The sequence below is a fragment of the Vibrio sp. 3-2(1) genome (assembly GCF_963887575.1).
GTDB lineage: Bacteria > Pseudomonadota > Gammaproteobacteria > Enterobacterales > Vibrionaceae > Vibrio > Vibrio anguillarum.
On sequence record NZ_CAWPGB010000044.1, the window covers coordinates 115,343 to 173,013 of the forward strand.

Consider the following 57,671-nt stretch of genomic DNA (forward strand, 5'->3'; position numbering starts at 1 on the left):
CGATTTATGTCGTTCTCACTACTGCTTTCCGGTGCCACTGCCATATTCATGGGGTTGAACACCACGGCATTCTTCTTTGTGTTACTTTGGGCCGTCAATGGTTGGTTCCAATCGGTGGGTTCTGCGCCTTCTTGCGTCTCGCTTTTCCAATGGTTCTCACCTAAACAACGCGGAAGCCGTTATTCAATTTGGGGAGGATCTCGAAATATCGGCGAAGGCATCACTTGGATCCTAACAGCAACGCTCGTGAGTTATTTAGGCTGGCAAGCAGGTTTCATCGGTGCGGGCATTGCTGCCATCATCGCTGCATTGATTATGTTCTTTGTACTGAAAGATCGTCCGCAGACCTATGGTTTACCTGATGTTGCAACAGCATTTGGTGAAGAGCCCGAGTTCAAAAAAGCCAACGATCCAAAGGAAACACGTCGCGCTCAACTGTTCATTTTGAAGCAGCCGACTGTCTGGCTGATTGCCGCTGCTTGTGCCGCGATGTATATCTCTCGCTATGCGATGTCTTCTTGGGCGGTGTTATACCTACAAGAAACCAAAGGCTATTCACTGATTGATGCTGGTTTTGCAATGTCCACTTACCCTATTGCAGGCCTCGCGGGCGCTATTTTGTCTGGTATCATTTCAGATAAAGTATTCAACGCTAACCGTCATATCCCAACGCTACTTTACGGATTTGCCAACATTGCAGGTATGTGCTTGATGTTCTTCGGCCCCGATAACCGTATGGTAGATGCTGTTGCTCTAGGCTTAATTGGCTTTGCGATTGGTGGGCTTGTCGTATTTCTTGCTGGCCTAACGGCTTGTGACTTAATGCCTAAAAATGCCGTCGGTGCCGTAAAGGGCTTTATTGGTTTGTTCTCTTACTTAGCTGCTTCGGCTCAAGAACTGGTGTCTTCATCACTGATTAAAATGACGGAAGTGGATGGCGTAACCAAATATGACTTTACTCAAGCACAATATTTCTGGTTGGCCGCTGGCGTGATTTCTTTACTGCTTGCGACTACGGTATGGAATGCCAAGAAAGTAACGGATATTGATGCTCCTACGGGCCAGATACTGGAAACGAAACCAAGTCTCTAATCTATAACACCCTTGATACAGGGAGGATAATCCTCCCTGTTATTTTCTTATTTTCATTCTTATTTTCTATATCCAAATCACTTGAAAAATCGACCAAATGTCGGCCGAGAGCAATGGACAAGTGCAATTAGCACCACCATAACTTCAAGTAAAATGGCTATAGCGAGTGTCGTTATAGGATACCACTATGTGTAAAACAAAAATCGTTGCAACGCTTGGCCCTGCAAGCCAAAGCCGTGAGATGATCACCAAGCTCATTAATGCTGGTGTTAACGTTGTACGTTTAAACTTTTCTCACGGCACCGCTGACGAGCATATTGAACGCGCGATGTTAGTACGTGACATTTCACAAAAGCTTGGTGTCAGTGTCGGCATATTAGTCGATTTACAAGGACCTAAGATCCGTATTTCCTGTTTTGAAGACGGTGCGATCACTCTAAAAGCGGGTGACTCATTTATTCTCGATGGGCTTCACCCCACAATGGCTGGTAACCAAGAACGTGTAGGCTTAGATTACCCGCAGCTGATTCAAGACTTGAAGTTGGGTGATACTTTACTGCTTGATGATGGCCGAGTACAACTCCGGGTCGAAGAACTCAACAAACCACAGCAGTGGGTAAAAACTCGCGTCATAAACAACGGTAAGCTGTCTAATCGCAAAGGCATTAATTTGCTCGGTGGTGGCCTCTCCGCGCCGGCACTGACGGACAAAGACAAACGAGACATCATCACTGCCGCGAAACTCCAAGCCGATTTTCTAGCCGTCTCATTTCCACGTAATGCCCAGGATTTACATGAAGCGCGCCGGTTAGCGGTACAAGCCGGCTGTCATGCACACATTGTCGCCAAAGTAGAGCGAGCCGAAGTGGTGAGCGATCAAAAAAATATGGACGCGGTCATCAATGCATCCGACGTTGTGATGGTTGCTCGTGGTGATTTAGGCGTTGAAATCGGTGATGCTCGCCTACCTGGCGTACAAAAAGCGTTGATTGCGCGCTCAAACTATTTAGGCAAACCCGTTATCACCGCAACACAGATGCTGGAGTCGATGATTGACAACCCGCTGCCAACACGCGCAGAAGTGCTTGATGTAGCAAACGCGATTATTGATGGCACTGACGCTATTATGCTATCAGCAGAATCAGCGGCGGGAAGCTATCCCATTGAAGCAGTAGAAGCGATGGTGCGTATCGCTCACGGTGCAGAACAAGAGTTAGGCTGTGCGCAAAATTCATGGGATAAACTGCATCATTTGTGCAGCGATGCGGGCAAAAGCTTCGCGCTTTCCTCCATGATATCGGCGACTAAGGTTCATAAAGATCTTGGGGTCGCCATTTTAACTCAACAGGGAGAAACACCCCTGTTGATGTCTCGCTGTCAAAGCCAAGCTACCATTTGGGCACTCTCCGACAGGCCTGAACTGCTGCGTAAATTAACCATTTTGCGCGGCGTTACACCAACCTATATTCCATCATTAGCGACACAAGCGGATTTGCTGTCTCAGCAAGTGCTTAACGCTCTGGCACAAGACGCAGCTAATCGCCATATTTCATCCATTTTGATGACACAATTAGAATCGATCGAAGGCGTGGGTAATATTAACGTCTGTCGTTTATTGACGTTGCCAGTAGTAAAAGAATTAGCCGCGTAGAATGTAGGGTTCTGCGCCGCTAATCATGAGATCATTAAAATTATTCAGTGATCTCAACACCTCCCCCTAAAAAACCTTGCTCCACAGGGAACTTGGCCTGCGCTTGTCGCAGGCCCTTTTTAATGATGCCAACAGCCAATTATTTATATAAACAGTAACCTGAGTGAATGAATGGATTGAGCAGCTAAGGCTTCTAATTCCGCTTGTAGCTCTTGATAAGTTTGCGCAGAGTCAGCACTTTTCTCAATGACTAAACACAGATCAAACAAGGCATGCAAACCTAAGCTGCCAGCTGAACCTTTCAATTTGTGTGCTAACGACTTAACGACCTGAGCCTGTTCCCTCGATTGACGAAACTCGTGTAGGTATTCATGCGTGCAATCGGCGAACAGCTCAATGATTTCATTCATCTTGCCACGCCCTAGCACTTCAATATCCGCGAGTAGGATCCGCTCGTCCATAATCGGACGAGCGGATTTTTGGCTATCAGAGATTACGTGCGTAGGCACAATCAACTCAACGGGTAAGGTATTGTGTTCAATACGTTGCTGGACAAGTTGTGCAAGATCTTCTTTGACTAAAGGTTTGGGCAAATAGCCATCAAAACCAGCCGCTAAATAGCTTTCCACCTCTTCATTAAACACATGCGCCGAAATAGAAATCATCGGTGTGGGGCGTAGATGCGAATACTGTTCATTTTCGATAAGTTTGAGCTGCGCCAACAGCTCAACACCATTAACGTCAGGTAGATTAATATCGAGCAGTGCGATATCAAACCGGTGTTCACTAAACAGAACCCGAGCTTCAGCGCCTGTTTTCGCGGTGAGCACATTATGACCGAGACTGGTCAAAAACCCTTCAGCAACCATGCAGTTAACAGGGTTATCCTCTACCAGCAAGATGTTGGCCTCTCGCGTCGCGGCTATCGGCCTTTTAACCACTTCATTCACTGCCTCTCCTCGCTGTAAAGGAACAGTAAACTCAAAACGGCTTCCTTTGCCTAAATCTGATTCAAGCTTAAGCTCGCCGCCCATGGCTTCAACAAGCCGTTTGCTGATAGCCAAACCAAGCCCAGTACCGCCTTTGTAACTTTGCTCACTGGAAGCTTGAGTAAACGCATCAAACAGCCTGATTTGATCCTGTTCACTGACTCCAACACCGGAATCCGACACTTCAAATGTCACTTGATTAGGCATTTCAGCATCAAGACTGACATAAATATCCACATAACCTTGATCGGTAAATTTGATGGCATTACCCACAAGGTTAGTCAGCACTTGACCTAAGCGAGTCATATCACCCACCCAAAAAGGAGCAACATCCAGTTCAATCTGCTTGGTAAATTCAAGCGACTTTTCTTCAGCACGTCCTTTCATCAGTTGGTAAACATCGTCTACCATTTGATGCAAATTAAAGTTGGCATTGCGAATTTCTAAGTGTCCGGCCTCAATTTTTGAATAATCCAGCACATCATTCAAAATGGACAACAAGGTGTGGCCGCTGCGGTTAATCACGTCCACATACTGGCGCTGTTGAACGGTTAATGGCATCTCTTGTAATAAACGAGCCGTGCCTAATACGCCATTCATTGGTGTGCGGATTTCATGGCTCATGGTAGCCAAAAATGCCGATTTAGCGCGGTTGGCTTGCTCGGCTAAGTTGCGAGCTTTGGCATGATTCAACACTTCCATATTGAGTTTCTCATTGGTGTGTTGTAATTGTTCTGTTCGCTCGGTAACCACTTCCTCTAAGTGCTCTTTGTGTTCTTGTAACGCCTCTCTCGCCTGCGCTTCACTTTCCGCCACCACTTTAAGAGACTGCGCGGTATTGCGAGCCGTGATGATCGCCTGCCCCATTTGCGCCAGTTCATCCTCTCCTTGAACTGCTACTTCCACCTGCAGTTGCCCTTTTGCGATGGATAACAGTGCCGATGAATATTCAGCTAAACGTTTTACCACCGACAGATAGACGACCTTCCACATAATGAAAGCTGCAATGAGAAGGCCAACCAAGGTTAATAAGGTCAATGTATACTGTGCCATGTTCAAGGTTGTAGAGAGCTGCGCAACAGCGTGAGTCGTTGTACGATTGGAGTCATCCACTAAGCGGCTGACGGTAGTATTGAGATCTGAAAACTGTACTAAGGTGTTTTGTGTGAGCGATTTCGCGACCTGTTCGTTATCATAACGTTGCTGCAAAACACTAAAAACCACTTTGCGCTTTTCTAACTCATTAAGCAGCTCTGTCATTTGCTTCGAACGCGTCGGGTCTTCTACCGCGCGTACTCTGCGCTGCATGATGGTGAGGTTATGCAAAAACTCTGTTTGGATTTGTTGGATTCGCTCAACATCGGTAACCGTGCGTGTCTCTTCGATGTGGCTGAGCATTTTGAACGCCAGCAAATGAAGCTCATGCAAGCGCTCTGAAAGATCGAGGTCCACTTCCACTAAAGCGTCTAACGCTTTGTACGCTTGTGACGTTTTATCGGCTTGCAGCAAGTCATAAATGTGCGTCACATTCGCCACTGCGATGGTACTGGTATTGAGCACTTGAGTGCGCGTCAGCTCTTCCAATTGCAGCGCCAGTTGTCGCATCTCTTCCACTCGAACACTTAAATCATGTGCCAGATACAACTTACGCTCAACCGTAATACCAAGCTGAGCCAGTGTATCGATAACGCTTTGAACATCATTTTCTAGGCGCGTCAGCAGTTCTGAATCAAAGGAATCGGCACCCAACTGCTTGATGTGATTAAGCAAAGATTGAAGCTGATCGAAAAGCGCTTTGCCATACTGCTGGCGCTCTTGCTCTGTTTTTGAGTTGGTTAACATTTGCACAGACGTAATGATTCGTGTGCTTAACTCCGACACTTGACGCGCTTCCAGCATCGAAGGAATGGCAGAATTCACCACATTACGTTCGGTTTTAGCCACCAGCGAAAAACCAAACACACCGATCAACGCCGATAACAACACGAGCAGGGCCATTGCCGAAAAGGACAACATTAATTTTCGGCCAATACTGGCTTTGGCTAACAACATGGCACCCAACCTCAAACATTACTTCTTAAGCAACACGGAATGGGCTATATTTTGCAGTGTTTACTCACGTTATGCCAACGAATAGCGAATGCAATTGATCTTAAACCTTATTTCCCCAACGCTTTTACTGCTGATTTTAAGCTTGGTTAGCAGCACAACATTCGCCGAACCCCATAAGAAAGTCTGCGCTTTATACCCTCACCTCAAAGATTCCTATTGGTTATCAGTCAACTATGGAATGGTTGACGAGGCGAGAAAACAGAAATTGAATTTACGCGTGTTAGAATCAGGTGGTTATCCTAATCATGAACGACAAAAAGAACAGCTTTCATTGTGCGTTCGTTGGGGCGCTGATGCGATCATTCTCGGTACTGTTGCGCCTGATCTTTACACAACGGACTTAAGCACATACGTCGCTTCTACGCCTGTGTTTGCAACGGTTAATCAGCTCATTCTCAATCAGCAGCAGGCTGCGCGGCTACAAGGTCAAGTGGGTGTCGATTGGTATTGGATGGGATACTACGCGGGAAAATATCTTGCTGATAAGCACCCACAAGGCAGTGGAAAAACCAATATAGCTTTGCTACTTGGCCCGAAAACCAGTGGTGGTACTCAACCCGTTAGCCAAGGTTTTTATCGCGCAATACAAGACAGCGATATCAACGTAGTGGAAAGCCTATGGGCAGATAATGATAAAGAACTGCAGCGTAATTTAGTACAACAAGCGCTGGAGCGAGCTGACCTTCGCTATATTGTGGGCAGCGCCGTCGCGATTGAAGCGGCGATCAGCGAATTGAGAACCTCAGGGATGACAAACCACATCGGTTTGGTGGCAACCTATTTAAGTCATGGCGTCTACCGCGGGCTGCTGCGTGGCCGAGTCGAATTTGCGCCAACGGATAAAATGGTCGAGCAAGGCAGGCTTTCCATTCAACAAGCTGCGGCTTTTTTCAATCAGCAACCTTATGAAAAAAAAGCCGCACCGATTATCGAATCCTTAACGCCTATGTCACTCAATCCGCAGATAATTGCAGATTCGTTATCTCCATCTGAATATAGGCCGACTTTTAGCGTAAAAGAGATTGAATAAAAGTGGCGATTTCGCTATTTAACATACTGATTTGAATCATAGGAACTCTTCAATGCAAACAACGACTCGGACTATGCCTGCGCATAAGCATGTCGCTCTCGTCGCTCACGACAACTGCAAACCAGAACTACTTCGCTGGGTAAAAGAAAATAAAGAAAAACTACAGCGCCATTTTTTATACGCGACAGGAACCACTGGCAACATGCTCAGCAAAGAGACTGGCCTTGCTATAAAAAGCATGATCAGCGGTCCGATGGGTGGCGACCAACAAATTGGTGCGTTGATTTCTGAAGGCAAAATTGATGTGTTGATCTTCTTCTGGGACCCACTCAATGCCGTACCGCATGATCCCGATGTAAAAGCTCTGCTACGAATTGCCAGCGTTTGGAACATTCCAGTTGCCACAAACCGCGCCAGTGCTAAATTTTTGTTCTCTTCACAGTTGATAGAGCAAGAGGTCGATATCGAGATCCCTGATTACCAAGCTTATCTAGCTGAACGCATGTAACCTATAACCTTTACATACGCACAGAGACACACAGTCAACATCCAAATCACCACATAAAACAACTTGATCGCCTGCGTGAACGCATCCCCTTTCAAAGGATGCGTTATTTCTGCTTCACCACTGGGTAATCCCCTGATAGCAATTCGCGAACAAAAACCGAGCCACTGCCCGAGTGCGTGATCCACACTTTCTCTTTAGCGCGGGTCATTGCAACGTAGAATAAACGGCGCTCTTCGGCATAGGGGAAATCATCATTCGATTGGCTCAATGCACTATCGATATGCAGTGCTTTCACTCGAGCCGGAAACTGTCCCTCATCAACACCGAGCACAATCACAAAATCGGCTTCTTTACCTTTACTGGCGTGACAAGTCATAAATTCTATATTGAGTGAGCGGTAATGCTTTTTCCAGTCGTTAAGCAGCTCTGGTTTATGATAATGGTTTCGTCCAAGCAATAGCACAGATTGTGTACCATTCGCTTGGCGATTGAGCTGATCCAAGATCTTTTCAATGTTGTTACTTGGTGCAATAAAAACTGATTTTTGTTTTTGCTGCTTGAAGCTGTTAAGTGTTTTTGGTAACTGATTCGGATTGGCTTGAATAAACTGGTTAGCCACCGCACCCAACTGATCATTAAAACGATAAGTCGTATCCAGATAATGAACCGTCGAGTGTGGGAAGCGTTCACTAAACCCAGTCGTAAGATCAACGTCAGAACCAGCAAATTGATAGATTGACTGCCAATCATCACCCACTGCAAACAAGTTACACGCTCCTGGCTGCTGCTCACACAAAGATTGGATCAACGCCAATCGCTGTGGTGAAATATCTTGGTATTCATCGATCATGATGAATTTCCAATTCGATTTAAATTTGCCCTTTTCAACATATTCCGTTGCGCGGCTGATCATCATATTAAAATCGATTTGATTTTGCTCTTTGAGCATTTGTAACCAAGCTTGGTAACATGGCCAGCACAAAGAGAGCTCACTGTTCAGCCGTGAATAGTCTGGATGGTCAATCAAACGTTGTTGCAGCTCCTTTTTCCCAAGACCAAGCATAGCCAGTTGCTCAAGCTGCTTTTCCAACCATGCAATCAGCTTTGGGTTTTCAACATGGCTGCCCAGTTCATCATCACCAGCTAAATAAGCAATTGGCCATTTAGATAAATGCTTCTGCCAACGCTTAAAATTGGTCGGCGTCATCCAATGTTTCTTCAACCAATCAATACACCATGCCAACTTTAAGTTACTGTCTAGAGCTACAGGCGAAATGATCGCTTCTCGCCCTTCGACCTCGTTTAAAATTTTCAGCCCTAACTGATGGAAGGTATTAACGCGAACGTGCTCCGCCGCCATGCCGATTTTGCTATCTAATCGCTGTTCCATCTCTTTCGACGCATCGCGACCAAAAGCCACCAGTAGAATTTCGTGGGCCTGTGCAAGGTGACTTTGGAGTAGATACGCAACACGCGCCGTCAAAACGCTGGTTTTGCCCGAACCTGCACCCGCGAGGATGAGGTTGTGATCATCATTGAGTAGCACTGCGTGTTGCTGCGACAAATTAAGTGGAGAACTTTCAACTTGAGAGAATAAGACTTCCCAGTTTTGACGTTCCAATTCAAGCCAGTGTTGATTTCGCTGGGCAAGGGACGCCGAGCGATCCGTAAGCCAAGGCGAGAGCTGAGCAATAGCATCAGGTAGCCGTTGACGTGCTTCGGCTAATTTCATGTCCATCGTCGAAAAATCAGCTTCCACTTGCAAAGCCCAAACATCCAATAAGGAGTGCGGCAAAAAAGAGGGTAAACGCTTCAAGCGATTGAGCTCTTGCTCCCAGCGAGGCAGATACTGACTCAACTGCACACATTGACGATTGTGCCATTGTTGATAAGCCGCTACCGCCGTATGGGCAAACTGTCGGCACTCGGGCCAAGGCAAACCTTGCACCAACCATGATTGTTGAACACCTTCATCTTCATGCGCAAAAAACTGCAATGCTCCCCAAAACAAACCACGCTTAACACGGACTTTACCGTTCCAAACCGTGAACGGGATCCGCTCTTCGCTGACAGCCGAGGAGATAATCAAACGCTGTTGGTCAAGTTCAACTTGGTTATATTCGTCTTGAATGAGAAATTGTGCAGGCTTATTTGCGCTCAGCTGCATGGTTTTATGCTCTTTTATAAGAATGTGAATATGATATACCAATCACAGTGGGCATTGAAAAATTAATGTCAAGATTACTGTTGTTGATTTTGTAATCAAGTAGACGTTTTTCTTTATCTTGATCAGAGTGTTAATCAACGCTTCTGCTACACTATGGTTTTCTTTTTGGATGTTGAAGTATCGTGCCGCTCTCTAGCAAAATTCGCCTTTATTGGGCGAATAAAACTGTCAATTACAGCATTCTCATTTTGATCACTCTATTAGGTGTGGTCATTCCTGCGTGGCACTACAACCTCAATACTTGGATTACGCCACTGATCCTTGGCGTGATTGCCGCAGCACTGGCTGAAAGTGATGACAGTTTCAGTGGACGGTTAAAATCCCTCACTCTGACATTTATCTGCTTTGCTATCGCTGCATTTTCCATCGAACTACTTTTCCATACCCCGCCACTGTTTGCGATTGGGTTATTTATCTCCTCGTTTGGTTTTATCATTCTTGGCGCAATTGGCCCACGTTATGCCAGCATCGCCTTTGGCTCCTTACTTATCGCCATCTACACCATGTTGGGTGCACACCAAAGCGTGAATTTGTGGTTTCAACCCGTTTTGCTCCTGACGGGTGCCGCTTGGTATTACTTCATGTCGATGATTTGGCATATGTTTTGGCCAATGCAACCAGTACAGCAAAGCTTAGCGAATGTTTTTTTGCAATTGGCCAATTATCTTGAGTCCAAAAGCCATCTCTTCCATCCCGTATCGAACTTAGTCCCTCAGCCATATCGAATTGCTGAAGCCAATTTAAACGCGGCAACGGTTACCGCACTCAATCAATGTAAAGCTACTTTGTTGAGTCGTTCAAAAAGAGGCCATATTGATGGTGCCAGTGACCGATTTCTCAACATCTATTTTATGGCACAAGATATCCATGAACGTGTCAATTCAAGTCATTATCGCTATCAAGAGCTTGCTGAACACTTTGGCCGCTCAGATGTGCTGTTTCGCTTTAAACATTTATTAGAAACACAGGCTAAAGCCTGCCGTGAAATAGCCCAGTCGATTCAGTTAGGGCGAAGCTATCAGCACCATTCAGAGTCAATCATGGCTCTGGATGAATTGCAAAGCTCATTAAACTACCTACAACAACAACAACGCCCTGACTGGCGGGTGTCATTAGCACAATTAGGCTATCTTTTCAATAACTTAGCAACAGTAGAAAAGCAACTTAATAACGTTAACAACCCTGATGCTAACAAGCTCGAAGAGGGCATGTTGTATGATACAGAAGCCCACACTCTTAAAGCCATGTGGTTACGGGTGAAGGCAAATCTGCATAAAGATTCCATGCTATTTCGTCATGCGCTGCGTATGTCTATCGCACTCACTATCGGTTACGGAATCATCCAAGGTTTTGGTATTGAACGAGGCTATTGGATTTTACTCACGACACTGTTTGTTTGTCAGCCAAACTACTCAGCCACTCGGCAAAAACTGACGGCCCGAATCATTGGCACGTTATCGGGGCTGTTTTTAGGCGTGCTGCTCTTAACCTTGTTCCCATCGCCAGAAAGCCAATTGGTCTTTATCGTACTATCAGGTGTGATGTTTTTCGCCTTTAGACTAAACAACTACGGCTATGCGACTGGCTTTATTACTCTTTTAGTGCTGTTTTGCTTTAATCAATTGGGTGAAGGTTACGCCGTGGTACTGCCTCGGCTTGCCGATACTCTGATTGGCTGCGCATTGGCCGTCGCAGCGGTAGTGCTGATCCTCCCTGACTGGCAATCAAAACGATTACATAAAGTCATGGCGGATGCGATCGATGCCAACAAAGCCTATTTGGGACAGATTATTGGTCAGTACCGCATCGGTAAAAAAGACAACTTGAGCTATCGCATCTCACGGCGCAATGCCCACAACCAAGACGCAAATTTAACCGCAGCGATCAGTAATATGCTGGCAGAACCGGGTAAATATCGCGCGGCAATCGATGAAAGTTTCCGTTTTCTGACACTGAACCATGCACTGCTCAGCTATATCTCTGCTCTTGGAGCCCATCGGACACGCATCGAAGATGAAGCAACGCACCAACTGGTGCTTGAAACTCACCGAGTGATCCACCAACACCTAGAGGTGTTGCACAAACAACTTTATGAACATTGTGATGAATGCGATACCAGCGACATTGACGACGCAGGCTTAGAGAAACGCTTAGCCGAATGGCGTGAAGAAGATGAAAGCTCGGTAAGAATGGTCTTACAACAGCTGCACCTTATTTATCGCATGCTACCTGAGCTTCACTCTCTCGCCAGTAAGTTTGCCGTCCGTGTAAACTAGCAATTGTCGTAATAATGAGAGCGGCTCAATTTCGGGCGGCTCTCACCTTTCTCTTGTTATAACTTGACATTTTTCGGACAAAAAATCGCCACATCGAGAATAATCTCAGATTAAGTATTTTCTTACAGGTGTAAGGCCATGAAAGGACATCAAACTTACCGCGGTGAGAAGGCAGCGCATTTTTTACTGAGGCATGAGTCGATGACGCATAATCAATTTGAGTCTTTAAAATCACAATTACAGCATTTAACACCTCAACAACTGCGTTTATTACAAGGCGAGATAAAGCACTCTTTGGAAAATGAATCGAATAACTTACTCACTGATGATGAGCTGAATGTACTTTCGAGCCTCTTTTCCTAGTCACGAATTTCTTCTTGTGCAAAAAGTAAACGGAGCCTAAACTTTAGACATCGACGAGGGTAAGCTTATGTCTATATCTGGTGTTCATTCTGGCTATCAACTGATCAATCAGTCAAATAAAATGGCTGAGGATGCGGCTCGTGAGCTCAATATGGAAAAAGACATCTCTCCTGTTGATAAAACGGACAAAGCGCTTGCTTTTAATAAAGTTGAGTTTGATAAAGTTGTTGCTAAAGCTGAAGAAAAACCTGAAGAAATTGATAGCCTACTAAAATTGAACCAAGCTACACAATACAACCGCATTGGCACCAATATTATCCAACGAGATCAAGACATGCTGGGTTCAATATTGGATATCCAAGCCTAACTCTTCACACAACTTGCAACACAAGCAAATATTGTGTTTATGTGCATGGTTAGTACAATGCCCGCAAATTCTTTACCATGATTCGCTATGCCTAAGCTAAACCTGCATCGAAGAGATTATGTTTCTATTTTGGGTGGTGATATATCAGCCCAGCAGCTAGAGCAAATACTCCAACCCAAGCTCACTTCTCCAACGCTCAAATTAACACCAAGTCCGTATTTAACCGCAAAAAATGTAGAACGCCGTTGGCAAGTACTTAACACGCGAACGAACAAAAGTGCGCTTTTAGATGACTCAACAGAGCAAGATATGCTCAGCTACCACAAAAATATTGAGCATTTTATTGGCACAGTCAAAGTTCCAGTTGGGATCGCAGGGCCATTACGAGTCAACGGACTGTTTGCCAAAGGTGATTATCTCGTCCCGCTAGCTACAACCGAAGCCGCTTTGGTTGCCTCTTATCATCGTGGTGCAAAACTGCTCACTGCGGCAGGAGGTGCAAGCGCCATGTTGTTAAATGAAGGCGTTACTCGCACGCCAGGCTTTGCATTTTATAACTTAATCGAAGCTGGGCAGTTTGTTGCGTGGATAGTGACTCAATATGACCACTTTAAACAAGTTGCAGAAAACACGACAGCACACGGAAAACTGTCAGACATTAATGTCAATATTGAAGGGAACCATGTCTACCTCGTGTTTGAGTTTTTAACTGGCGATGCATCAGGGCAAAACATGGTCACTATTGCCACCAATGCCGTGTTCCAAACCATTCTGGCGAATACTCCTGTGCAGCCTGAATACGCATTCCTTGATGGCAACCTATCGGGTGATAAAAAAGCCACTAGCCAAACACTGCGTAGTGTGAGAGGAAAAAAAGTGACTGCCGAGGTGCATTTATCTGCCGAACTCATCCATAAACATCTGCATACGACGCCACAGTCTATGATGCAATTTGGCCAAATGACGACTGTTGGTGGGGCATTAAGCGGCTCGATAGGCATTAACGCGCATTACGCTAATGCACTCGCTGCTTTGTATATTGCCTGTGGGCAAGACGCCGCTTGCGTTGCTGAATCGGCAATTGGTATGACACGCATGGAAGTGGACAAAAATGGTGGTTTGTACGCCAGTGTAACCTTACCCAATTTAATGTTAGGGACCGTTGGTGGCGGTACAGGGTTACCGAGTCAAAAAGCATGTTTGGATATTCTCGGTCTGCACGGTACTGGTCATTCGCAAGCGTTAGCCGAAGTGGCAGCATCACTCTGTCTGGCTGGTGAACTTTCTATTGTCGGTGCGTTCTGCGCTGGCCATTTTTCACGCGCCCATCGCAAACTCGCTCGTTAAGGTATTGCCTCTCACAATAAAAAAGGCGCTACGTATTCACGTAACGCCTTTTTTATTGGTTAAGTGAGCATATGCATTAGAAAATAATGATCGAGATCAAAATAAAAAAACAAAAAACTAACTATTTCGACTAAAAAATGGTTTCATACGAACATTACAGAACAAAAACGAAATAGGTACGCTCAATGAACAACCATTCTGTTTGCAACTCGATTGAAGCCGAAAACAATGTGCTCGACATTATTGTTGTCGGTGGCGGTATCAATGGGGCAGGCATCGCCGTAGATGCTGCTGGCCGAGGGCTGAAAGTTGGCCTGTATGAAGCAAAAGACTTTGCTAGCGCTACCTCTTCTGCGAGCTCAAAATTAATTCATGGTGGGTTGAGATACCTAGAACATTATGAATTTCGTTTAGTCGGTGAGTCATTGGCTGAACGCGAAGTACTGTTGCGCAAAGCGCCTCACATTGCAAAACCAATGCGATTTCGTCTACCACACCGCCCTTTTCTAAGACCTGCTTGGATGATTCGTGCCGGACTTTTTCTTTATGACCATTTAGGCAAACGCACCTCACTACCTGCCAGCAAAAAAATAGCCCTTAACGCGGGTGTGGTGACTAAAAATGAGATGAAAATGGGTTTCGAATACTCAGACTGCTGGGTCGATGATGCTCGTTTAGTGATACTGAATGCGATGCAAGCACGTGAACTCGGTTCCGAAGTAAAAAACTATTGCCGCGTTGAATCAGCTCGTCGTGTTGACGAGTTATGGCATGTGACTTTGTTTGATGAAAAAACACAAACTCGTTTTACTCGCCGCAGTCACGCGCTTGTCAACGCAACAGGTCCCTGGGTTAAACAGTTCATTGATGAGCAGATTGAAATTACTTCTCCCTACGGTATCCGGCTTATCAAAGGATCACATATTATCGTGCCGAAAATTCACGATGAAGAGCAGGCGTATATTTTACAAAACGAAGATAAACGGATCGTCTTTGTGATCCCCTATCTTGATCACTATTCAATGATAGGCACCACCGATGTCGAATACCGAGGTGATCCTCGTCAAGTGAAAATTAGCGTCGAAGAAAAACAGTACTTATTGGATGTGGTGAATAAGCACTTTATCCATCAGCTCACATTAGATGATATTGTGGCTGACTTCAGCGGTGTACGCCCGCTTTGTGATGACGAGTCTGACTCACCACAAGCCATTACTCGGGACTATACACTCTCATTGGATCAACAAGCTGATAATGCGCCACTACTTTCTATTTTTGGTGGAAAGTTAACCACTTATCGCAAGTTAGCTGAATCTGCTATGGGTCAATTAAAACCATTTTTTAATCAAATGTCTGACAGTTGGACTGCAAACAAACCACTGCCTGGTGGAGAAGCCTTTTATCCAGCACAGCTCAAACAGCAGCTTGAGCAGCGCTTCCCAGATCTTGATAAAGCGACCATTAACCGCTGGATCACTAATTATGGTAGCCGAGTTTCGGTGATGCTCGATAATGTTCAAAGTAGTGCTGATCTGGGTAAACATTTTGCGTTTGGGCTCTATCAATGCGAAGTCGATTATCTCTTACATTATGAATTTGCTTCTTCATGTGAAGATATACTATGGCGCAGAAGTAAACTCGGCTTAACATTTAACACTGAACAAATTGATCAGTTAAATGATTATATCGACCAATCATCAACTTGCGAATGTCAACGCATCAGTGCTTAACACAAGATGTAGCCACTAGAATTAAACTTGAGAAAAGCTCTTAGAAATATGATCTTCTGAGAGTTTTTTACTTTTTCTTAGTAGGTGACGTAAAAATCACGGGGTATAGTAAAGCTATATTTCCGTAACGACGATGCCACTCAATGCCAATTCCGAATACTAACAGCGACGATCTCATCAAACTCCTTAAGCCATGCATGAAAATCCTCGTCACTATTGAATTCGGACCTGAGGATTCTTACAGCTTTTCAACGACAATTGTCGGATGCAAACGTGAAAGATACGTACTGATCGATATGCCCGTTAAAGCTCGTGAAGACTTGGTGATGCGAAAAATAGTTAATATCCAAATCATTTTGCGTGGGATTTGTGACACTGAATTAGGTCATATACTCGCGTTCAAAACCTCGATTATTCGTAGTATTTCTAAACCGTTCGGATTACTGTTTATCAAGTTTCCTAAGCACTTTGTGACCAAACCAATCCGTGAGCACGAGCGCTATAAACTCTCTTTGCCAGCCGTTATGCATGAAGGAGAGCATCAATTTAAAGGGAAATTGATCGACTTTTCTATTTCTGGCTGCGCGCTATTTATTCCTGGCTTGCACCATTTAGAAAAAGATATGTTTATTGAGATAAAGTCCACACTCTCCCCACTTCTACCACAAGATCTCGCTTGCCAAATCGTCAGTGTGCGTCAACAAGGTAAAGGAATGTTAGTAGGCGTTAAATTTCTTGAATCAATTGCAATGACAGCTGCATTGAAAAAAGAAATATTAGAACGCGCTTTTATGGCTGGTAGCGTATAAGAATGTTGCGCGGTGCTTTATTTCTGCCGTTTTTGGAAGTGACAAAAAGCCTCATGCAATGCTTTCTCTTTGATAGGTTTAACTATCACATACTCTGCACCTGCGGCCATAAATGCTTCGTTAGTCGATTGCATACCATCAGCTGTACACGCATAAATAGGTACATCCATCATCATCTCATGTTTGATCAAATGTGTTGTTTCAACCCCACCTAAGTAAGGCAGTTGGTTATCCATTAAGATAAGATCCACTGGATGATCTTTCACATAATCAATCGCCTGTAGACCATCCTCTACTCTTGTCACTTCCATACCGTATTTTTTGCAAAATGCTTGAGCAATAAAAGCGTTGGTATGATTATCTTCGACTAGCAACACTTTGATTGGTTTTTCAAACATTTCATGTGGCGGCGCGCGCTCATAAGATGGTATATCCTTCCCGCAGTCACTGACGACAACCAGCGGGAGTTCAACAGAAAATGTAGTACCTACTCCAAATTGGCTTTTCACGTTTACGGCACCACCAAGCATCTCAATTAAGCTTTTGACAATCGCAAGCCCCAAACCACTACCGCCGTATTCTCGTGTGGTGTTTGATTCTACTTGAGTAAAAGGCTCAAAAATAAGCGCGAGATCTTGCTCTCTGATGCCGATACCTGTATCACTAATCGAAATAAACAATTGGTGGTTATTCTTTTGCTGGAACTCAATGCTAATCAACCCATGATGGGTAAACTTAGTCGCATTATTTAATAAATTAAACAGAATTTGGTTCAGGCGAACTTGATCGCTATGGATCATCATATCAGGCGGAATATTGCTCTTTAGGCTGAACTCAATCTCTTTTTCGGCACATAATGGCCGATAGATACTTTCCACGGCAGAGATGACCTCAACCAGCTTAAAGTCAGACTCTTGAATTCTAAACTGTCCCTGCTCTATCTTTGAAAAATCAAGGATATCATTCAGTACCGCCAATAAATGTTCACCACTGCTGCATAACACATTCACTTGTTCAAGTTGCTCATGGTCACTGATTTCACGCTTAAGTAATTGAGAGACCCCTAAAATTCCATTCAATGGTGTTCTCAGCTCATGACTCATTTTTGCAAGAAATTCAGCACGAATACGCGCCGACTCTTCCGCTTCTTGTCTTGCGAGTCGGCTCTGTTTGGCCGCCTCAGCGATTGTCGTAATATCTTGTCCTTGAGTGATGATTGACTCAATTCTCTGCTCAAAAATAATGGGCGATAAATTCCAGCGGAAAACCTTGTTGCAAACTTCAACGTTTATCTCTCGGAACGTTTCTTGTTCAACCGCAAGGCGTATCTTTGGCTGCAGTTCTTGCTTTAATGCATCAAGAATGCACTGCTGTTGATCATTGCGACGCATGAAATATTTCTTTGCTGATGGGTTCATTTTGATGATATCACCGTCGATACTCCATACTATGATGGGCGAAAGTGAAAAATTGAACAGATCTTCAAATTGTTTTTCTTGCTCAGATAAACGTTGAAATGTGTGTTCTAGCGTTCTGCCGAAGTGATCAAATTCATAGATTTTAGAACCAGAAAAAAGCTCATAACTCCCAGCTTCTGCAGCTTTGTGGGTGTAATTCATCAAGCTACTGATTTCATTTTTGACACGCTGCTGTAACCACCAACGAGTCAAAATAGAGACTATCACCATCGCAAAAAGGGCAAAAATCATCCAAAAAAAATAATTTTCACGTAATTGCAATACGTTCTCATTGCTCTGCACACTGAGGACGTTAATATAAATTGGTACGCCTTCTATGGTTAACGCGGTACGGCTTACCATGTAATCGGCAAAACTATAGGCGTCAAAATTATCTTCTAAAACATCACGTTCCGTGTAGGTCTCATCACCATTAATTGTTGAGGCTAAGACCTTTTCACCCGTCGTCATCACGAGATTTTCTGAGTTACTCCCTTCACGTAATGTTTCTGCCAGCACGTAATTGTTGTTAAGTACGGTAGCAAGATGCAAAAAACCAATCACCTCTCCGGACTGCGAGTCAATCACGGGAGTACGTCTGACCATTAGGTAGGCATAGCCCAATTGAGAGGGCGATTTGATCATATGCCAGTTATTACTTAACGCGACTTTACGAGACATGTTTACCAGCTCGTTTTGTTCAATACCATAAAACTGAGCATTGCCATCTTCCCACATCAGGCTGTCAGAATCAGAAATGAAACGAATGTCAGGTGTGTTGGCTACTTCTAGCTGGTCAACTCCAAAAAAGAACTGATCAATGCTGTCATTATCGCCCTTACGAATTGCTTTAACTAAACCTGCATTTTTTGCGCTGCTATCTTGGTTTATCTGCAGTAATGAAAGACGGAAGTTAAAGAGGTTCTGGATGAGACTAGAGGTTTGAGAAGCCGTACGTTGCACTTCTTGAGCAATGATTTTGCTACTGATCTGATAACTTTGAAATAAAACGCTGAGCGTCAATGCGCCAATCACCGCAATCATTGATTTGGTGATCACGGTAGCTATCTTTTGTTTTTTCTTGACGGTGCTTGACCTTAAACTCATTAATGACTCGATATATCAATGGTCAGAGTAACGAAATGCTCGTTTTTTGAGCTTTTCAATATCCGCTGAAGAGACCTCTTTGGTTACCAACTCAAAATCACCTGAGTAAACCGTAGGTACCGGCTTTCCTTCAAGATCCCACTTAATGGCTTCCGCCATAGCAACACCGGCATCATCATTGACACGCATGATAGTCACATCAAGTGTGCTATTTTGCAGCGCGTCCAATTCAGCCTCACCACCGCCCCAGCCGTTTAACGTAATATCTTCTCTATTTTGCTGCTGCAACGCATCCATGGCACCGAGAGCAACATCAGTAGAGCATGCGTAAATAAAATTAATATCTGGTGTTTGTTTAAGAATACGCAAAGTTGCATCAAATGCACTATCTCGTGTCGCTTTTGTATAAAACGAAGAGGCCAAGTGATATTTGCTGTCTCGACTCATTTCTTGGATAAAACTATCACCGCGAGCATCGCTAACATAGCCTTCAGAATAATAGAGTACGGAATAAGCACTATTCTTTGGCGCCGACTTTTTGTAGTAATCCACCAGTTTCATTGTGCCAATTTCATGATCAAACCCCACGTACATAAAAGGCTGGCGATCTCCCCAACTTTTTACCGGCGTAGTGATATTTTGCAGAATAATTTTGGTTTGATTTGAACTTAACAACTGCTCGATAAATTTACGGTGGCGGATGGTATCAAGCGTAAACACCAAGTAATCGGATTTGTTTCTGATCGCTTCCATCAACGATAAACTTTGTTGGCGAATATCGACATTCGGACGAGTGAAGACTTGGTTAATTTGGTATCTAATCCCAAGTTCGTCTAAACGCATCTCAAAGGCTTTGATATTGTGCGCCCAATAATCGGAAACTTGTTGACCTGGATAAACAACAGAAATATGAATAGGTTTATCTTGCTCTATTGAGAGTACAGCGGGAGGTTGACGCACTGCCTGTATCATCTGGTCGGTAAGAGCCTGTTGCGCAGGATGAAGATCTAAAAACTCTTGATATCGCCAATAACCATTTAAAACTTGCGCTGCAGCCTGAGTGGAGGCTGCCAAACTGACACTGAACACAAATGAAAGGAGCAGGATTTTTCTCATGGCATTCTCATTACACTAACTTCTGGATTTAATGACACACAATGGCTGATTTCGCACTCATCATATTCTCGGACTACCCAATGAAGGATCAAACAAGTAGCCCGTATATCATCTTGATTATTAAGTATGTTCCTCATAAATGATAGTGCAAACCACTAAAAAAGCTGACTTGCACTCATAACCGCTCATTTACTAAACAAAAGCATCAGAATGCTTTCCTATACTTAAAAGGTGAAAGCTAAATTTCCAGAAATGCCAAATTGATTATCTCCAGCATAGTTTCCTGCAAGATCGAAACTGACAAGATCTCCGGGGCTGATGCCAATGCCAAACGTCACGGCGTTGTCCAAAGTGTCTTCTGAATCGATTTCATAACCCGCACGAAGCTGTGCCCATCCCCAAGCATTACCTTCTAAGCCAAAGCGTAGGTATTGTGTATCATCTTTTTGGTCTTGGAAACGACTCTGCTTTGTTGCATCTAAATCAATTGCAGCAGTGAAAAACTCAGTGACATATCCACCCGAGATTGTGACTTGCGTATCCAAATCATATGAGCTTAAACCGTCAATGGTTTTTAATTCTTGAGCAAAAAGATCCTTTACCGCAACACCCACTCGAAAATCGTTAATTAACCACACAGCCCCTAAATCAAGATTGAAGGCATTATCGTTCGTTTCGCTTTTGTCATAATCAGCAAGATCGAATTCTTTTACCGAAACATTTTGCTTATAGGTTCTTAATTGTTGAATTTTTGGCGTAATGCCAAATGAAAATTGTTGACCACGAATGTTGTATATTTTGGCCAGTGCTAGGCCAAATTCTGAGTAACCAAATGCAATCAGATCAACGGTTGAATTTTTATAACGATTCTCAACGTCGGTGCCGCTACTGCCTGTATTTGCCGCAATATCAGAACGCGCAATCACCTCCGCGTGCCCACGCGCAAAAATATTAAGTGAAACTAGATCGAGAGGAATTGCTATCGCCATACCAATGCCCGCCGATGCAGCAAGAGGTTTGTCATCGGCAAGCTGGTCCAAATACTGATTGAGCTTATCAATATCACTTTGATTGGGTGTACCGGAATTTTCAAACGCTTTGATGCTATCTTGCAGGTCATCAATGGATTTTAGGCTTTTGTCTGGGTCTCTAGCCGCACCACCTACCGCAGGGAAAAGCACGCCAAACGTGTCATTATTCCGATACACGGCCACCAAAGCAGGATTATAGAATGGGGCTAGCAGATAATCGGCCGTTGTTACGCCAGTATTCCCCATTCCATTACCACGTGCGTCAGCTATCGTGTTCGCCGCTTGCGCAGAAGCACAAGCCAACAAGAGCAACGAGACCACTGACCATTTGTTGTAACTGTTCATATTGCAACCAACCTTGTTGTTATTATTCCCTAAACAAGGTTAATACAATTTTTTACATTGCACATGAAATTGGCGAATAATGCCGCTGACCAAACCTAATCGTCACCAAAATCATCCATACCACTAACAGAGAAATGAAAATTCTCTTGCGCTGCCACCAACTGTTCTTTTTGCAATTTGGTCAGTTTTTTAATCGCTAGCTCAGTTTTTAAAGCGAGGCTTTTACCGCCTTCTACACGTTGAGACCAAACCAATAATAACGGCCCTTTACCTCGTAACGCTTTTGCACCCTTCCCTGTTTGGTGTTGTACAAAGCGTCGTTCAACATCCGTTGTAATACCGCAATACAGTGCTTGATGGCGGGTTCGAACCAAATAAACCCACCAGTCCGGGCTATCTTTGTGGGGAACCTTATTCACTTACAGTAAGCTTTCCACCAAAGCGCGTAACTCGGCGACTTCATTTTTTAATGCGTGAACCTCCTGTTCAAGCTGATCAATACGAGCAGTCGCCCCACCTTCCGGAGCATGAGCAAAAGTTTGCTCTAAACTTTCAACGTCAACCTCTCCAGAAAAGAGATGTTGATAACGCGACTCTCGCTTACCCGGTTCACGCGGCAGCTTCACCACCAGCGGGCCTGATTCACGGTTGGCTAAACCGTCTAAAATAGTTTCGACTTCTTTTACATCGGTAAAACTGCATAATCGGTTAGTGCGAGTGCGCAACTCTCCCGGCGTTTGTGGCCCACGCAGCAGCATGCAGCACACCAAACCAAGCTCTTGATTTGACAGCTTTAAATCGCCAAATTCGGTGTTGCAGAAACGGTGCTGATATTTGCTCACTCGGCTATTAAAACCACTTTCATCACTCATCAGGCGACGAGAGATCAAGCCCTCAGCGGCATCTTGAACCTCAGCTTCGGTTAATGACAGCACTGGCTCACGGTTACTTTTTTGGTTACATGCGGTGGTCAAGCTGTTGAGCGTTAATGGGTAGTAATCAGGCGTGGTCACTTCTTTTTCAATTAAGCAGCCAATAATTCGTGCTTCTAGGGGAGAGAGCTCAATGTTCATTATAATTTCCTTTTTTCTAAGCGGAGTTTCCTAATCGAGGCCACAATCGATGTTGCATTAGTGTTCTAACAACAGTGAAATTCGGATGATTTTCCCATTGCTATCAATCATCACAATCTTTGCACGGTTTAACTCTAACTCGGTCATCTCCAGCTTCTCACGTTCGCTAATATAAGCTTCACGCAATTTAACACTGTGATGCAGTTCAGCGTTTGCAGGTACATCCTTTCTTTTAGGTACTAAAATTTCTGAAAGTTGCATCTCTAAATACCATAAGATAGCGATTTGAAAGGTACATGATATAGCGCCTATCCGTACCAATACAATCACTCATGACTAGAGTGATTATTTCTTAATCAAGAGTGAATCAGGATTGATCTAAAGGCTGTTATGAATCAGCTCGATATGATTTAATCAATGGCATTGACATTCAAGTTGGGAAAAGGAACCTATGAGTATCGTATTTGAAATTGTTAACCAAGCTCGCCGTAAAAATAAACTGAAACGTGAACTGCTAGATAACGAGAAAAAAGTTCGTGATAACCGTAAAAGAGTTGAATTGCTTGAAAACTTACTCGATTACATGAAACCGGATATGACCCACGAAGAAGTCATGGCGATCATCAATAACATGAAAGCCGATTACGAAGATCGCGTCGATGATCACATCATCAAAAGCGCAGAAATTTCAAAAGAGCGCCGTGATATTAGCCGTCGTATTCGCGAGCTGACCGATAAAGATAAACAAATGACTCAAGGCAAAAAGTAAAATTGATGCCGACCATCTTCGAAACCCGTCTTAAGACGGGTTTTTTTATGGCCAAAACATTCACAAAACAAATCAATATTTCTATCAACAAAAAGTGCGATAAATTTTATGTGATAGACATTAAACGTTTGCGTAATCGCTAACCTTCACCGAACCTAGTTTTGAGTCTTTTATCACATATTAGCTATTGTTATATTTATACACAGTAAATCAATTATGACCATTCGAGGCACGGAGCTTCCTCACTTATCTCACGGCGAGAAGATTGGTACCGACATCGTTCGGCATATATTAAGAGGGTCAAATTATGGAAATGAATGTGGTTGAAATTTTGGGCTATGCAGCTTCGATCATGGTGGCAATCTCGCTGACAATGAAAGATATCGTTAAACTGCGTATTCTTAATTTTGTTGGTTGTGCACTGTTTACCGCTTACGGACTCATGATTGATTCATGGCCTGTAGTGCTCACCAACGGTTTTATCGCCTGCGTAAACATCTACTTTTTAGCCAAGATGCAACGAGAAAAAAAAACGGCTGACGCCAAAAGCGCTGCATGATAAACCCAAAATAATAAAAATTGACGTGTAAAAAAATGCTCTGCCACGATGACAGAGCATTTTTTATCGATAAATCAGAGAGCAAAAGCATAAATAGCCAAGCAAAAAGCCTCTAGCAGGGGGATACATAGAGGCCATAAGGCTAAGTATTACTCTTCGTCATCGTGCATAGTTGCCCAAGCTTGAGCACATTTCACCGCACGTTTCCAACCTTTATAGCGACGATCGCGCTTCTCTTCATCTTGATGAGGAACGAATGTTTTATCGATCACGGCTTTATCAGCAAGCTCATCCAAGCTTCCCCAAAAGCCAACCGCAAGACCAGCTAAATAGGCTGCTCCTAGCGCGGTCACTTCCGTCACTTTAGGACGGTGTACTTCGGTATCAAGCACATCTGATTGGAATTGCATTAAGAAATTATTGGCTACCGCGCCACCGTCTACGCGTAATGCTGACAGTTTGATGCCAGAATCAGCTTGCATTGCATCAAGTACATCACGTGTTTGGTAAGCAACACTTTCCAAGGTCGCACGAATAATATGGTTCGAATTCACGCCACGCGTTAAACCAACAATCGTACCACGGGCATAAGCATCCCAATACGGCGCGCCTAAACCAGTAAACGCTGGCACAACATAAACGCCGTTGGCCGTATCAACTTTCGTAGCGAAATATTCTGAGTCATGCGCATCTGAAATCAGTTTCAATTCATCACGCAACCATTGAATCGATGCACCGCCCATAAAGACTGCACCTTCAAGCGCGTAGTGAGGTTCACCAGCAGGGCCACAAGCTAGAGTTGTTAGCAAGCCATTATGTGAGGTGACTTTCTCTTTACCTGTGTTCATCAATAAGAAACAGCCAGTGCCGTAAGTATTTTTTGCTTGGCCCGCCTCAACACACATCTGCCCATAAAGCGCAGCTTGCTGGTCACCCGCAATTCCAGCAATAGGAATACGTGTCCCGCCTTTACCACCAATGTTGGTTTGGCCGTAAACTTCGGAAGATTTCTTCACTTCAGGCATCATAGACAAAGGAATATCAAACTCTTTTAGGATTTTCTCATCCCAATGCAAGTTGTTGATATTGAAAAGCATAGTGCGAGATGCATTGGTATAATCCGTAACGTGAACACGGCCTTGTGTCATGTTCCAAACGAGCCACGAGTCAATTGTACCAAACAGCAGTTTTCCAGCCTCGGCGTCTTCACGAGCCCCTTCGACATTATCCAAAATCCATTTGATTTTGGTGCCAGAGAAGTAAGGGTCAAGCACTAGGCCTGTATTCTCGCGAATGTACTCTTCTAGCCCTGGGCGTGCTTTCAATTCTTCACAAATGGATGCGGTACGTCGACATTGCCATACAATCGCATTGTAGACTGGTTTACCCGTTTCTTTGTTCCACACCACCGTAGTTTCACGTTGGTTGGTAATACCAATCGCCGCAATTTCATCACTGCGAATACCAGCTTTGCCAAGTGCTTCTACTAGCGTCGAACTTTGCGTCGCATAAATTTCCAGTGGATCATGTTCAACCCAGCCAGCTTGAGGGTAGATCTGGGTAAATTCACGCTGAGAAACACTGACAATGTTAGCATCATGATCTAACACTACAGCACGTGAGCTTGTTGTTCCTTGGTCAAGGGCAACAATATATTTCTGCTCAGTCATGGTCTTTTCCTTATCTTTCACGTTAATCGTTTTATGAAGTGTTGTCGTTATTTTAGACGTGAGCTTGCTCACTTTCTTCTACGTCATCACACTGGTTTGGAATGGTGCAGCCTACGCCGACAGTGGGTAAGTACGCGCCAATAAATTTAGGGTAAGCCCATGCCCCAAAACAGGCACCAGCAATAGGAGCAATGATAGGTACGATGAAGTATGGGATATCTTTTGCACCTGTTAGTGCGTAGTCCCAGCCAGCTAAGTAGGCAAACAATTTAGGGCCAAAATCACGCGCAGGGTTCATCGCAAAGCCAGTCAATGGGCCAAGTGAACCACCGATAACCGCAATCAGAATACCAATCAGCAATGGGTTCATTGCATTGCGATGTGCGCCGTTATTTTCATCACCTAGTGCCAAAATAGCGAACATTAATACTGCTGTGATGACAAATTCGACCGCCAATGCACCAACAAATGATAATGAAGCATTAGGGTAGGTAGAAAAAATACCCGCTGTGGCTAACGCTTCTTGGCTGCTACGTACAAAATTGTGTGCGATTTCATAATCAGTAAAAAGGTTGCTGTACAAGCCGTAAACCAGAGCAGCAGAGCAGAATGCACCGAGCATTTGCGCCGCAATATAGGGAAGTACTTTTGCTTTGTTGAAGCCGTGGAAGGCGGCCAGTGCAATGGTCACCGCCGGATTAATGTGAGCTCCAGAAACACCCGCAGTACAATAGATGGCAATTGCCACACCTAAGCCCCACATGATGCTGATTTCCCACTGACCAAATTGTGCGCCAGTAAGAACTAAGGCAGCAACACAGCCTACACCGAAAAAAATCAGCAATCCGGTGCCGATAAACTCCGCGATACACTCTCCGAGAAGAGTATGTTGTTTTGTTCGAGTCATAGTAAGTGTCCTTGTTTATTTTTTGTGTACACAATGTTTGTGTGTGGCAAATTTTGCACATTTTTCTTCCCACGAAAATTAAAAAACCGCATTTATGAGCGTTCGAACACAATTTTGTTACTTGCAATATCGTTTTTTGTTAATTAACTCATTATTTTGATCTTCTGCTCATTAACGCAGAGCTTAACAAATGATAGGAAACTAAGGGTGTCTCTATAAACAACGACATAATCAAGTGCAATAACGGATAGAGATATGATTTCATACTGCTAAGAGAGGCATGATGATGAAGTCATCGGATCAGCTCGTAAGCGCATTTGTTCTCTAAAATCCACTCCAGTTGTTAAATTAACACAACCTAAATTGTTAAACCGTTCATCATTTTGATATGAAATAACATACAAAGATAAAATTACCGCCAAAATGAAACACAATTTCGCTCATTCGCGCTTTTGTGAGCAACATATCGAACATTTTCTATTGAAAATGCCACACTAAATATAAGTTTTTCATCGAATAAGGTTTCACCATGACCACAACCACACGATTTGAAACCGATGTTGTTATCATTGGTGGCGGAGCAACCGGTACTGGGATCATGCGCGACTGCGCACTGCGCGGCATTGCGTGTATTTTGCTAGAAAAGGATGATATTGCTTCTGGTACCACCGGGCGAAATCACGGTTTATTACACTCAGGGGCACGTTACGCAGTTACCGATCCTGAATCGGCCAAAGAGTGCATCCAAGAGAATCAAATTTTAAAAAATATCGCCAGACATTGTGTAGAGAAAACCGACGGCCTGTTCATTACTCTGCCCGAAGACGATCTTGCTTTTCAGAGCACGTTTATCGACGCGTGCGCTCAAGCTGGGATTACAACCGAGCCGCTTTCTGCCAAAGAAGCACTGCGTTTAGAGCCTCACGTTAACCCAAACCTTGTTGGCGCGGTCAAAGTACCCGATGGCACACTCGATCCTTTTCGTTTATGCGCTTCCAATGTGCTAGACGCCAAAGAGCATGGTGCGCGGATCATGAACAAAACCATTGTGACGTCGCTGATCCGCCAAGGTGACACAGTATTAGGCGTACGCTGTTTACAGCTCAGCACTCATCAACAGTATGAGATTTTCGCCAAAGAAGTGATTAACGCAGCTGGAATATGGGGACAAAACATCTGTGAATACGCCGATCTCAACATCAAAATGTTCCCCGCGAAAGGCTCATTGTTGATCCTTGATTATCGTATCAACAACCTTGTGATCAACCGCTGTCGCAAGCCTTCTGATGCCGATATTCTTGTCCCTGGTGATACCATTTCACTGATCGGTACTACCTCTGAACACATTGACTATGACCAAATTGACAACCTGCACGTGACTGAAAAAGAGGTCGATATACTACTGGCCGAAGGCGCGAAACTGGCCCCCATCATGGCGAATACTCGTGTATTACGCGCTTATGCGGGTGTGCGTCCATTGGTCTCTATTAATGATGATGGCAGCGGCCGAAACATCAGTCGCGGCATCGTATTACTTGACCACGAACAACGCGATGGATTGAAAGGCCTCACCACTATTACAGGCGGTAAATTAATGACTTACCGCCTAATGGCAGAATGGGCGACCGATTTAGTCGCTAAAAAACTGGGCAATAATACCCCTTGCGAAACTCATACTCGCGCCCTACCCGGCTCCAACGAAACCCCAAAACAGGTGAAAAAAACCGCCAGCATTGCCAAGCCCGTCTATGAATCGGCTATTTATCGCCATGGTGAGCGCGCACAAAATTTCTTATCTGATGATGCAAAGAGCCAAGCGGTTATTTGTGAATGTGAAATGGTGACCGCGGGCGAAATTGAATACGCAATTAAACAACTCGATGTAAATAACTTGGTCGATTTACGTCGCCGCACTCGTTTAGGTATGGGGCCGTGCCAAGGAGAGCTTTGCAGCTATCGCGCCGCCAGCTTATTTCAAGAATATGGTCACGTTTCGGGAAACCAATCGAGCCAACTGTTGGTTGAGTTTTTAGAAGAGCGCTGGAAAGGCATTAAACCGATTTTCTGGGGAGATGCACTGCGCGAGGCTGAATTCAGTTACTGGATTTACGAAGGCTTGTTCGGAGCCAATGACATTCCAACGCAACACAAGCAAAATGAAAGTGAGGAGACGTTATGATGAAATACGACGTCACAATTATCGGTGGTGGAATTGCAGGTTACAGTGCAGGTCTTCGCTGCTTACAAGCGGGTCTAAAAACTGCACTGATCAGTCAAGGCCAAAGTGCTCTGCATTTTTCATCCGGTTCCATCGATGTTCTGGGTAAACTGCCTAGCGGCGAAGCGGTTGAATCCCCTTTGCTCGCCATTGAAGCATTACGTCAACAAGCCCCGAATCACCCTTACAGTAAAATTGGCGCTGACACTATTTCGCAAGGGTTAATGTGGTTTCAAAAAACGCTGCAGCAGCGCGGCATGCCGCTGACACACCAAGCGGACAACAGTAACCACTATCGCATTACTCCGATGGGGACATTGAAAGCCACTTGGTTATCACAACCTTATGTTTATCAACATAAAGCAAATGCTGATTTCAAGCGTATTGTGCTGCTCGCCATCGATGGTTACCGAGATTTTCAACCACACATGCTGCAAGATAACTTACGCGCTCTACCTGCATTTTCGGCTATCCCAAGTGAGATCATCAATATCACGATTCCGGGTTTCGAAGCACTTCGCCATAATCCCAACGAACTGCGATCCATCGATATTGCTCGTTTGCTCAAACAACCACATGCATGGCGCAGTTTTTGTGATCAACTGATCCGTCATGCCACTGTGCAAGATCTAGTGATCCTACCTGCCATCATGGGCAATGGTGATGGGTTAACCTTACTGAACAAACTTAAATTGGAAACCAACTTGCAGTTGCATGAAGTCCCGACCATGCCGCCATCATTAATGGGCATCCGCATTGAAGAGACACTCAGCCGAGCTTTTTTAACTATGGGTGGTACCCATTTAAAAGGCGATAAAGTCATCAGTGGTGAATTTGATGGTAACCGTTTGACCGCCATTCATACTCAAAATCTCAATGATATGCCGATTCAAGCTGACCATTTCGTGATGGCTACAGGGAGCTATTTCAGCCAAGGTTTACAGGCTTCTCATCACGGTATTAGCGAACCCGTGTTCCAATTAGAGACGGAGAGCTGTCATGATCGCGCTCTATGGCGAAACCATGCCTTTTTCTCAGCAAACTCTCACCCTTTCATGACCTTTGGTGTGCTGACCAACACGTCACTGAACCCAACTCATCAAGGTAATATCATTACCAATTTATACTGCTGTGGTTCGATGCTCGCGGGTTATGATCCTGTCTTTGAAGGCAGCGGTGGAGGCGTTGCTATTGCCAGCGCTTACCACGCGACCTCTCAAATTATGGCTCAAACTCAATCTCGACCCGTCATTCAGGAGGTATTAGCATGAGCACCTCTTTTGTTGAAGCCGCACCCAAAAATACCTCTTTTGATCAATGCATCAAATGCACTGTTTGTACCGTTTATTGCCCGGTTGCTAAAGCAAACCCACTCTATCCGGGGCCAAAACAGTGCGGACCGGATGGCGAACGCTTGAGGATTAAAAGCGCAGAGTATTATGACGACCTACTCAAGCTCTGCACCAACTGCAAACGGTGTGAAACCGCCTGTCCTTCCGGAGTGAAAATTGGCGATATCATTGCTGTGGCACGTGGCAAACATGGTAAAAAAACGCTGAGTCCAAAGCTGGTGCGTGATTACGTGCTGAGCCATACCGATCTTTTTGGCACGATCGCCACACCATTTGCACCGATAGTGAACGCTGCTACGGCTATGCCGATGGTAAAAAAACTGATGCACAAGACCATTGGTGTGCACGATCATAAATCACTTCCCAAATACTCACACGGCACGTTTCGTCGTTGGTTTAAGCAGAACTGCACACGCCAACCCCTGTATAACCGGCAAGTGACCTATTTCCACGGCTGCTACGTTAACTATAACCACCCGCAGTTGGGTAAAGATTTTGTCTCTGTGATGAATGCGATGAATATCGGCGTACGGTTACTGGATAACGAGAAATGCTGTGGTGTACCGCTGATTGCCAATGGTTTTCACGATAAAGCACGTAAAAATGCGCTATTGAATGTGAAAAATATCGAAGCCGCGGTAGTTGATCGTCAAACGACGCTCCTCTCCACTTCATCAACGTGTTCGTTTACCTTGCAACAAGAATATCCTCATGTTTTAGGGGTTGATAATAGTAAGGTGGTCAAACAAATCGAGTACGTCACGCGCTTTCTACTCAAAGAGTTCATGAGCGGTAATGCGCCTAAAATGAAACCCGTTAACTTGAAAGTGGTTTACCACACCCCTTGCCACCTTGAACGCAGCGGTAATGTCATTTTTACCATTGAATTATTAAAAATGATCCCAGGATTGGAGTTAGTGGTCTTAGACAGCGAATGCTGCGGCTTAGCGGGAACCTACGGTTTTAAAGAAGAGAACTATGACGTTTCAATGAAAATTGGCGCGCACCTGTTTGATGCAATCAAAACATCGCAAGCTGACTATGCGATTACCGATTGTGAAACCTGTAAATGGCAAATTGAAGAAAATACCGCGTTAGAAACCATTCATCCAATTAGCCTGCTCGCCATGGCGATTGCCTAGTTTACACACCTAGCATTGAGAGTAAAACAGGCCACATTGTGGCCTGTTCTCATACTGCTTGTACTGTGTGAACATTCGTTTTCTAAACGTTATTTAGATAGCGGGCGCTGCTGGCAGTGCTCAATTGCATTGGCCAATAATTCTAACGCACTGGACTGACACTCTGGTAACTGCGCTTGGCTACGGCTAATCGCGGTAACACGATCGCCCCATTTGATGTGCCCAGCCCCCCAAGTTAAGCCCGCCCCGAAAGCGGCCACCAGCAGGTTATCATTCGGTTTGATTTTCCCTTGTTCAACCGCTTCACACAATGCAATAGGTACGGTCGCGGCAGACGTATTACCATAGTGTTGAATGTTAACGAATGCTTTATCTTGGCTAATACCTGATAAGTCACACAAGGTTTGAATGATACGAATATTCGCTTGATGCGGGATCACCACATCAACTTGCTCGGTTGAAAGACCGGAACGCGCCAGCACAGTTTGCGCCGCTGCGCCCATGCCTCGAACCGCACGTTTAAAAATCTCTTTCCCAACAAAATCAAAATCCCAATACCCATTGTCAGCGGCAAAACGATCCATCGATGAGCCAAATTTAGGCACCGCCAAAATATCACGCCCTTCTGCATCACAACCGATTTGTGCATCTTGCAAACCCACTACTTTATCGGTTTTACTCAAAACAACAGCGCCAGCACCGTCACCAAACAACACGGCAGTATCACGTTTGGTCCAATCAATGTAAAAAGAGAGACGCTCAGCACCCACCACTAACGCATGGCGGTAATGACTTGCTTGCATTAAACGCGTCGCAGTTTCTAATCCATAAACAAAACCGGTACAGGCTGCATTTAAGTCAAAAGCGGCTGCATTTTTAATCCCAAGATTCTGCTGCACTTTCGAGGCAATATTTGGGATAAGAGAATCAGGCGAACAGGTTGCGATGATGATGAGATCAATCTCAGTTGCATCAATCCCAGCACAAGCGATGGCGTGTTGGGCAGCCACCGTAGCTAAATCCGAGGTATTCACATGGCTAATGCGGCGCTGTTCAATCCCGGTGCGAGTTTTAATCCACTCATCGGAAGTTTCAATAAAGGTGCTAAGATCATGGTTTGAGAGCGTTGCAGGTGGTAGGCATTTACCCCAACCTGTAATTTCGGCATAGAATTTTGTCATTGTTAACCTGTTTTTGTTGTATTTTCTAATGCAATCCAAAGACCTAAAATTAAAAACTCATCGTATGAAAGAGAAATGAGACTCAAAAGGTCCTTTTGATGTCAGTCAGTATACGCGCTTTTGCTCCGACGTTAAGTCTAGTGCGTTAAATGCGACTGGAGCAAAACACAAAAATAAAGAGAGGAAACCATGTCAACATTCAATACTCGTTGCCCTTCGTGTCACGCAATGAACCGAGTTCCGATAGAACGAGTGACAGAAAGCCCAAATTGCGGTAAATGCCAAGCTCCCCTATTTGATGGAGCGCCCATTGAAGGAACGGAAGCCAATTTCGAAGCACTACTTAATAGTCGCCAACCCGTTGTCGTCGATTTCTGGGCACCTTGGTGTAATCCGTGTGTGGGTTTTGCTCCGGTATTCAGTGATGCTGCGACGGAACGAAAAGGAAACATTCGCTTTATAAAAATTGATACTGAAAGTGAACAAAGCCTCGCCACAAAATTTCAAATTCGCAGCATTCCAACCATTATGGTGTTTAAAAATGGTCAACGAGTCGATATGATCAATGGCGCTTTACCAAAAAGTCAATTTAATCAATGGTTAAACCAAGCCATATTGAAATAATCCATCATTATAACCAATAATAAAGTTGGCATTTTTTATCGATTTATGCCAACTTTACTGCTCATTTCTCTTGCTTTATTTTCGATTAATAAAATTAATCGTTAAGAACATAATTTTTCGTTTTACCTTTCTCAATATCAGCTCCATATTCGCCGCAAAATATCCCATCAATTCTGGTTTTGAGGCAAAGTCAATGGACAACATTACTGTGAACGCGTCTTCACCTCGCATTTCCGTTCCGGTCATTGCGCTATCGCTTTATGCGATTGCCTCAGGCTATTTAATGAGCCTGATCCCATTGATGTTGCCGCACTACGGGCTTGAGAGTTCATTGGCAAGCTGGCTTGCCAGTGCCTTTTACGCTGGCTTATTGATCGGCGCATTAGTCGTTGAACCTGTTGTCAACCGCGTTGGCCACCGAAACGCTTTTGTATGGTGCTTAGCGCTACTCATGTTAACCATTTTTGCCTTACCTGCTCTGCACTATGCCAGTGCTTGGTTAGTGGCACGTTTTGTTGCTGGTATTGCGGTGGCTGGTGTCTTTGTAGTCGTCGAGTCTTGGCTATTGCATGGTGATGAAAAAGGCCGAGCAAAACGCCTTGGTATCTATATGGCGGCGCTTTACGGCGGTACGGCATTGGGCCAATTAGGGATTGGTTATTTAGGCGTATCAGGCGGCGTGCCTTTCATTGCCATCATTACCTTGCTATTAATCGCCAGTGTGGTGCTGATTTATGGCGAATCTGACCAACCGTCAACTCAGCATGCCGTCAGCCTATCACTGAAACAGGTACTCAAACTAAACCATGCCGCCTTGCTCGGTTGCGGAGTTTCAGGGCTCACTTTGGGGGCTATCTACGGTCTAATGCCTGTTGAATTAGAACAACGTGGTATCAGCCATACCGATATTGGCAGCTTAATGGCGCTTGTAGTTTTGGGTGGCATGGCGGTGCAACCTATGGTGCCTTGGCTATCAAAGTTTTTGGGCCGAACACTATTAATGGCGCTGTTTTGCTTGATTGGCTCTGCGGCGATTACCATAACCTTGTTCGATTCAACGATGATGATATTAGCTGCCAGCTTGTTTTTTTTAGGCATGGCGACGTTTGCCCTTTACCCAATCGCCATCAACTTAGGTTGTGATAAGCTCGATGCCAATTACATTGTCTCAGCGACACAAGTTATGCTGTTTAGCTACAGTATCGGCTCTGTGGTTGGCCCCGTGATCGCTGATTGGTTTATGCAAAGATCGCAAGGCTTAATGGGCTATCTCTTTATTGCTTTACTGGCGACTTGTATTTATATGTTGGCTTCAAGCCTCAAAACCAAACGCCAATGGGTGGCGGGGAAATAAGTCGCAGCAAAGCGGATCATATTTTATCGCAAGGCGCACGGTTCAATCGTTGATGGCGATTTGATGCATGCGCCTTTGGTTTTTCTGGTAGTGCACGTTTTTCATGCAGTAGATGGCGGATCGCCAATATAGGGTGAGAGAGCAACATTCTTGGCCCTGCGTAACGCATCACCAATCTCATTTGTTCTTTCGGCTCAGGCTTATAGCAATGAATTGGGCAACGGTTACAGGTGGGTTTATGTTGGCCATAAGGACAGCGATCTAAACGTACTTGCGCATATTCCAACAAGGTTTTGCAACACGTACAGAGTCCAGATTGACAACGATGATGGCGCTGACAATAAATATTCACCATCGCCTCTACGGTGCGAAACTCACTGAGCAGCTCTCCCGTTAAAAGATCGCTATGCATTTTTTCCATTGCCAATAACTCCCATTGAGATCGCAGATAAAAACAAGTATCCTGCGCCACCTTGTTCCTCATGTACCCAAGACTTTGTGTCAAAGAGCAGACGACTATGAACCGCAAAAAGAAAATTAACCAAACACTGCAAAAGCATCTTAAAAAGAAGCATGCCAAGCTGCACGGCAGCAACAAACCTCGTTATATTTCAAAAGCTGAACGTGAAAAATTAGACGCAGAGCAAGCCGCTTCAACCGGCACGGTAGATACTCAACATAGTGAGATTGTGCCTGCTGAAGGTGAGCTACAACAGTAAGTCTTGCTCGATTGGAACAAACTGGCTGGCGACATCAATAAGGCTTTGAGCCGTCAGCCTTGGCACTCCGTACACTTCTACTTTTTTGTTAAAACGCTGTTTAATCCGTTCGACCAATAGCTCGAAATCACCATCTCCTGATACCAGAACAATCACATCCGCTTGCTCTGCCAGCTCAATCGCATCGAGAGTAATACCGACATCCCAATCCCCTTTTGCACTGCCATCACGACGCTGAATGAAGGGCTTAAGCTGAACCTCAAAACCAATACCGCGCAAAATATGGTGGAACTGGCGCTGCTTAGGATCTTGGCTAGCAATCGCATAGGCATTGGCTTTAATCACCTCTCGCCCTTGAGTGGCTACATACCAAAATTGGTTGTAATCAAAATGCTGGCGGTACTTCTCTTTACAGGTGTAATAGACGTTTTGAACGTCGACAAGAATGGCAACTTTTTCCATGAGCTCTCTTCTCAAATAGAAACAAAAACAGCGGCCTGTTCGCCGCTGCTTTGCAAATTGCGCCTAGTATACGCCAAACCACTTCAATTTGTCGTGCAAGCGAGTCACACTGCCGACCACAATCAAGGCTGGGCTTTGTGCTTGTTGCGCTAAAAGGGGTAAATCGTCAAGCGAGCCCGTCAATACTCTCTGTTTATCTGTAGTGCCGCGTTCGATAATCGCGCAAGGCGTTTCTGCGTTCAGGCCAGCATCCAACAAGTTTCGTGTGATGTTCGGGCACTGCTTTAACCCCATATAAAAAACCAAAGTTTGGTTGTCTTGCGCTAAACATCGCCAATTGATCGCTTTACCTTCTTTTTGTAAGTGACCCGTAATGAACTGCACACTTTGCGCGTGATCACGGTGCGTCAGCGGAATCCCCGCGTAAGCCGTGCAGCCTGCTGCTGCCGTGATCCCCGGAACCACTTCATAAGCGATATGATGTTCAGCCAGCGTTTCGAGCTCTTCACCACCTCGGCCAAAAATAAAGGAATCACCGCCTTTCAAACGGACAACTTTTTTACCTTGTTTGGCTTTATCGACCAGAATTTGGTTGATCTGATCTTGCGGCACACAATGAAAATCCAACTGTTTGCCAACGTAGATCATCTCCGCGCAGCTTGGCGCCAGATCTAAAATCGCTTGCGAAACTAAACGATCATACACCACCACTTGCGCTTGGCTGATCACACGTAGCCCCTTAACCGTCAGTAGATCGGGATCGCCCGGCCCAGCCCCTACTAAAGAGACAAAACCGCGACTCGTTACACTGCTTACCATGATTATTCTCTACCTTATCGACAAAAGGATATCGTCATTAAGCGAGGTTAAACCTCACTTAACAATGGTTAGCCAAGGTGACGTTGTGGCAAGGTTTTACCGTGAGTCATGTAAAGGCTTAACCCGGTAAATAACAAGCCGCCCACTAAGTTACCCAATGTGGCCGGAATTTGGTTCCATACTAACCAATCGACGATGGTGAATTTAGCGCCCAACATCATGCCAAGTGGGAACAGATACATGTTCACTACGGCGTGTTCAAAAACCAAACCGAAGAAGATAAAAATAGGTAACCACATTGCAACCACTTTGCCGCTCACAGTAGTTGATGTCATAGCACCGACAACACCTAGACACACCATCCAGTTACACAAGATGCCTTTCACAAACACGGTGATCCAGCCATTAATACCGTGTTCGGCAAAGCCAAGAGTGCGAGCAGTAGACGCTTTGATAAACGCTTGCCCAACCGCGCTCGGCTCGATACTGAAATTCATGGTGAAGGTTAGCGCCACTAAAAAGGCGACGGCAACGGCACCGATTAAGTTACCCAGCCCAACCAAGCCCCAATTCCGTAGAACGCCCGCTTTGGTTACTCCGGCGCGTTTTTCAAACAAAGCTAAAGGTGCTAAAGCAAAAACACCCGTTAATAAATCAAAACCCATTAGGTTCAAAATACAAAACCCCACAGGGAAGACCAGAGCACCAACAATAGGCACTCCGGTTTGCACAGCCGCAGTAATGGCCACAGCGACAGCGATAGCAAGAATCGCCCCCGCCATAATGCCGCGAATCAGGGTATCGCGCGTTGACATGAAGATTTTGCTTTCGCCAGCGTCAATCATTGTTTGCACAAAATCGGCAGGTTTTACATAAGACATAATGGTCCTTATTGTCACCAAAGTTAAAATTAAAAAGGGAAATTGAATAGATAAAGGCTCCCAACCATCAATGCATCACCAAGAGAACTCGATGAACAAGGAACCTTTTTGCTATTGAATCTCATCGTCTCAAAAGCGGCTGTTAAGCCGCGACTTCGACCACACCGTCGGTGACTCGCGCGGCATAAGCTTTCACGCTAAAGCGTCCATCTTCCATACATTGGCCTGTTATGAGATTGAAACGCTGCTTTTTAAGCGGGCTTGCTACCCAGAACTGCTCTTGATGTTGGCAAATAAAACCGCGTGACAACACATTGGCTCGAGCAAAGGGATCCATATTGCTTATCGCCATCACTTCTTGCGCCTCAGTCGGACGGAAGAGAGCCACTTGCTCACCATTCACCAGTGCACACACACCCGTTCCGGGAACAATGTCATTAATGTCACAGATGGCTTGAAATACTGTGTTATTGGCCATGGTTATTTCTCCAAAACAGGGGTAGAGATTGCCGAATCAGCAAGCGCAATGTGGAATATATCGCCTTTCGCTGCTGGGTGTTTTTCGCTATAAGTCGCAGGACGGTGCTGCTCACGAGCGCTGACGAACACGACGTTCTCATCGCGTAAATCAGAATTAATGAAGTGAGTAAAACGAGTTAATTGCTCAGGATGATTAAGCGTTTCTGTCCATTCACAGCGATAATCAGCAATAAGCTTCGCCACATCTGCTTCGAGTTGATCGTTAATGCCCAACTTATCGTCCACAATCACTTCACGCAGGTAATCAACGCCACCTTCTAGGTTGTCTAGCCAAACTGAGGTGCGTTGTAATTTATCGGCTGTGCGAATGTAGAACATCATGAAACGGTCGATGTATTTCAGTAGTGTTGCTTCATCTAAATCAGAGGCCAGCAGATCCGCATGTCGAGGCTTCATACCACCATTACCGCAGACATACATATTCCAACCCGCATCGGTCGCGATCAGGCCTAAATCTTTCCCTTGCGCTTCGGCACATTCGCGGGTGCAACCTGAGACACCAAACTTCATCTTGTGTGGTGTACGGATACCTTTGTAGCGGTTTTCAATCAGCACACCCAAACCGACGCTGTCTTGCACACCAAAACGACACCACGTACTACCGACACACGTTTTTGCCATGCGCAGAGCTTTGGCATAGGCTTGACCTGTCTCGTATCCAGCATCAATCAGTTTGCGCCAAATCTCAGGTAAATCGTCTTTTTGAGCACCAAACAGACCAATGCGCTGCGCGCCCGTCACTTTGGTGTAAAGTTTGTATTCTTGAGCGACATTCGCCAGCACCGCAAGCGATTGTGGTGTGACTTCACCACCCGCCATGCGTGGGATCACCGAATAAGTACCGTCTTTTTGCATGTTGCCCAAGAAGTTATCATTGGTGTCTTGCAAACTGACCAACGATGGCGAGAGCACATGCTCCCCCCAACACGAGGCCAGAATCGAACCAATTGTTGGCTTGCAGACTTCGCACCCATAACCGCGTCCATGTTTTGCCAACATCTCATCAAAACGTTTGATACCGTTAATGCGGATCAAATGGAACAGCTCTTGGCGTGAATACGCAAAGTGTTCACAAATGTCGTTTTTGACTTCCACACCCGATTTAGCCAGTTCAGCATTCAGAACCGACGTCACTAAAGGCACGCAACCACCACAACCGGTTCCTGCCCCTGTCACGGCTTTAATCGCGCCGAGCGTATGATGACCATCGGCCACGGCTTGGGCAATTTTCGCTTTAGTCACATCAAAACAAGAGCAGATCACCGCAGTATCAGGTAGAGCATCCGCGCCTAATGCGGGTTTTTCAGCGCCAGCATGCGCGGGTAGAATCAAGGTGTCTGGGTGTTTGGGCAGCTCAATATCATTGAGTTTGAGTTGCAGTAAATCGCCGTAATCTGACGTGTCGCCGACTAAAACTGCACCAAGCAGTTTTTTACCATCTTCAGAAACGATAATGCGCTTATAAACTTCATCTTCTTCATTTTGATAGACGTAGCTTTTACAACCCGGAGTTCGCCCATTGGCATCGCCAATCGATCCCACCTTCACACCCAGCAGTTTGAGCTTGGCGCTCATGTCTGCACCACTAAATTGGCTCTCATTGCCCACAAGATGATCAACCGCAACCGTTGCCATTTTGTAACCAGGAGCGACCAGACCGAAGAAAGTTTGATTCCAAGAAGCACATTCGCCAATCGCATAAATATCAGGATCGGATGTTTGGCAGTGATCGTTAATGGCAACCCCACCACGCGGCGCGATGTCTAGGCCCATTTCACGAGCTAATTTGTCCTGAGGACGTATCCCTGCGGAAAATACGATGAAGTCAACTTCCAAATCCGAACCGTCGGCAAACTTCATGGTATTACGAGCGGTCTCGCCTTGAGCAACGATCTCTAACGTATTTTTGCTAGTGTGAACTTGCACCCCCATCCGCTCAATTTTATTACGCAGTTGTAAACCGCCTTGCAAGTCAAGTTGCTCAGCCATTAATACCGGAGCAAACTCAATCACATGGGTTTGTACGCCCAACGCTTTCAGCGCGCCAGCCGCTTCAAGGCCAAGTAAACCACCGCCTATCACTACGCCACTTTTGCTCTTTTTCGCGCACGTTTCGATGGCCTTTAGATCTTCAATGGTGCGGTAGACAAAGCAGTCTTTACTTTCATTGCCTTTGATCGGCGGTACAAAGGGATAAGAGCCCGTCGCCAAGACTAATTTGTCATAGCTCACTTCACGGCCAGTATTTGAATAGACCACGCGCTTTTCGCGATTAATGTTAACCGCCCGCTCGCCCATCAAGACATTAATCGCATGCTTTTGATAGAAACCCGGTTTAACAAGCGAAAGCTCTTCAGCGGTATGGTGTGAAAAGTAGGAAGAAAGATGGACGCGATCGTAGGCAACACGCGGTTCCTCACAAAAAACCGTGACATCAACAGCCGATGCCTCCATTTTTTCGACCAAATCTTCGATATAGCGATGGCCAACCATGCCATTACCGATGACAACCAGCTTCATCCTGCTCATATGGGTTCCTAATTATGGTAACGTTTCATTGAGCGAGATTTTTAATTATGAAAGAAAATGAATTACTGATGTAAATCAATTACAAACTCAAACTACCCTAAAGAGGTAGCCATAAAGAGGAGTATCAGAGAAAAATAAACACCTTACCGTGAATACTAGGGGCCGACAGGTATAGGAAGATAATTTATATAGTATGATCACTTCCAATCAAACCTGATCATTTACAACAAAACTTGTCAGTTTTCCTCTGTCAAAACACTTGGCAGAAGTTATATAAACAACTTAAACACGCTCATTATGCTTTAGAGTAGAAGCTTATGACGGCGTTGTTCCTCCCCCCTTTTAGGGGGAGAGAATTAATTTCGTGAGTATTGGGTATGCTATTTATGATGAGCGATATAGGTTGTTGGAATGTTTTTGCCCCTAAGTTGGTTAGAATAAATACTACTATTTACTTAAATAGCGTGTATTTGTCTTACTAAAAGTTATCCTGATTCAGCACATCCAAGGTTATGTCTCAGAACAGTCTAATACCAATCTGAGAATAAATATGATCTAAATGAGCCTATTATGACGACATCGAGTCGAACGTGTGTCTTGCATGGAAGGGCTTTCTTGGAGCGCACCAATAGGGCGAAAACAGACTCAAGAGCGCGGACAGGCCTGACCAGTTATTTTTCCAGATTGGTATAACTCCTTCACTTTACTGCTAATTTTTGGGGTTTGAGTTGTGTGCTAGATGCTTTGCTTCAGGTAGAGCCCCATTCTGATTAAGAGTTCAATTGTGTTGTTCTCACAGATGTACGCCATGAACATTTTTTTATTGCTGACGTTCAGCAGTTCGAAGGCACGCTTGAGGTGTGTCTGTACGGAGCTGTCTTTGATGTTCAACGTCGCCGCCACTTCTTTGACCGACAAATTCAGTGTCGATAGTGAGAGGCACTCGACTTGACGCAGGGTTAAGAAAGGGGAGAGCAATTGTGGGATGACCGCATACAGCTCTTCTGAAGCGCTTCTTGGCTTGAGAGGTTCCGTACGAGTGGTATAACGGCCCATCAGTTGGCTGAGTATACTTTGGGTATCTACGACCGAAACATAATAGCTGACTTTATTATTGACAAACGTCAGTTGTGAGCTGCCCTGATAGACCAGATCTTTCCCCGTTGCTGCCACACCTAAGAACTCTCCCAAATGTTTTCCTTTCACACTCCATTCAATCACAATGTCGTTCTTACAGATAATCACGTGACTTTCTTTGTACTCTAATGTAGGAAAGGCGCGCTGCCACACTCTGATCGTCTCGCAAAAGGAGTCAGAGCCTACCGACAGCTGAAGAGGACTTTCTATCACGGTGCGGGAGGTCATCACATTCGTCACGGCCTCCGTCACTTTGTCATTCCAAACTCGATTCATAAAATTACGTGCGGTCTGAACACACGGTTGGCGATGAATAAAAATACGAACCTTCCTTTGTTGTACTCGTGGGATGAGCCTATCTGAGACGCTGTGCTAGCGCGGTGAACTTGGCGGCAGGCATACTGCCAATCAACAAACCTAATGCGATCAGAGCGCAGCTTACCACTTTTTGTGAAGAAATGACTTCATGAAACATTATGCTTGAACCCAACAGAGCAAAAAGAGGTACAAGCAACGTAAACGGGGACACATGCGACAAATGGTAAGACATCACTAATTTGTTCCAGATCCAGTAGCCAAATAACGTGGTCATATATGCCTGGTATATAATGGAAAACACACCGGGTAAGGTCATATTGTCCATCAAAGCCATAAAACCCTGGGTCCCAACCTGAAGGTAGGATAGAAGACACAACGGGATCGGCGCAAAGAGCATCGACCACACACTGAACGCGAACACGTGTTCAGTGTTGGATTGCTTTAACAGCCCTCCCGATATCGACCAACAAAGCGCCGCCACCAAAATCAGCCCCACTCCGGTCAGCGTCACAGAACCGTCTGACACCGTCAGGCTCAAGGCTAAACCACACAATGCGATCAATGCTCCGAACGCTCGAAGGGGACTCACCGACTCTTTGAGTAACAGCCAACCCAGTCCCAAACTGAATACCACGTTCGTTTGAATAAGCAACGCCGCCATGCCGGGGGATAAACCCGCCCCGATAGCCCAGGTGGACAGCCCCCAAACCCCGACCGAAAACGTCAGGCCATAAGCTGCCGGGTATCCCCAATGTACATCGGGTTTTTTAACAAAAAAGACCGCAGGAATGGCCGCTAGGGTAAACCTCAAAGCGGTCAGCAACATCGGATCCAGTGTATCTAACCCCAGTTTGACGACGGAAAAATTTAGTCCCCAGATCGCCATGATGAACACGCACAGGATGTAATCTTTCAAGCCCATGCGTTATCCCTTTGTTGGCATCGTGTCTGACGCCGCTTGGTGCCAGATCGCGAACTGTTTAGCAAAGTAGGTGACGATGAGATCTGCCCCCGCCCGTTTAAAGCCGATCAGAGTTTCTAACACCGCTTCCTGTTCGTTTAAGATGCCCATTTGCGCTGCGCATTTGATGACCGCATACTCCCCGCTGACTTGATAGGCTGCCAGTGGAAGTAGAGTTTGACGGCGTAATTGGGTCAAAATATCCAGATAAGGGGTTCCGGGTTTGACCATCAAAATGTCCGCACCCTCTTGTTCATCCAACAATGCTTCACTGAGCGCTTGTCTGGCATTGGCGTAGTCGAGCTGATATGTGCGTCTGTCGCCCTTGAGTTCGCACTCTACTGCCTGTCGAAATGGCCCGTAAAACGCCGACGCAAATTTCGCGCTGTGTGCCAGTATCGCGACATGCTCAAATCCCGCTTCATCCAAGCCCTGGCGGATCGCCCTTACCTGGCCGTCCATCATGGAAGAGGGGGCGAGCATGTCCGCCCCTGCTTGCGCGGCATTGACACACTGCTTCACCAAGTGAGCAACCGTCTGATCATTGTCAACGTCCTGATCGGTCATGACACCGCAATGACCGTGCGTGGTGTACTCGCAAAAGCAGATATCGGGGATCACCATCATGTGCGGACACGCTGATTTAATCGTGCTGATCATACGACTCAGCAGACCGTCTCGACACCAGGTGTCACTCCCGATGTCGTCTTTGTGATGACTGATACCAAAGGGCATTACATAGCGGATCCCAAGCGCGTCCAGCGCATGGATTTCATCGACGAGTTGAGTTTCAGGGAGCCGGGCCAACCCCGGCAGCCCGGTGATCGGTACCGGACTGGTGATGGTTTCTTCGACAAATATCGGATAAATCAAATCGCTTAATTGAACCTCATGTTCCCGAACGAGCGCTCTGATCATGGGGGTAGTCCGCAAACGGCGCAGGCGTTTGGTGATACCCGATTGGGTGGTGTGGTTGGATTGGAATTCCATGGGTGGTACTCCTGAGAGTGGGTTGTCTAAAAGGGTGATGAGTGGCCCTCGATCGAGACTATCGAGTCAGGGCCCCTCTGGCGTGATGGTGCGTGTTACACGCGCTCGATGATCATTGCCATGCCTTGGCCGACTCCGATACACAAACTGCACAGCGCATAGCGTCCCTGTTGCTGGATGAGTTGATTCATTGCCGTACCAATCACCCTCGCGCCACTCATGCCCAGTGGGTGGCCCAGCGCAATCGCGCCGCCATTAGGATTGAGGCGCGGATCGTCGCCGTCAATCCCCAGGTGGTTGACCACCGAGAGGACCTGTGAGGCGAAGGCTTCATTGATTTCAATCACGTCCATCTGATCCAGCGACAACTGAGCGAGTTCCAGGACCTTTTTGATCGCCGGCGCCGGGCCAAATCCCATGATGCTGGGTGCAACGCCGGCACACGCCGTGGCCACAATGCGCGCTTTGGGCACCAGTTGGTGATCGGTCAGTGACCGCTCCGACGCGACCAAGAGTGCCGCCGAGCCATCGTTAATGCCCGATGCATTTCCCGCTGTTACGGAGCCCTGTGGGTGCACCACGGGTTTGAGTTTGGCCAAGGTCTCGAGACTGGAGAGTCTGGGGTGCTCATCGGTCTCGATAACCAACGGGCTCTGACGTTTGCGCGCGACTTCGACCGGGACAATTTCGTGACGGAAGAACCCCCGTTCTTGCGCCGCGGCGTATTTGGTCTGACTCCACCGGGCAAACGCGTCCTGCTCATCTCGGCTAATGCCGAATTTGACCGCCAGGTTTTCCGCGGTCTCTGGCATCGAGCAGGTGCCGTACATCTCATCCAATCTGGCATTCACAAAACGCCAGCCCATGGTGGTGTCATAGAATTCGGCGTCGCGGGCAAACGGTAAGTCGGTTTTTCCAAGCACGTACGGTGCGCGTGACATCGACTCCACCCCGCCGGCAATGATCAGGTGCGCTTCGCCCGTTTTGATGGCCCGCGCGGCGTTAGACACAGCTTCCATCCCAGAAGCACACAGTCGGTTGACAGTGGACCCCGGCACTTGGGTGTCCAGTCCGGCCAGCAGCAAACTCATTCGGGCCACGTTGCGGTTGTCTTCACCCGCTTGGTTCGCACACCCCAAAATCACATCGTCGACGCGACGCCAGTCGAGCGTTGGGTAACGTTCTGTGAGTGCTTTTAACGTGATGGCGGCCAGATCGTCCGCGCGGATCGACGACAATGCGCCGGCGTAGCGGCCAATCGGGGTTCTGACGAAATCACACAGGTACGCGTTAGACATGCGCCACCTCCTTGTGAGACGCCGCGAAGCTGGCGGTGATCAATCCTCTGGCTAGATCGATTTCCGATCGGGCAATGCGGTGCTCTCGCTCGGCAAAGATCTCAAGGTGGACATTCGCCCCTAACTGCTCAAAATAGTCGGCCGTCTGAGTGACACGTTCTGCGGAGACCCAAGTATCGGTATGACTGCCCGAGAGCAACATCGTCATGCCATCAAACACGGGCTTTTGAGCCGATGCTGTCGGGCACTGAGGACCAAACAGTCCACCAGTGAATAAAATGGCGCCCCCCATCGGCTGTTGAGACTGCCTGATGAACTCGGCCGCCATGCACGCGCCCTGCGAGAAGCCCATGATCCAGATGCGTTCGCGGCTCACGCCTTGTGAAAGCAAGTTTTGCAGGACGTGATCGATCACCTCGAGCCCCTGATTTAACTGTGGCTGGTTGTCGTCAAGAGCGCGGGTGAACCCTCGGGGATACCAGGTAGCGCCGGGTGCACTCGGCAGATAATAGGTCGCCTCAGCCAAGTTCAATTTGTTGATCAGTTTCGTCATATCGTCTGTAGTTTGGCGGCGTCCATGCAAAAGGATCACCACAGGGTTGCCGGCGCTCAGTTCAGCGCCTTTAATAACCACGGTGTACGGGCTAATGTCAGATTGGGATTTGAGGGTTAACACGTTATCTATTCCTTGTTTTGAAGGCGGTTACACAGCTATCTCAGCGATGGTGTCGGGCTTGGCAGGTTGTGGGTTTAGGCCTAAGAGTGTTCTGGCCTCATCGATAGTGGCCACGTCCCTGCCCAATTCGTGAGACAGTCTGACGATGCGATCCACCAACTGGGCATTGCTGGTGGCGAGCTCACCTTTTCGGTAATAAATGTTGTCTTCGAGCCCCGTGCGGACATGGCCACCCAGTAAAATCGAGTATGTGTTCAGCGGCAACTGCGCCTGTCCAATCCCGATGGCTGACCAGATGCTGTTGTCAGGAAGGCAGTCCACCAGGTGCAGCAAGTCTTTGCAGGTCGGCCGGACCCCACCATGAATGCCCATCGCAAACGCAAAGACCAACTTCTTGTCCAAGTAACCTTGTTGCTGAAGGGTGATGGCCTCGTGGATTACCCCAGAATGGTAAATTTCTATCTCAGGGGTCACCTGATGCTCCTTCAGCGCCAGTGCGAGTTTTTTTGCCAGTGCGGGGCTGTTGATGAAGGGTTTGTCGCCATGATTCACTGACCCACAGTTAAAGGAAGCGATGTCTGGCCCGTACTGAAGATGATTCCAGGCTTCCTCTTCTGGCATGCCGTGTGGCAAGTTGAGGCCCGAGGTACTCAGGTTGAGGATAATGTCGGAACGTTCGCGGACACGCTCGATGATCTCGCGCCAAACGTCTTTGTCGTAGCTTGGCTTACCCGCTTCATCACGGGCGTGGATATGTGCGACACTGGCGCCTGCCTGACTGCACTGAACGACAGCATCTGCAATTTCTTTTGGCGTGTGTGGGACGGCGGGGTTCTTACTTCTTGGGGTGATTCCGCCATTAACGGCGGCGGTGATAATTAAATTGTCCATATATTCCAATTTCTTACACTATATAATTACATCCATTGTAAATATAAAAAATTAAAGCCACGTCCCCAAAAAATGGTTACAAAATGGATTTTGTCGCATAAAAGCCACATTAGGCCTTGCTATGCATGGTGTGCTTACAACGCAGTCTATATGTCTATACATATTGATTTTATGATTGTGATTTGCCTCATCAACACAGGTTACTCAGTAAAGCAATATGCGATACCTGTAGTTATTCGTTAATTGCTAATTTAGCAAAGTTTCTGAAACAGTTTTGTCCAAACTTTTGTCAGGCCGATCTTCGCTGGCTCATTTTTGCCCCATTATGCTCCAGAGTGGAAGCTGAACCGTTCTGTTCCTCCCCCTTTCAGGGGGAGGTTAGGAGGGGGTGTGCAGGCCCTACCCCTTGAAGGGGAGGGAATTTTGACATTCTGTCCTTCGCATCTTTATGGCTGACAGCATTTAAATATAAATACTCCCCCACCCAAAACTGCATCATTCATAAAGCATTCACATTCAATCGCTACGTTAGCTCAATATCTTCGAGAGCTGTCATGTGAAACCACTTAAACGCTATCAATACGAACGCTATGCCGTGCTGTGCAACCTTGCTTATCCCAGAGTGTTTAGGCAGACACGTTACGGTTTTGATCCGAACGGTCAGCACATCATCCGTAACCAGTTTGGTAAAATCATGATTCGAGTGCTGTGGAGTAAAAACCAAGAAGAGGCCGTGGTGGTCATCAAAGGTTCGCACAGTGTCAGTGATTGGCTTTTGAACTTTGCAATGTGGACACGCAGTTGCAAACACTTAGGATTGGATTACCGTATCCATGCGGGCTTTTACCATCTCCTGCATCAAGAGAGCCTGCCAACGCGCAACGAAGATAAACTCGGCCTATCGGTTTTACAACGGCTGGAAGCCGTCGTTGTTCCTCTGATCGAGAGCGGCAAACGCATTGCCATCACTGGTCACTCTTCGGGTGGGGCTATTGGGTGTATTTTTGCTGACTACATCGAAAAGAAATACCCAAAATGCATCAAACGCATTGTGACATTCGGCCAACCCGCGATTGGTAATTGGCGTTTTCGTCAACGCTACGCGCTTAGCCACAAAACCTATCGTATTTGTTGTGACCTCGATATCGTCACCTTTATGCCACCCATTCCTTTAATCTATTGGCATGTGGGTAAATTGCTGTGGCTTTACAATGGGCGTATTTACGAAAACACACCAACGTTCATTCGATTAGGCAGGTCTTTATTGAGCTGGCTAGTTCGCCCCTTCTCTTACCACCTCATGAGTAAATACATCCGCAATAAGGATTTCTTCGATGAACGATAGAAGCTAGCACCGAACAAAAAACACGGTGACTTCAAATATTTTTCACACTAAGCAATTATGAAAAATTAATTGTAATCAATTGAATTAAAGCAATATTTATCATTAACCATATAAATTTAATGGCAATTATCATTCAAAATAGATTTGAACTCTAAACATTATCGTGGCATTTTATATTTAACTAATCGTTCAATATAAAATAATCAGGATCAATTATGCCAAAGGTAGGGATGCCAGACATACGCAAACCTCAACTTGTTGCCGCAACAATGACAGTCATTGAGCGCGTTGGATTACATGGCGCAAGCATCGCTTTAATCAGCAAAGAAGCGGGGGTCTCGACAGGGATTATCAATCACTACTTTGGCGGCAAGCATGGATTATTGGAAGAGACAATGCGTGTTGTTTTACGTGAGCTTTCAACCACCATCACTCAGCATTTAAACCAACTCCCAAAAGAGGCTCATTACGAACGCATTAATGCCATCGTAACCGGCAATTTCAAAGGGTTCCAAGCGGAAAACCAAGTTGTTAAAACATGGTTAGCGTTTTGGGCTTACTCCATGCACGACGCACAGTTAAATCGCCTGCAATACGTCAATGAACAGCGTTTACTTTCTCATCTTAAGATTGAACTCAAGCCGCTGCTCCCATCAGAACAAGTCAACCTCGTGGCTCATGGCATCGCGTCACTGATTGATGGCATTTGGCTACGCGGAGCATTAAACCCCAAAGGGATAGACCCTGCTCAAGCACATTCCATCATTAACGATTACCTCAATAAACAATTAGCGTTTTATGCGCAATAACAACTCACTTCAGGCCTTAAAATGGAAATACAATCGCTTTATATCAACGGAACGCTCCGATCTGCGACTTCAGGAGAACGTTTCGATACCTACAACCCAGCAACAGGTGAAGTGATAGCAAGATTGCAGCACGCCAGTGCCAATGACGTTGAACAAGCTATCACCTCAGCCAAGCAAGGATTCGCGATATGGTCAAGAATGACCGCGACAGAACGCAGCCGTATTTTGCTAAAAGCAGTAAAAATACTTAGAGAACGAAACGATGAACTTGCTGTACTTGAAGTTCTCGATACCGGTAAGCCGATTCAAGAAGCCAATTGCGTTGATATTGCTACTGGCGCAGACGTCATTGAGTACTTTGCAAACTTAGCCCCATCGCTTCAAGGCGAGCAACAGCCGCTCAATGAACATCAGTTTTTTTATACTCGCCGCGAGCCATTAGGCATCTGCGCGGGCATTGGCGCATGGAATTATCCGATTCAAATCGCGATGTGGAAATCAGCGCCAGCACTGGCTGCCGGCAATGTGATGATTTTCAAGCCCTCAGAGGAAACGCCATTAAGCGCATTAAAACTGGCAGAGATCTTCAGTGAAGCCGGAGTGCCAGACGGCGTCTTTAACGTGGTTCAAGGTGATTACCGCGTAGGTCAAATGCTGACGGCCCACCCAGATATTGCCAAAGTCTCTTTTACCGGTGAATCGGGTACCGGGAAAACCGTGATGGCAGACAGTGCTCGCAGCTTGAAGTCTGTCACCATGGAATTGGGCGGAAAGTCACCGCTCATTATTTTTGATGATGCCAAGCTTGATCAAGCTGTCTCCGCTGCCATGGTGGCAAACTTTTATACCCAAGGTGAAGTGTGTACCCATGGGACACGCGTTTTCGTGCACGACAGCCTCTACGATGCGTTTGTCGCTCAGCTTAAGCTGCGTACTGAACAATTAGTGATTGGCGATCCTATGAATATCAACACCCAGATTGGCGCGTTAATTTCCAAACCTCATTTAAACAAAGTGCTCACAGCGATTGAGCAAGCCAAAGCTAGCCAAGCAACTTTACTCACTGGCGGTTATCAAGTTACCGATAACGACCTAGATAAGGGCAACTTTGTTGCACCAACTGTTTTCATTGATTGCACTGATGACATGCCTCACGTGCAGCAAGAAATCTTTGGCCCTGTGATGTCAGTGCTTAAGTTTAGCGATGAAGACGAAGTGATCGCGCGCGCGAATGACACACAATATGGTTTAGCGGCAGGAGTGTTCACACAGAACCTTTCTCGTGCACACCGAGTAATTCACCAACTTCAAGCCGGGATCTGCTGGATAAATACCTGGGGAGACTCTCCAGCAGAAATGCCTGTCGGTGGTTATAAGCATTCTGGGATTGGCCGTGAAAATGGCATAGAAACCCTGAAGCACTATACCCAAACCAAAAGCATTTTAGTGGAGCTAGATGATTTTTCTAGCCCATATGCTTAATCGTCAAAGGAGCCTTCTATGTTAAATCACTTTGATTACATTATCGTCGGTGCGGGCTCAGCAGGTTGTGTTCTTGCCGATCGCTTAACCGAGTCTGGCGAGCATCAGGTTTTACTGCTCGAAGCAGGTGATAGCGATAAAAGCATTTTTATTCAAATGCCAACCGCCCTTTCTTACCCGATGAACAGCGAAAAATACGCATGGCAATTTGAAACCGAATCAGAGCCCGATCTTGACGGGCGTCAGTTACATTGCCCACGGGGAAAAGTACTCGGTGGCAGCTCGTCTATTAATGGCATGGTATATGTTCGTGGTCACGCTTGCGATTTTGATGAATGGGAATCACTGGGCGCTAAAGGTTGGAATTATCAAAATTGTTTACCCTATTTTCGCCGCGCTGAATCTTGGATAGGTGGCGAGAACGCTTATCGTGGCGGCAATGGGCCCGTCGGTACTTGTAACGGTAACGACATGCAATTGAACCCACTTTATCAAGCCTTCATCGATGCGGGCAAAGAAGCCGGTTATCCAGAAACTGACGATTACAATGCTTATCAGCAGGAAGGTTTCGGACCAATGCATATGACGGTAGATTCTGGAGTTCGCGCCTCAACGTCCAATGCCTATTTACGCCGCGCGATGAAGCGACCGAACCTCACCGTAAAGACAAGAATTGTGGCACATAAGATCTTGATTGAAGAGCAAAAGGCCATCGGCGTTGAGTTTGAAAAATCAGGCAAGATCCAACAAGCGTTTTGCTTGCGAGAAGTGATATCAAGTGCTGGTTCTATAGGATCTCCTCAACTTTTGCAACTTTCGGGTATTGGCCCTAAAGCGTTGCTTGAACAAGTTGGTGTGAAACTGAAGCAAGACCTGCCTGGCGTGGGTCAAAACCTGCAAGATCACTTAGAGATCTATTTTCAATACCATTGTAAACAGCCGATCACACTAAACAGTAAACTCGGTTTAATCAGCAAAGGGCTTATCGGCACTGAATGGATCTTAACTCGTAAAGGATTAGGGGCAACCAACCACTTCGAGTCATGCGCGTTTATTCGCTCTCGCGCAGGGCTCAAATGGCCAAATATTCAATACCACTTTTTACCTGCTGCGATGCGTTACGACGGCCAAGCGGCCTTTGATGGTCACGGCTTCCAAGTTCATGTGGGACCCAATAAGCCAGAAAGCCGAGGACAAGTACAAATTGTCTCTCGCGATCCAACGGTTTCACCCTCTATCGCATTTAATTACCTATCAACCGAACAAGATCGCCAAGATTGGCGCGATTGCATTCGTCTCACCCGCGAAATTCTAGCGCAACCAGCATTGGATAGTTATCGGGGCGAAGAAATTCAACCGGGGGAAGAGATCCAAAACGATGACGATATTGATTCATGGGTCAAACAGAATGTGGAAAGCGCTTATCACCCCTCTTGCAGCTGCAAAATGGGCGCAGATGACGACCCAATGGCCGTGGTGAATGACCAATGCCAAGTGCGCGGAATTCAAGCTTTACGCGTGGTGGATTCCTCGATATTCCCAAGCATTCCCAACGGGAACCTGAATGCGCCAACCATCATGGTCGCAGAGCGCGCCGCCGATCTTATTTTAGGCAAACCGCTATTAGCCAGTACTGAAGCTCCAGTATGGATTGCACCAGACTGGCAAACCAAACAAAGAATAAAACCACCAATGAGAAAGCCGGACGCTTACTCATAAAATTTATAAAGTCAGTCAAAAATACAAGGAAATAACATGTCTATTACTAAAAAAACCGTGCTCACACTTGCAATGACGACTCTGCTCAGCGCCAACGCTTACGCCAATCAATGCGATACGGTGCGCTTTGCTGATGTGGGTTGGACAGACATTACCGCCACGACGGCAATAACCACAGAGCTGCTCAAAGGGTTAGGCTATCAGACAAAAATCGATTTACTCTCAGTACCGGTGACCTACTCATCTATGGCGAACGGTGACATTGATGTATTCCTCGGTAATTGGATGCCAACCATGGAAGGCGATATTGCCAAATACCGTGAAGCTGGAACGGTTGAAACTCTGCGCGCTAACTTGGAAGGAGCAAAATACACACTCGCTGTGCCTAAGTACGTTTATGATGCCGGTGTCCAATCGTTTGCTGATATCGCTCAATTTTCAGATAAATTTCGCGGCAAAATCTATGGTATTGAACCGGGCAATGACGGTAATCGCTTGATCCAATCGATGGTTGATGAAAACGCTTTTGAGCTGAAAGATTTTAGCGTTGTTGAGTCAAGTGAAGCGGGCATGGTGTCACAAGTGGCACGCTCGGTACGTCGTAATCAGTGGATTGTGTTTCTAGGTTGGGCTCCGCACCCAATGAACAGCAATGTTGAAATGGAATACCTTGATGGCGGTGACGATTACTTTGGCCCAAACTACGGTGGTGCAAATGTCTACACCAATGTGCGTCAAAACTACCTAGCACAATGCCCAAATGTCGGTAATTTATTAAAAAACCTATCCTTCTCGCTTGAAATGGAAAACCAACTGATGGAATCCATTCTCAACCAAGGCGTGTTACCAGAACAAGCCGCTCGCCAATGGTTAATCAAACATCCAGAAAGTATTGTTCCATGGCTAAAGAATGTAAAAACCAAAGCTGGAGCACCTGCACAACAAGCTATTAGCAACTATTTAGCGCCATTTAAAGCATAAATTAATTTAAAGGAGGAGGTGAGCATTTCACCTTCCAAAAGGCTATACCGTGAATTTTATTACAGAGAACAAAATCCCCTTAGGTCGTTGGATGGAAAGTGGCGTTGACTGGCTGACCATCCATGCAGCCACATTTTTTGATACTGTTTCCTACTTACTTGAGACCATCATTTTATCTTTAGTTGATGTGTTTAAATGGATGCCCCCTGCCGTGCCAATTTTAGTCACCGCAGCCATTGCATGGTATCTGCATCGTCAGATTTCATTGGTGGTATTTGTTATTGCTGCCCTACTGCTTATTCTAAACCTTGGCTACTGGCAAGAAATGCTGGAAACCTTTGTCTTGGTGTTTGCCGCGACAACGATTTCCGTATTAATTGGCGTACCATTGGGCATTATCGCCGCGCATCGACCATGGCTTTATACGCTGATGCGCCCAATTCTTGACTTAATGCAAACGGTACCAACCTTTGTTTACCTCATTCCAACGCTAGTTCTGTTCGGTTTGGGTATTGTTCCGGGGCTCATTTCGACCATTATCTTTGCCATCGCCGCCCCCATTCGCCTCACCTATCTTGGGATTACTAAGGTACCGGAAGAGTTAGTTGAAGCGGGTAAAGCATTCGGCTCTAGCCGTATGAACTTACTGCTCAAAGTGGAGTTGCCAGCAGCGCTACCCAGCATAATGGCAGGGATCACTCAGTGCATTATGTTATCACTCTCAATGGTTGTGATTGCCGCCTTAGTTGGGGCTGACGGCCTTGGCAAACCCGTGATTCGTGCACTCAACACCGTCAATATTTCTCAAGGTTTTGAAGCTGGTTTAGCCATCGTTTTAGTCGCCATCATTCTTGATCGTTTATGCAAAACCCCACATCAAAATAATAAGGACGCATAATCATGGACGCAATTACCATTAAAAACCTCGATGTTATCTTTGGTCAAAACCCAAATGAAGCACTGCAACGACTCGACACGGGTGAATCTCGCCAAGAGATTATCGATGCCTGCGGCCAAATCGTAGGGGTAGACAATGTCAGCCTTACTGTTAAAGAAGGCGAGATTTGCGTCTTGATGGGGCTGTCTGGTTCAGGGAAATCGAGCTTGCTGCGCGCGGTGAATGGCTTAAATACCATCAGCCGAGGATCATTAGAATTAAAAGATGGCGAACGCTTTGTTGACCTTGCCAGCTGTGATAAAGCAACGCTTCAGCATTTAAGAACAAATCGTGTCTCGATGGTGTTTCAAAAGTTTGCCCTTATGCCTTGGTTATCGGTTTTAGATAACGTGGCATTTGGCTTAGAAATGCAAGGAATGAGTAAGAAAAAACGCCACCAACGTGCTCGTGCTCAGCTCTCGATGGTTGGCCTTGCTGAATGGGAAGATAAATTCCCCCATGAGCTTTCTGGCGGCATGCAGCAACGTGTCGGTTTAGCACGTGCTTTTGCAATGGACAGTGACATCCTATTAATGGATGAACCGTTCTCAGCACTTGATCCGCTGATTCGTGCACAACTGCAAGATGAGTTATTAGAGCTACAAAGCAAACTCAACAAAACCATCTTATTTGTTAGCCACGACTTAGATGAAGCGCTAAAAATAGGTAATAACATCGCGATTATGGAGTCAGGAAAACTGATTCAGCACGGTAAACCAGAAGAAATTGTCCTTACACCCAAAACGGACTACGTTAAAGAGTTTGTGGCACACACTAACCCTCTTAACGTACTAAAAGGACGTTCGTTAATGCAGCCCATCGAACAGTTAAAGCAACAAGACGAACGTTGGCAGGTCTGCAAAAAACAGGATGTTTGGGTCGCACAACATGATAAAACTCTGACACTATATGGAGCAACGTCGACCGCTCTTATCCACTGGGATACCCAAGTCAGCGATATGTCGAACATTGATTCATCGATGATGATTATTACAACACCTGATATTGATATGCGTAGCGCGATTGAGTTGAAACATCGAACTCAAAATCCGATTCTTCTGATGGAAAATAATCAGCTCGTCGGCGTCTTAAGCGACCAAGAAATTTACAGTGCCCTACTGGGAAATTATCAAACCGAAAAGGCGGCTTAACACTCACCTCTGTGCATTGCTGTCAATGTCATGTTAACGCCATCATACCGATGGCGTTATTTTCTAAGCAGGCTGTTGATTCTTAATCACATAGATCAAAAAAAGACGCTAAAAAGCGTCTTTTTTTGTTTTTGGAGGCGCGACCCGGAGTCGAACCGAGGTCCACGGATTTGCAATCCGCTGCATAACCAGTCTGCCATCGCGCCTTTAATTTTTTGTTGCTCTTAATGAGCAAAGAATAGATGGTGCCCCGGGCCGGACTTGAACCGGCACGACTCGAAAGTCGAGGGATTTTAAATCCCTTGTGTCTACCAATTTCACCACCAGGGCACGCAATTCTGGATTGCGATGCCGTCAACTGAATCAGTTACACACCATCGAAAATTTTTTGAAGTACATTCGCTAGCTTTGTTATTAACAACATTTGGTTATTAAAAACATTTGTTATTAAACATTGCTTTGCAGCTTTTAATAACTCTGCTCATCTTGCTGAGCAACTAACTCCTGACATTGTTCTTTCGGGCTTTGCCGTGAGAACGAGGCGTACTTTAACGGATTAAGAAAATGAGTCAACAATAAATTTTCCACTTATGAATCAAGTGACTAAGAATCGACCCGCAAAGGATAGAAGGCGAACAATTAGAGCAACAATCCATCAGTTTTTATCAAGTGATCGTTACCATTTTTTCATCAGTCGCCCGACGAGATTAGGATGGTATGCCCAGCAGTGATCAAACATCGCCATCAACTGTGGATTACCATAGCGAGACAAACTCACCGCATGGAAACGATTTTTTTGATGTTTTAAGGTCGCGATTTTTTCTAGCAGAGCTTCCGGCGGTTTAGGTGCGATGAAATCCGACAATACGACCAAATCTGCATTGCGGTATTTGTCACTGTTCATCAGTTCAACCGATTGTTCTAGTACAGGATCTAAATCCGTTCCGCCGTGAAATGAATAACTTAAAAAATCACTCGCTTCACGCAAGCCATCTTGCTTGGTCAGCTCATAGGTAATTTGCTGAGTAGAAAACAGCATCACGTAGCACTCGCGCCTCTCAGCGAGAGCGATCTGCATCAGAGCATAAGCCATCGCTTTTGCGCACTGTTCTGGGAAACCACTCATGGAACCAGAAGCGTCCACACATACGATGAACGGCCCTTTTTCAATCTCAAACTGTTTGTGTTCTGGTTGGTACGCTTTGACTTTACGCAAGGTGCGAGACTTGCCTTGCATGCGATAGTTCATCAAGCGCTTATCCACTAAATGCTTGTAGAAAACCACCTCAAGTTCAGGATAGGCAAGAAACATGGTTTCGTTGGGCAGTAGCTTGTTCAGATCATCACTTTCGTGGATGCCGACGATGTCATCCGTCGCTTCGTCCGATTTCTCCTCCACCATTTGCAGCGCTTCGGCTGGAGTGCGGTTGAGATCCGGGTCATCTACTTCGCCAGCCATGCGCCCAAGCTGTTCAGCAATCTCTTGCAATCCTTTGTTCTTTTTCAAAAATTCTGCATGGCGTTTCATGACACTAATGTCTGTTTTACTGAGCTTCGCCGATGCCATATCCCACAAGCGACCGACGCTGCTTTCATCACCCGATTCCGTGACTTTATCCATGTTTTTCATGGTTTCCATACGCTGGTACAAATCGGCCAACACTTTTTCTTTGTTACTTTCAAGTTCGTTGATTTGCGCTTGTTTAATCGCATGGCAAAGGCTTTGATACCATTGGTCACAAAAGAAATGAGGGAACATGGGGTTATGCAACCCCTTGTTTTTTTCGATTAAACGACGTGCTTGGAGATAAAATGCTGAGTGCCATTCCAACTGTTTGATTATCTCGTTAATCCGGGTAAAGAAGGTCTCTTCATCCCAGTGAATTACTTCTTGGTATAAGGTCAGCTCTTGTTGAAAACGCTCAGTTTCACACACTTTTGTAATGCGTTTTTTGACACTACCACGCCACTTAGTTAGGTGATTTTTAACTGAATTCGCCACGCCGCGGTTTTCAGCCATCATCATCACTTGCGAGCGCGCAAGCAAATCATTCACTGCCGTATCAATGATGCCCGAATCGGCAATCATTAACGCTAAATTTAAACCATCGGCACCAAGCATCTTCTCTCCTTACGCAAAAAACTGGTTTAGGTTTTTAAAACGAAGCACCGTTTTTTCGCATTCGGTATGAGTCGATTCAAGTAATTGCTGCAGATGCTGCAGCGTCGCTTCCATAGCGGTGGGCAGCTCCGGATCAATGAAGTTATGCGGCAAAGCGCCGTGAAACTTAGAACGCACTTTACGCAAATGGTGTTCGGCATGTTGCAACTGTGCAACGGCTTGATCCGCTTTCGTAAGCCACTCTTGATAAAGACTTTCGTCTAAACCTTGCTCAGTCACCAAACTCACCAACACCGAGCGATTAGCAATATCTTTAAGAACGAGGTTATTACCAGCATCTAAATCAAACCTTAAACGGCACAAATTGGTATTTTGATTCACATAACCATACACATCGCCATGCCCCTCTTTGATCGTTCTTTCAAGCTCGCTTTTAGGCACATAAACCCAGCGGCTATCGCCTTTTTCGGCCTCAGAGACGGACATATTGCTTTGCAG

At 45.7% G+C, this 57,671-nt stretch carries 50 protein-coding genes and 2 tRNA genes (2 of these 52 running past the window's edge); 25 read left to right on the plus strand and 27 right to left on the minus strand.

Annotation, left to right across the window (positions count from 1 at the left end):
* Positions 1-1,092, plus strand: partial view of an MFS transporter gene (locus tag AACQ79_RS13605; RefSeq protein WP_088733419.1) — the 3' portion only. Its footprint begins 288 nt before the window's first position; only the last 1,092 of its 1,380 coding nucleotides appear in the window; its start codon lies off the left edge, out of view; its stop codon occupies positions 1,090-1,092.
* Positions 1,093-1,279: 187 nt separating this feature from the next.
* Entirely contained in the window at positions 1,280-2,743 is a 1,464-nt protein-coding gene (gene pyk / locus AACQ79_RS13610; protein ID WP_019280880.1) for a pyruvate kinase, read from the plus strand.
* Between the two features lie 143 nt (positions 2,744-2,886).
* On the opposite strand, the gene torS is transcribed toward pyk, so the two are convergent.
* Positions 2,887-5,784: a TMAO reductase system sensor histidine kinase/response regulator TorS gene (torS, locus tag AACQ79_RS13615; RefSeq protein WP_249339201.1), complete on the minus strand. Its 2,898-nt coding sequence runs from the start codon at positions 5,782-5,784 to the stop codon at positions 2,887-2,889.
* Between the two features lie 88 nt (positions 5,785-5,872).
* Here torS and torT point away from each other — a divergent pair, with 88 nt between their 5' ends.
* Both torT and AACQ79_RS13625 read left to right on the plus strand, forming a co-directional pair.
* Positions 5,873-6,874: a TMAO reductase system periplasmic protein TorT gene (gene torT, locus AACQ79_RS13620; RefSeq protein ID WP_017047230.1), complete on the plus strand. Its 1,002-nt coding sequence runs from the start codon at positions 5,873-5,875 to the stop codon at positions 6,872-6,874.
* Positions 6,875-6,926: 52 nt separating this feature from the next.
* Positions 6,927-7,382: a methylglyoxal synthase gene (locus AACQ79_RS13625; protein WP_026027464.1), complete on the plus strand. Its 456-nt coding sequence runs from the start codon at positions 6,927-6,929 to the stop codon at positions 7,380-7,382.
* Between the two features lie 103 nt (positions 7,383-7,485).
* On the opposite strand, the gene helD is transcribed toward AACQ79_RS13625, so the two are convergent.
* Positions 7,486-9,549, minus strand: a complete 2,064-nt coding sequence (gene helD / locus AACQ79_RS13630) for a DNA helicase IV (RefSeq protein ID WP_170899228.1) — start codon at positions 9,547-9,549, stop codon at positions 7,486-7,488.
* Positions 9,550-9,731: 182 nt separating this feature from the next.
* On the opposite strand from helD, the gene yccS reads away from it, so the two are divergent.
* The 6 genes from yccS to AACQ79_RS13660 all read left to right on the plus strand — a co-directional run bounded on the left by yccS (position 9,732) and on the right by AACQ79_RS13660 (position 16,501).
* Complete coding sequence (gene yccS / locus AACQ79_RS13635) at positions 9,732-11,885, plus strand: YccS family putative transporter (RefSeq protein ID WP_170899229.1); 2,154 nt, start codon at positions 9,732-9,734, stop codon at positions 11,883-11,885.
* Positions 11,886-12,023: 138 nt separating this feature from the next.
* A complete protein-coding gene (locus AACQ79_RS13640; RefSeq protein WP_013867905.1) occupies positions 12,024-12,248 on the plus strand; it encodes a hypothetical protein in 225 nt (74 codons plus the stop codon).
* Between the two features lie 67 nt (positions 12,249-12,315).
* Positions 12,316-12,615 carry a hypothetical protein gene (locus tag AACQ79_RS13645; protein ID WP_170899230.1) on the plus strand — a complete coding sequence of 100 codons (300 nt, stop codon included), beginning with the start codon at positions 12,316-12,318 and terminating at the stop codon, positions 12,613-12,615.
* Between the two features lie 87 nt (positions 12,616-12,702).
* A complete protein-coding gene (locus AACQ79_RS13650; protein WP_170899231.1) occupies positions 12,703-13,962 on the plus strand; it encodes a hydroxymethylglutaryl-CoA reductase in 1,260 nt (419 codons plus the stop codon).
* A 185-nt stretch (positions 13,963-14,147) separates the two neighbouring features.
* The gene (glpD, locus tag AACQ79_RS13655; protein WP_019282224.1) at positions 14,148-15,692 is read left to right on the plus strand and encodes a glycerol-3-phosphate dehydrogenase; all 1,545 of its coding nucleotides are present in this window, start codon (positions 14,148-14,150) and stop codon (positions 15,690-15,692) included.
* A 143-nt stretch (positions 15,693-15,835) separates the two neighbouring features.
* On the plus strand, positions 15,836-16,501 hold the full coding sequence (locus AACQ79_RS13660; protein WP_019282225.1) for a PilZ domain-containing protein: 666 nt from the start codon (positions 15,836-15,838) through the stop codon (positions 16,499-16,501).
* A 17-nt stretch (positions 16,502-16,518) separates the two neighbouring features.
* On the opposite strand, the gene luxQ is transcribed toward AACQ79_RS13660, so the two are convergent.
* From luxQ to AACQ79_RS13690, 6 genes are all read right to left on the minus strand, one after another.
* On the minus strand, positions 16,519-19,065 hold the full coding sequence (gene luxQ / locus AACQ79_RS13665) for a quorum-sensing autoinducer 2 sensor kinase/phosphatase LuxQ (RefSeq protein ID WP_170899232.1): 2,547 nt from the start codon (positions 19,063-19,065) through the stop codon (positions 16,519-16,521).
* Positions 19,066-19,080: 15 nt separating this feature from the next.
* Positions 19,081-20,181: an autoinducer 2-binding periplasmic protein LuxP gene (locus tag AACQ79_RS13670; protein WP_170899233.1), complete on the minus strand. Its 1,101-nt coding sequence runs from the start codon at positions 20,179-20,181 to the stop codon at positions 19,081-19,083.
* 224 nt (positions 20,182-20,405) lie between these two features.
* Positions 20,406-21,557, minus strand: coding sequence for a conjugal transfer protein TraF (locus tag AACQ79_RS13675; RefSeq protein WP_170899234.1), 1,152 nt, complete (start codon positions 21,555-21,557; stop codon positions 20,406-20,408).
* A gap of 95 nt (positions 21,558-21,652) precedes the next feature.
* A complete protein-coding gene (locus tag AACQ79_RS13680; protein ID WP_094164912.1) occupies positions 21,653-21,976 on the minus strand; it encodes a GIY-YIG nuclease family protein in 324 nt (107 codons plus the stop codon).
* The gene (locus AACQ79_RS13685; protein WP_170899235.1) at positions 21,977-22,630 is read right to left on the minus strand and encodes a DUF480 domain-containing protein; all 654 of its coding nucleotides are present in this window, start codon (positions 22,628-22,630) and stop codon (positions 21,977-21,979) included.
* A gap of 57 nt (positions 22,631-22,687) precedes the next feature.
* Positions 22,688-22,891, minus strand: coding sequence for a hypothetical protein (locus AACQ79_RS13690; protein WP_026028336.1), 204 nt, complete (start codon positions 22,889-22,891; stop codon positions 22,688-22,690).
* Positions 22,892-23,081: 190 nt separating this feature from the next.
* Between AACQ79_RS13690 and AACQ79_RS13695 the strand changes: the two genes are divergently transcribed.
* Together AACQ79_RS13695 and AACQ79_RS13700 are read left to right on the plus strand one after the other, a co-directional pair.
* On the plus strand, positions 23,082-23,399 hold the full coding sequence (locus AACQ79_RS13695) for a DUF496 family protein (RefSeq protein WP_010319897.1): 318 nt from the start codon (positions 23,082-23,084) through the stop codon (positions 23,397-23,399).
* Between the two features lie 307 nt (positions 23,400-23,706).
* A complete protein-coding gene (locus AACQ79_RS13700; RefSeq protein WP_013867916.1) occupies positions 23,707-23,958 on the plus strand; it encodes a YgjV family protein in 252 nt (83 codons plus the stop codon).
* 149 nt (positions 23,959-24,107) lie between these two features.
* Here AACQ79_RS13700 and glpK read toward each other — a convergent pair whose 3' ends face one another.
* The gene (gene glpK, locus AACQ79_RS13705; RefSeq protein ID WP_026029114.1) at positions 24,108-25,628 is read right to left on the minus strand and encodes a glycerol kinase GlpK; all 1,521 of its coding nucleotides are present in this window, start codon (positions 25,626-25,628) and stop codon (positions 24,108-24,110) included.
* A 52-nt stretch (positions 25,629-25,680) separates the two neighbouring features.
* Complete coding sequence (locus AACQ79_RS13710) at positions 25,681-26,535, minus strand: MIP/aquaporin family protein (RefSeq protein WP_010319894.1); 855 nt, start codon at positions 26,533-26,535, stop codon at positions 25,681-25,683.
* 529 nt (positions 26,536-27,064) lie between these two features.
* Here AACQ79_RS13710 and glpA point away from each other — a divergent pair.
* Genes glpA through glpC form a run of 3 tightly spaced genes read left to right on the plus strand, consistent with a single transcriptional unit; the run spans position 27,065 to position 31,247 of the window.
* Positions 27,065-28,714, plus strand: a complete 1,650-nt coding sequence (gene glpA, locus AACQ79_RS13715) for an anaerobic glycerol-3-phosphate dehydrogenase subunit A (RefSeq protein WP_088733428.1) — start codon at positions 27,065-27,067, stop codon at positions 28,712-28,714.
* The gene (glpB, locus tag AACQ79_RS13720; protein WP_170899236.1) at positions 28,711-30,024 is read left to right on the plus strand and encodes a glycerol-3-phosphate dehydrogenase subunit GlpB; all 1,314 of its coding nucleotides are present in this window, start codon (positions 28,711-28,713) and stop codon (positions 30,022-30,024) included. Before glpA ends, glpB begins: the two co-directional genes overlap by 4 nt.
* Positions 30,021-31,247: an anaerobic glycerol-3-phosphate dehydrogenase subunit GlpC gene (glpC, locus tag AACQ79_RS13725; RefSeq protein WP_013867920.1), complete on the plus strand. Its 1,227-nt coding sequence runs from the start codon at positions 30,021-30,023 to the stop codon at positions 31,245-31,247. The genes glpB and glpC overlap by 4 nt, the downstream gene beginning before the upstream one ends.
* A gap of 89 nt (positions 31,248-31,336) precedes the next feature.
* Here the strand turns inward: glpC and AACQ79_RS13730 are convergent, their stop codons facing one another.
* Positions 31,337-32,428 (minus strand): ketoacyl-ACP synthase III, encoded by a 1,092-nt coding sequence (locus AACQ79_RS13730; RefSeq protein ID WP_170899237.1) that lies wholly within the window; start codon positions 32,426-32,428, stop codon positions 31,337-31,339.
* Positions 32,429-32,617: 189 nt separating this feature from the next.
* Between AACQ79_RS13730 and trxC the strand changes: the two genes are divergently transcribed.
* Both trxC and AACQ79_RS13740 read left to right on the plus strand, forming a co-directional pair.
* Positions 32,618-33,052, plus strand: coding sequence for a thioredoxin TrxC (trxC, locus tag AACQ79_RS13735; protein ID WP_094150157.1), 435 nt, complete (start codon positions 32,618-32,620; stop codon positions 33,050-33,052).
* 193 nt (positions 33,053-33,245) lie between these two features.
* Positions 33,246-34,406: an MFS transporter gene (locus AACQ79_RS13740; RefSeq protein ID WP_017047243.1), complete on the plus strand. Its 1,161-nt coding sequence runs from the start codon at positions 33,246-33,248 to the stop codon at positions 34,404-34,406.
* A 16-nt stretch (positions 34,407-34,422) separates the two neighbouring features.
* Here AACQ79_RS13740 and AACQ79_RS13745 read toward each other — a convergent pair whose 3' ends face one another.
* On the minus strand, positions 34,423-34,827 hold the full coding sequence (locus AACQ79_RS13745; protein WP_202599014.1) for a nitrous oxide-stimulated promoter family protein: 405 nt from the start codon (positions 34,825-34,827) through the stop codon (positions 34,423-34,425).
* Between the two features lie 97 nt (positions 34,828-34,924).
* Here AACQ79_RS13745 and AACQ79_RS13750 point away from each other — a divergent pair, with 97 nt between their 5' ends.
* Positions 34,925-35,125: a DUF2986 domain-containing protein gene (locus tag AACQ79_RS13750; protein WP_064626251.1), complete on the plus strand. Its 201-nt coding sequence runs from the start codon at positions 34,925-34,927 to the stop codon at positions 35,123-35,125.
* Here AACQ79_RS13750 and AACQ79_RS13755 read toward each other — a convergent pair.
* The 11 genes from AACQ79_RS13755 to AACQ79_RS13805 all read right to left on the minus strand — a co-directional run bounded on the left by AACQ79_RS13755 (position 35,114) and on the right by AACQ79_RS13805 (position 46,627).
* Complete coding sequence (locus tag AACQ79_RS13755) at positions 35,114-35,587, minus strand: LabA-like NYN domain-containing protein (protein ID WP_010319683.1); 474 nt, start codon at positions 35,585-35,587, stop codon at positions 35,114-35,116. The two genes, AACQ79_RS13750 and AACQ79_RS13755, sit on opposite strands and share 12 nt — an antisense overlap.
* A gap of 63 nt (positions 35,588-35,650) precedes the next feature.
* Positions 35,651-36,406 (minus strand): uroporphyrinogen-III C-methyltransferase, encoded by a 756-nt coding sequence (gene cobA, locus AACQ79_RS13760; protein ID WP_170899238.1) that lies wholly within the window; start codon positions 36,404-36,406, stop codon positions 35,651-35,653.
* A gap of 68 nt (positions 36,407-36,474) precedes the next feature.
* Positions 36,475-37,287: a formate/nitrite transporter family protein gene (locus AACQ79_RS13765; RefSeq protein ID WP_170899239.1), complete on the minus strand. Its 813-nt coding sequence runs from the start codon at positions 37,285-37,287 to the stop codon at positions 36,475-36,477.
* A gap of 142 nt (positions 37,288-37,429) precedes the next feature.
* Positions 37,430-37,765 (minus strand): nitrite reductase small subunit NirD, encoded by a 336-nt coding sequence (gene nirD / locus AACQ79_RS13770; protein ID WP_170899240.1) that lies wholly within the window; start codon positions 37,763-37,765, stop codon positions 37,430-37,432.
* A 2-nt stretch (positions 37,766-37,767) separates the two neighbouring features.
* Positions 37,768-40,356, minus strand: coding sequence for a nitrite reductase large subunit NirB (gene nirB / locus AACQ79_RS13775; RefSeq protein ID WP_170899241.1), 2,589 nt, complete (start codon positions 40,354-40,356; stop codon positions 37,768-37,770).
* 735 nt (positions 40,357-41,091) lie between these two features.
* Positions 41,092-41,844, minus strand: coding sequence for an ester cyclase (locus AACQ79_RS13780; protein WP_339366744.1), 753 nt, complete (start codon positions 41,842-41,844; stop codon positions 41,092-41,094).
* Positions 41,845-41,848: 4 nt separating this feature from the next.
* Positions 41,849-42,733 (minus strand): EamA family transporter, encoded by an 885-nt coding sequence (locus tag AACQ79_RS13785; protein WP_170899243.1) that lies wholly within the window; start codon positions 42,731-42,733, stop codon positions 41,849-41,851.
* A gap of 3 nt (positions 42,734-42,736) precedes the next feature.
* Positions 42,737-43,762: a porphobilinogen synthase gene (gene hemB / locus AACQ79_RS13790; protein ID WP_170899244.1), complete on the minus strand. Its 1,026-nt coding sequence runs from the start codon at positions 43,760-43,762 to the stop codon at positions 42,737-42,739.
* A 95-nt stretch (positions 43,763-43,857) separates the two neighbouring features.
* Positions 43,858-45,060 carry a 3-oxoadipyl-CoA thiolase gene (gene pcaF, locus AACQ79_RS13795; RefSeq protein ID WP_170899245.1) on the minus strand — a complete coding sequence of 401 codons (1,203 nt, stop codon included), beginning with the start codon at positions 45,058-45,060 and terminating at the stop codon, positions 43,858-43,860.
* Entirely contained in the window at positions 45,053-45,736 is a 684-nt protein-coding gene (locus tag AACQ79_RS13800) for a dienelactone hydrolase family protein (protein WP_170899246.1), read from the minus strand. Before AACQ79_RS13800 ends, pcaF begins: the two co-directional genes overlap by 8 nt.
* 27 nt (positions 45,737-45,763) lie before the next feature.
* Positions 45,764-46,627, minus strand: coding sequence for a 3-keto-5-aminohexanoate cleavage protein (locus tag AACQ79_RS13805; protein WP_170899247.1), 864 nt, complete (start codon positions 46,625-46,627; stop codon positions 45,764-45,766).
* A 556-nt stretch (positions 46,628-47,183) separates the two neighbouring features.
* Here AACQ79_RS13805 and AACQ79_RS13810 point away from each other — a divergent pair.
* From AACQ79_RS13810 to choV, 7 genes are all read left to right on the plus strand, one after another.
* Positions 47,184-47,972 (plus strand): lipase family protein, encoded by a 789-nt coding sequence (locus tag AACQ79_RS13810; RefSeq protein WP_094131632.1) that lies wholly within the window; start codon positions 47,184-47,186, stop codon positions 47,970-47,972.
* A 215-nt stretch (positions 47,973-48,187) separates the two neighbouring features.
* The gene (gene betI / locus AACQ79_RS13815) at positions 48,188-48,781 is read left to right on the plus strand and encodes a transcriptional regulator BetI (RefSeq protein ID WP_017046103.1); all 594 of its coding nucleotides are present in this window, start codon (positions 48,188-48,190) and stop codon (positions 48,779-48,781) included.
* Between the two features lie 21 nt (positions 48,782-48,802).
* Positions 48,803-50,263: a betaine-aldehyde dehydrogenase gene (gene betB, locus AACQ79_RS13820; protein ID WP_170899248.1), complete on the plus strand. Its 1,461-nt coding sequence runs from the start codon at positions 48,803-48,805 to the stop codon at positions 50,261-50,263.
* A gap of 18 nt (positions 50,264-50,281) precedes the next feature.
* The gene (gene betA / locus AACQ79_RS13825; protein WP_129533020.1) at positions 50,282-51,982 is read left to right on the plus strand and encodes a choline dehydrogenase; all 1,701 of its coding nucleotides are present in this window, start codon (positions 50,282-50,284) and stop codon (positions 51,980-51,982) included.
* Positions 51,983-52,018: 36 nt separating this feature from the next.
* Positions 52,019-52,963, plus strand: coding sequence for a choline ABC transporter substrate-binding protein (locus AACQ79_RS13830; protein ID WP_129533019.1), 945 nt, complete (start codon positions 52,019-52,021; stop codon positions 52,961-52,963).
* A gap of 49 nt (positions 52,964-53,012) precedes the next feature.
* Positions 53,013-53,861 carry a choline ABC transporter permease subunit gene (gene choW / locus AACQ79_RS13835; RefSeq protein WP_017048787.1) on the plus strand — a complete coding sequence of 283 codons (849 nt, stop codon included), beginning with the start codon at positions 53,013-53,015 and terminating at the stop codon, positions 53,859-53,861.
* A 2-nt stretch (positions 53,862-53,863) separates the two neighbouring features.
* Entirely contained in the window at positions 53,864-55,051 is a 1,188-nt protein-coding gene (gene choV, locus AACQ79_RS13840; protein WP_170899249.1) for a choline ABC transporter ATP-binding protein, read from the plus strand.
* Positions 55,052-55,183: 132 nt separating this feature from the next.
* On the opposite strand, the gene AACQ79_RS13845 is transcribed toward choV, so the two are convergent.
* The 4 genes from AACQ79_RS13845 to AACQ79_RS13860 all read right to left on the minus strand — a co-directional run.
* Positions 55,184-55,257: transfer RNA gene (locus AACQ79_RS13845), tRNA-Cys, on the minus strand.
* 37 nt (positions 55,258-55,294) lie between these two features.
* Positions 55,295-55,381: transfer RNA gene (locus AACQ79_RS13850), tRNA-Leu, on the minus strand.
* 346 nt (positions 55,382-55,727) lie between these two features.
* Complete coding sequence (gene viaA, locus AACQ79_RS13855) at positions 55,728-57,173, minus strand: ATPase RavA stimulator ViaA (RefSeq protein ID WP_019283198.1); 1,446 nt, start codon at positions 57,171-57,173, stop codon at positions 55,728-55,730.
* A gap of 9 nt (positions 57,174-57,182) precedes the next feature.
* On the minus strand, positions 57,183-57,671 hold the 3' end of the coding sequence (locus tag AACQ79_RS13860; RefSeq protein ID WP_013867938.1) for an ATPase RavA domain-containing protein. It continues 1,170 nt past the right edge of the window; 489 of the gene's 1,659 nt are visible here — the last part of the coding sequence; the start codon falls outside the window, past its right edge; it ends in the stop codon at positions 57,183-57,185.

Bases quoted from the DNA above. Each gene is read 5' to 3' on its own strand.
- AACQ79_RS13730 (WP_170899237.1), bottom strand. From the start codon at position 32,428: ATGACAAAATTCTATGCCGAAATTACAGGTTGGGGTAAATGCCTACCA.
- glpD (WP_019282224.1), top strand. From the start codon at position 14,148: ATGAACAACCATTCTGTTTGCAACTCGATTGAAGCCGAAAACAATGTG.
- AACQ79_RS13645 (WP_170899230.1), top strand. From the start codon at position 12,316: ATGTCTATATCTGGTGTTCATTCTGGCTATCAACTGATCAATCAGTCA.
- hemB (WP_170899244.1), bottom strand. From the start codon at position 43,762: ATGGAATTCCAATCCAACCACACCACCCAATCGGGTATCACCAAACGC.
- AACQ79_RS13755 (WP_010319683.1), bottom strand. From the start codon at position 35,587: ATGGAAAAAGTTGCCATTCTTGTCGACGTTCAAAACGTCTATTACACC.
- AACQ79_RS13695 (WP_010319897.1), top strand. From the start codon at position 23,082: ATGAGTATCGTATTTGAAATTGTTAACCAAGCTCGCCGTAAAAATAAA.
- AACQ79_RS13700 (WP_013867916.1), top strand. From the start codon at position 23,707: ATGGAAATGAATGTGGTTGAAATTTTGGGCTATGCAGCTTCGATCATG.
- AACQ79_RS13650 (WP_170899231.1), top strand. From the start codon at position 12,703: ATGCCTAAGCTAAACCTGCATCGAAGAGATTATGTTTCTATTTTGGGT.
- AACQ79_RS13750 (WP_064626251.1), top strand. From the start codon at position 34,925: ATGAACCGCAAAAAGAAAATTAACCAAACACTGCAAAAGCATCTTAAA.
- glpA (WP_088733428.1), top strand. From the start codon at position 27,065: ATGACCACAACCACACGATTTGAAACCGATGTTGTTATCATTGGTGGC.
- AACQ79_RS13805 (WP_170899247.1), bottom strand. From the start codon at position 46,627: ATGGACAATTTAATTATCACCGCCGCCGTTAATGGCGGAATCACCCCA.
- AACQ79_RS13670 (WP_170899233.1), bottom strand. From the start codon at position 20,181: ATGAGAAAAATCCTGCTCCTTTCATTTGTGTTCAGTGTCAGTTTGGCA.
- viaA (WP_019283198.1), bottom strand. From the start codon at position 57,173: ATGCTTGGTGCCGATGGTTTAAATTTAGCGTTAATGATTGCCGATTCG.
- AACQ79_RS13625 (WP_026027464.1), top strand. From the start codon at position 6,927: ATGCAAACAACGACTCGGACTATGCCTGCGCATAAGCATGTCGCTCTC.
- betB (WP_170899248.1), top strand. From the start codon at position 48,803: ATGGAAATACAATCGCTTTATATCAACGGAACGCTCCGATCTGCGACT.
- choV (WP_170899249.1), top strand. From the start codon at position 53,864: ATGGACGCAATTACCATTAAAAACCTCGATGTTATCTTTGGTCAAAAC.
- nirB (WP_170899241.1), bottom strand. From the start codon at position 40,356: ATGAGCAGGATGAAGCTGGTTGTCATCGGTAATGGCATGGTTGGCCAT.
- pcaF (WP_170899245.1), bottom strand. From the start codon at position 45,060: ATGTCTAACGCGTACCTGTGTGATTTCGTCAGAACCCCGATTGGCCGC.
- AACQ79_RS13690 (WP_026028336.1), bottom strand. From the start codon at position 22,891: ATGCAACTTTCAGAAATTTTAGTACCTAAAAGAAAGGATGTACCTGCA.
- AACQ79_RS13710 (WP_010319894.1), bottom strand. From the start codon at position 26,535: ATGACTCGAACAAAACAACATACTCTTCTCGGAGAGTGTATCGCGGAG.
- torT (WP_017047230.1), top strand. From the start codon at position 5,873: ATGCAATTGATCTTAAACCTTATTTCCCCAACGCTTTTACTGCTGATT.
- glpK (WP_026029114.1), bottom strand. From the start codon at position 25,628: ATGACTGAGCAGAAATATATTGTTGCCCTTGACCAAGGAACAACAAGC.
- torS (WP_249339201.1), bottom strand. From the start codon at position 5,784: ATGTTGTTAGCCAAAGCCAGTATTGGCCGAAAATTAATGTTGTCCTTT.
- trxC (WP_094150157.1), top strand. From the start codon at position 32,618: ATGTCAACATTCAATACTCGTTGCCCTTCGTGTCACGCAATGAACCGA.
- AACQ79_RS13685 (WP_170899235.1), bottom strand. From the start codon at position 22,630: ATGAACATTGAGCTCTCTCCCCTAGAAGCACGAATTATTGGCTGCTTA.
- AACQ79_RS13765 (WP_170899239.1), bottom strand. From the start codon at position 37,287: ATGTCTTATGTAAAACCTGCCGATTTTGTGCAAACAATGATTGACGCT.
- luxQ (WP_170899232.1), bottom strand. From the start codon at position 19,065: ATGAGTTTAAGGTCAAGCACCGTCAAGAAAAAACAAAAGATAGCTACC.
- AACQ79_RS13740 (WP_017047243.1), top strand. From the start codon at position 33,246: ATGGACAACATTACTGTGAACGCGTCTTCACCTCGCATTTCCGTTCCG.
- glpC (WP_013867920.1), top strand. From the start codon at position 30,021: ATGAGCACCTCTTTTGTTGAAGCCGCACCCAAAAATACCTCTTTTGAT.
- cobA (WP_170899238.1), bottom strand. From the start codon at position 36,406: ATGGTAAGCAGTGTAACGAGTCGCGGTTTTGTCTCTTTAGTAGGGGCT.
- betI (WP_017046103.1), top strand. From the start codon at position 48,188: ATGCCAAAGGTAGGGATGCCAGACATACGCAAACCTCAACTTGTTGCC.
- AACQ79_RS13745 (WP_202599014.1), bottom strand. From the start codon at position 34,827: ATGGAAAAAATGCATAGCGATCTTTTAACGGGAGAGCTGCTCAGTGAG.
- AACQ79_RS13660 (WP_019282225.1), top strand. From the start codon at position 15,836: ATGCCAATTCCGAATACTAACAGCGACGATCTCATCAAACTCCTTAAG.
- helD (WP_170899228.1), bottom strand. From the start codon at position 9,549: ATGCAGCTGAGCGCAAATAAGCCTGCACAATTTCTCATTCAAGACGAA.
- betA (WP_129533020.1), top strand. From the start codon at position 50,282: ATGTTAAATCACTTTGATTACATTATCGTCGGTGCGGGCTCAGCAGGT.
- AACQ79_RS13785 (WP_170899243.1), bottom strand. From the start codon at position 42,733: ATGGGCTTGAAAGATTACATCCTGTGCGTGTTCATCATGGCGATCTGG.
- AACQ79_RS13830 (WP_129533019.1), top strand. From the start codon at position 52,019: ATGTCTATTACTAAAAAAACCGTGCTCACACTTGCAATGACGACTCTG.
- nirD (WP_170899240.1), bottom strand. From the start codon at position 37,765: ATGGCCAATAACACAGTATTTCAAGCCATCTGTGACATTAATGACATT.
- glpB (WP_170899236.1), top strand. From the start codon at position 28,711: ATGATGAAATACGACGTCACAATTATCGGTGGTGGAATTGCAGGTTAC.
- AACQ79_RS13675 (WP_170899234.1), bottom strand. From the start codon at position 21,557: ATGAACAGTTACAACAAATGGTCAGTGGTCTCGTTGCTCTTGTTGGCT.
- pyk (WP_019280880.1), top strand. From the start codon at position 1,280: ATGTGTAAAACAAAAATCGTTGCAACGCTTGGCCCTGCAAGCCAAAGC.
- AACQ79_RS13640 (WP_013867905.1), top strand. From the start codon at position 12,024: ATGAAAGGACATCAAACTTACCGCGGTGAGAAGGCAGCGCATTTTTTA.